This window comes from Kitasatospora sp. NPDC057595 (genome assembly GCF_042800875.1).
Lineage (GTDB): Bacteria > Actinomycetota > Actinomycetes > Streptomycetales > Streptomycetaceae > Kitasatospora.
The window spans coordinates 84,582-142,252 of sequence record NZ_JBHVGL010000011.1 but is presented as its reverse complement, the minus strand read 5'-3'; the positions used below and the strand labels follow the sequence as shown (position 1 = coordinate 142,252).

Here is a 57,671-nt window from a genome sequence, read left to right as displayed (position 1 = left end):
CCTCCTCGTGGAGGCGCCGCTCCCGGTACTCGTCGGGGAGGCCGAACAGGTGGCCGATCTCGTGGCCCAGGACGGGGCCCTCCGAGTCCAGGCCCCAGAGGTCGTTGTGCTCGCGGACGTCGCCGTCCAGGACACGGACCTCGTGGTGGGCCCGGGCCGGGTCCTCGACGAACTCGACCCGCACCACCAGGACGTCGCCGTCGGGCAGCCGGTGCCCGGTGTTGTAGTACTCGTCCACGCTCCGCCGGGCACGTTCGCGCAGGTTGTCCAGGGCCTCGGTGTGGTCCTGGCCGGCCGGCAGCTGCGAGGTGTCGAGGTGGATGCGCACCACGGCCTCGACCGCCGGGGTGCCGTCGAGCAGGAAGCCGCGGGCGGCCTGGAAGCGCCGGTGGTGGGTGGAGGTGCTGCTGTGCAGCGCCGGATCGGTGGGCGCGGTGATCTCGACCGGGTCGAGGACCATCGCGAACCTCAGGTCGGGCGCCGGCGCCTCGTGGGCCGGGCGCGGCCCCGCCGGTGCCTCGTCCAGGTCCATGAGCAGCTCGGACTGCGTGTCCTGGTCCCCGGAGCGGCTGCCGGAGCCGTCCTCGGAGCCGTCCTCCCAGCCCATGTCCTCGTCGTCGGAGGACAGCATGAGGTCCAGCGAGTCGGTGGAGGACATGGACTCGTCGGCGTCCGAGTACAGGTCCATGTCCTCGTCCTCGTCGGAGCGGAGGCGGCCGTTCTGCGAACCGTCGCTCCCGGAGCCCTCGTCCGATCCGGGGAAGTGCGGCAGCACCTCGGTCTCGCCGGTGCGGTGGGTTGGCCGGCCGGCGCCGCGCTCGGGGATCGGGACGGCGCGCTGGGGCGGCGGAACGTGGCCGTCCGCGACCGTGAAGTCCACGATCCGGCGGCTCCAGTCGCGCACCACCGTGATCTCGACGCCGGCGAACTTCACCCGGACCTGCGAGCCGCCGTCGTCGAGCGCGGTCTCGTTCCCCAGCGGGCGGCCCGCGTAGGCCGCGTAGAGCCTCTCCCCGGCCGTCCACTCCTCGGGCAGGCCCCGGCCGGCCCCGGTCCGCAGCGGGCCGACCTCACCCGGGGGCACCGTGATCGTGGTGAGGTCGGCGACGACGGCCGGGCGCCGGCCGGCTCCGGGGGCCACGGGCTCGGCGAGCGGGGCGGAGTTGCCCCGCACCCGGCCGCCGGGCTGGGTGTCCGCCGGGCGGTGGATCACGTGCCGGCCGTCCCGGGTGATGCCCTCGATCGTGACGCCGTCGCCGGTGCCGGTCCAGTGGACGGCACCGTTCACGACGCGGTCGTCGGCCTGGTTGCGGGTCGCGTACGCCGTCTGGACGGCGTCCTGGATCCGCCCGGCCCGCCAGTGCGACGGGTAGAACATGGTCGACGGGTGGTCGGCCCGCCGGAACCAGCGGGAGGGGAACTGCGCCAGGTGCGCCCTCGGGGCGACGAACGGGTCGAGGAACCAGGCGGTGGCGCGGTAGGTCCCGTTGGGGTTGGAGTGGAACGAGCGGTTCCCGATCCTGACGCCCGCCCGGGCACCGGCGCGCTCCACCTTGGTGAAGCCCCCTTCCTGGGGCCCGCCGAGGTCCGGTTGGTGGTGGAACCCGGTGAGGGTCTGCCGGTCGCCGTAGCGCACCAGGTCCACCACCCGCTGCCCGAAAGCGTCCGGGAACGGGTGCCACGGCAGGTGCGGGGCCGGACCGAGCCCGCCCTGGTCGTCGGCCGGCCGGAAGGAGACGATCTCCGACACCTCGACCGGGCCGTCCGGCCGCTGCTCGGTGCGGACCTCGACCCGGCCCTCGATCCGCACCCCGCCGTACTCGCCGGTGAACGTCCAGCTGCCGGGGCGCAGTTCGGTGAAGGCGGGGGTCTTCTGGCGGCGGGCGTGCTGGTAGGCCTGCTCCGCCGCGTAGACCGCGTCGTCGGACGACCAGTGCTCCGGGAACATCGTGCGACCGCGGTCCACGGGCCGGCCGGCCGGCCCGAGCGCGAGATCGCCGGCCAGCCGGTGGTGGACCGTCGTCGCCTCGGGGGCCCGGCCGTCGAGCACCCGGAAGGTGCCGTTGCGGTTCTCCGACCCCGCGATCCGCTCCGGCCGCGGCCGGTCCGAACCCGGCGGCGGGAACAGGTGGCCGCCGCCGTCGCGCCCGGTGCCGTACAGCGCGGCGCGCCGGGCGTCCTCGTTCACCCGCGGCCGCGGCGGGTGGGTGCCGCCCGGGGCGGGCCCGCGGTCGGCACCGAACGCGGTGTCGATCACGGCGCCCAACTGGCGCAGGTTCCGCGCCTTCAGGACCGGCCGCGGGTCCTCGTGGTTCTCGGTGCCGGGCGGATTGTCGGTGTCGAGCTTGGTCCGGCCGAAGCGGTCACGGGTGGTGGCGCCCATCATCCCGCCGTCGTCGTGGACCGCCCGGACCCGGCCGGGGCGGGAGAGCTCGCGGTACTCGTCCGGCAGCCCGAGCAGGTGGCCGACCTCGTGGACGACGGCCTTGGCCGGGGTGTCCAGGCCCCAGTTGAGGGCGTTGGGCCGCGGCTGCGTCGGGTGGACCTGCACGGTGTGGTGCGCTTCGCCGGGGGTGCGCACGAACGCGAGCTTCACCCGCAGCCGGTCGCCGCTCGGCAGCCGCTGGCCGAGGTCGTAGATCTCCGCCATCCCGGCGCGGGCGTTCTTGGCCAGGTCCTTGAGGCCGTCCTTGGTGGCCCGCTTCGCCATGTCCAGGTCGCCGGTGTCCAGGTAGACCTTGACGGTCACCAGTGACTCGGTGTCACCGTCGGCGAGCCTGACCCGGCTCACCGAGAAGCGCTGGAGCCACCGCTCCTCCAGGCTGCGCTCGAAGGGGTCCGTCGGCGGAACGACCTCACGGGTCGCGAGCACCCGGTGCTGCTCCGGCGCGGGCTTGGTCAGCTGCTCGGGGAGGCGCTGGTCCGGCTGGGCCCAGAAGTCGGTGATCCGGCCGTCCTCCACCCGCACGGTGAGCTTCACCCCGGCGAACGCGCCGTGGCGCAGCGTGGGCGCGGCCGTGCCGCCGTCCGGCACCGGGCCGACCGGGACGCGGGCCGCGAAGCGCGCGACCACGCTCGCGGCGTACCGGGCCTCGTCGGCGGTCCACTCGCGCGGCAGGTGGCGGCCCTCGGTCGGGCGGTCCCACGCGTCGGCCGTGAAGAGCGCCCGCACCCCGTGCAGCATCGTCTCGCCGGACACGGTCTGCGGCGGCGCCGGCGCCTGCTGCCGCACCGCGGCCAGGACCTCGTCCAGGCCCGTTGCGGTCACGGCCTCGTGCAGTCGCGGCACGGCCTGCTGGAGGGCGAAGCCCTGGCCGGGGACGTAGTGGACCTCGGTGGCGTCGTCGTCCCGGGTGAACCTCAGCCCGAGTTCCACCCGGGTGGTGCCGTCCTGATGGCCGGCCAGCAACCGGCCGGCGGCCCGGTGCAGCTCGATCTGGGCCCGCGTGAAGTCGGGCTGGGAGAGGTTCTCGGTGCCCCTCGGCCGGACCCGGGCGGTGAGCCGGACGACCTCCGTGCCGTCGGACATCAGGTCGCGGTGAACCGAGACCGGTCCGAAGCCGGCCAGTTGCACCTCGGCTCCCCGGCCGACCGTCGCCGCCGTGCCGACGTCGTACCTCGGATCCCGGACCGACTGGTACGGGGACGGGCGGTGGCCCATGAGGCTGCCGTCCGCCAGGTACATGCCCTCGATCCACACACCGTCGACGTAGCCCAGCTTGAAGGTGACGCCGTTCTCGACGCGCACCAGCTGGGTGCTCCCGAGCGCCTCGTCGACCCGGGCGGCGAGGTGGGCCTCGGTCCAGCCCTTCGGGTAGTAGACGGTTCCGGGGTCGAGCAGCGACCGGCTCCAGCGCGAGGGGAAGGCCGCGAGCGGCGCGCCCGACTCGACCGAGGGGTCCAGCTGCGCCTTGAAGACGCGGACCGTGCCGTTGGGCAGGGTCTCCTGCCGCTCGCCGTCCTGGAGGGCGGGCGGGCGCCGCGGGCCGCCCTTGAGCGTGCCGTCGGTCTCGGTGGGCTGCCAGGCGTTGTGCCGGGCGAGCGGCGCGGCGGCGTTCGCCGGGGCCGTCGTGGTGGCGGCGGCCGGCGGCGGCACGGGGGTGTCGGAGCCCGGGGGTGCCTGCGGGAGGACCTCGTCGTCGGGGGTCCGGGGCGGTGTCACGGTGTCGTCGGCCGGGTGGACGACGGGCGTGTCCCGGCCGAGCAGCACCGAGGCGATGCTGCCGGTCTGCTGCGGGGTCCGGGGGGCGGGCTCCTGCACCTCGTGCCGGCCGGCGTCGTCGGTCCCGGCCGGCGGGCGCGGTGCGACGGGCGGCTTCGGGTCCGGCTGGGGGACCGTGTGGTCGCCGGAGGTGGTGGTGACCGGTGCCGGTCGGCCGCGGTCGCCACCGGCGTGGGCCGTCGCGGTCGCGGTGGCCGTCGCATGGGTGACGGTGGTCGTGGTGGTGCCGTCGCCCCGGTTCCGGGGGGCACCCAGCCCGTCGCCGCCGGACTCGGTCGGCACGGGCGACGTCGGACGCTGCCGGCCCGGGGTGCTCTTCCGGGGCGCCTCCTGGCCCGGCGTCTCCGCGGGCCTCCGCTCCGGCGGCTTCTGGTCCGGCGCCTTCTGCTCGGAGTCCTGCGGCCGGGGCTTCGGCGCGGCGGCCGCGGTGCCCTCCGACTCGACCTTGGCCGGCGTCGCGGGGGCGATCCCATCCCCGGCCTTCGCCCCGCCCTTCTTCGGCGTCCCGGTGGACGCCTCGTGGTCCTTCGGCACCAGGGTGTCGGTGCTGCCGCCGACGGTGCGGGTGGGCGTCTCGGCCGGCGACAGGTGGTCACCGCCGCCGCGCTCCTCCGCCAGGAAGTCGACGTAGGGCAGCAGTTGCTGCATCCACTCGGCCACCTCGTGGTCGGCCGGAGGGGTCTTGATGTCCACGCCCGAGACGTGCGACAGGCCCTTGGCGACGTCCTCCAACGAGTCGATCCGGAAGCTCTTGGCGAACTCGAAGGCCTCCGGGTGGCCCATCCGCGGCACCGGGAAGGGCACGATCTTGCCGGACGCCATGCTGGCGAGCGCGGCGAAGCTGATCGGGTGGTAGAGCGGGAAGTACTTGCCCGCTCCCTCCTTGACGGCCTGGAACTGGGTGCGCTGGACCAGGTCGGCGTAGCCGTGCATCAGCGGCGAGGTGCCGAGGTGCAGGACGTGGCCCATCATCGCGGTCATCATGCCGCCGACGAAGCTGCCCGCGGTGACGGTGAACTCGTGGTTCTCGCCGAAGATGAGGTTGTAGAAGCCCTCGCTGAGCACGTTCTGGGTGCCGGACTGGATGTAGTTGCCGAGTGCCAGGCCGAGCTGGAACATCTTGTTGCCCTGCGTCAGGCCGTCGGCGAGGTCCGGCAGGTGCTTGCCCAGCGCCTCGACCTGATGGGTGGTCAGACCCTTGCCGGCGTTGCGCTCCTGGGTGAGGACCTCGCCGAGCGCCTCCTTCAGGCCCTCGCTGGCCGCGCCCCGGGACAGCACGCTCTGCTGGGCCTTGCCCACCCACTTCTGGGCGAAGGCCTCGCCCAGTTCGCGGCCGAGCGCTGCCGCCTCCTTCTTCCCGAGCTGCTCGCCGAGGTGCTTGACGAAGGTCTTCTCCATCTCCTTGACGAAGATCCCGGAGAGCGTGCCCTTGCCGGTCTTCCCGAAGCCCGCCTGGAGCTGCTCGGCGGAGGCCTCCATCAGGTTGCCGAGGTCCCGGGCGAACGCCGTGGCCTGCGCCTTCTTCAGGGCCTCGTCGGCGGCCGCCTTCGAGGCCTCCTTGCCGATGGTGCCGAGGGTGCCCTTCTCACCGGACGTGGCGGCCGCCTCGGCGGCGGTCTTCAGCGTGCCCTTGAGGCTGTTCAGCTCGCCGTCGACCAGGTAGTCGCTGAGCTTGTCCGCCAGCAGCCGGCCGCCGCTCTTGCCGAGGAGCCGGCCCAGCAGCTTGCCCAGGCCCAGGCCGAGCAGGTCGAGCGGACCGCCGAGGATGCCGCCGATGACACCGAAGAGCACCGCCTGCTTGGTGTACTCCTTGTCGATCTCCTTGCGGTTGCCCTGGCCGATCTGGAGGTTCTGGATGATGCCGTCCATCAGCAGACCGCCCACGATGCCCGAGAAGGTGTGCATCGCGATGGTCTTGAGCAGGTACTTCATCAGGGCCGTGAGCGCGACCTTGGTGAGCAGCTTCTTGAGCACGATCCCGGACAGGCTGGTGCCGAAGCTGAACGGCGCCCAGAAGATCGCCAGTGCGATCTCGACCAGCAGCTGCACCAGCTGGGCGATCGCCATCCACTTGGTGTACTCGACCGCGTTGGCCACGTCACCGGCGCAGTCCGCCAGCGCCTTGGCGGTCTTGGCCGCCGCCGAGACGTAGTCCTCCCCGGCCTTCCCGCCGGTGCCGGAGCGGCCGATGAACGCGTTCATCTGGTACGCGAACGTGGTGGCGGCCTGGCCCTTGAACTGCCGGGCACAGGCGATCGCCACCTTCTCGATCAGCGCCCGCAGCTCCGGCAGCTCCTTGTGCAGCTGCTCGTAGGCGTCCCGCACCTCACGCAGGTCCCCCTCCTTGATCTCCGGCCAGGGCATGCCGGTGATGATCGTGAAGAACCGTGCGGTCGATTCGTTGACCTCGATCGAGGAGTGCGCCACGGGAGCTGCCTGCCGTTTCCGGTTGTGCGTAGGGTCGGGCCGTCGGCTACGGGTGGATCAGAAGCCGTTGGCGAGGTCGTTCGCGTGGTCGCCGGCCCGGTCGAGGGTGACGGCGAGGAGCTCCCCGTTCTCGCCGACCGAACCCACGGTGGAGCCGATCTTCAGGAGCAGCTCGTAGAGGTTCTTGGTGCCGTCGTCGACCTGGGTGTGGTACTGCTTGCCGATGTCGTCGTTGCCGCCGACGCTCAGGTTGATCTCGTTGATGTGCTCGGCCTCGGTGGTGAGCTGCGCGACGAAGTCCTTGAGCTCGAAGAACTCGGCGAAGCTCTTCCTGAGCATCGCCGTCTTCGCGGTGGTGTTCGGCTCAACCACGGAACTCCTCCTGCCGGTCGGTCTTCTTCTTCCGCTCCTCGGCGTCGTGGCCCGGGCCCATCGCCCAGAGCGGTTCGAGGATCTCGTCCAGTTCGGTGCCGCCGGTCATCGAGAGCCGCAGCGTCTCGCCGATCCCGTCGAAGCGCGAGATGCGCTCGGCGACCTGCCTGCCGACGTCGGCCCGGGCCTCGTTGAGCACGTCGGTGAGGACCTTGGCGAGCTCGGCGGGGGCCATGTCGCGGTAGTCGTTGGTGTGGAAGGTCATCGAGACGACCTGGCCCTGCGAGCCGACCTTGACGGTGACCATCCGGTCCTTGGAGGTGACCGAGCCGGTGAGCTCGTTCATCTCCTGCTGCATGGCCTCCGCCCTGGCAAGCTCGGTCTGCATGTCCGCCATCGCCTGGGCGATCTGGTCCGCGAACGGGTTGCTCATGCGCTGCTCCTCATCTCTGCTCGTGGCCCGGCTGCCCTCCGGTCCGCCGGATCGGGCGGACCGGAGGGCACCCGGCCGGGGGTCAGCGTCCGATGACGCCGTGCACGGCACCGGAGTCGGTGCCCCAGACCTCTTCGTCCTCCGCCAGCCAGGTGGTGCGGCGGCGGTCCTTGTCGTTGCCGGCGCCGCCCGCGCCGGCGCCGCCCATGCCGCCGCCCGGCATCATCGGCATCCCGCCGGAGGTGGTGGTGGTCCCCCGGCCGGTCAGGGCGGCCTGCTCCTGGGCCGCGGCCCGGGCGGCACGCTCCGCGGCGACGCGCTCGGCGTTGGCCTGGTCGACCGCGGCCTTGGTCGCGGACGGGTCGCCGCCCGCGGCCAGCGCCCGGTTGCTGAGGCCGCCGCCCATCCCGGTGATCATCGGACCGCCGCCGAGGCCGAGCGATCCTCCCCCGCCCGAGCCCCCGGCCCCGAGGCCCAGGGTGTTGTAGGAGAAGCCGCCGGCACCGAACTCGTTGGGCGTCAGCAGGTTGTCACCACCGCCGCCGTCGTCGCCCGCCGCGGAGTAGCGGTCGGCGAGCAGCTGCCGGTACTGCGAGACGGTGTTGCCCCCGCCGTCGCGCAGGATGCCGTCCGGGCCGATGGTGTAACCCGGGCCGGCCACCATCGGGTTGCCGTTGGAGTCCAGGACGGGGTTGCCGTTCTCGTCGACGATCCGCCCGTCCTTGGTGATCACGGAGCTGGGGGGCACCACCACGGGCCGGTTCGAGCCGCTGCCGCCCGGGAGGAGGCTGTCGGGCAGCGGGCCGGTGTTGAGGTTCGGGAAGGGGTTGCCGATCAGGTCGGGGCCGGTGCCGGAGCTGCCGCTGCCCGGGCCGCCGGTGCCGAGGTTGGGGTTCGGCGTGTTGCCCAGGTTGAGGTTCGGTGTGTTGCCACCGCTGTTGCCGCCGATGTCACCGAGGTTGAGGTTCGGCGTATTGCCGCCGCTGTTGCCCCCGGTGCCACCCCCGCTGCCGCCACCGACGCCCTTGATGTCCTTGATGTCGGGACCGCCGGTGATGTCCTTGATGTCCGGACCACCGCCGCCCTTGGTGTCCGGGCCGCCGGTGATGTCCTTGATGTCGGGGACGTCCTTCGTCGGGTCGTCCTTGCCCGGGTCCTTGGTCGGGTCCTTGGTCGGATCGTCCTTCGTGGGGTCCTTGGGGTCGGGCATGATCAGCGGGAAGGGCTTCAGCGGCTGGGCGGCGTTCGTGGCGGCCCCGTAGGCCGTGGTGATCGCGGTCAGCGCGTCGTCGGCCGCCTTGTCGAGGATCTTCACGACATTGGCGACCCAGATCTCCCGGGCCCGCTTGTCGACCTGCTTCCAGAAGTCGACCGTCGTGGGGTCGCCGAACGGCGCTCCGGTCACGGTCACCTTCAGCGAGCTGAGCAGGTCGAGCCTGCCGTAGGCGTCGGCCGCGCCGTTGGCCGGGTCCTCCCGGCTGTGCCACGTCGGGGTCCGGTCGGACGCCTTCTCGATCTTCAGCGTCGCGCCCTTGAGCCCCTCCATCAGCGCCGCGGTCACCGTGTTCGTCGGCCAGGCCTGCGTCGATGCCCACCAGGCCTGGAAGCCCTTCCACAGCGCCGCGATCTGGTCCTCGACGAGCGCCTTGCACGGCGTCAGGTAGGAGCCGACATCGGCCATCCGGATGATCCGGTTGTCGGCGTCGATCTCGTTGCGGAACGCCAGGAGCAGGGCCCGCAGGGCGTTCGCCGCGCTGCCCTGCCAGTCGCCGTCCGCCTCCCCGATGCCCTTCACCCAGTCCGTCCCGATCTTGGCGATCCAGCCGTCGAGGAAGTAGGTGAAGTCCCGGAGGTTGTCGGCCGCCTTGGTGAAGCCGGCCGGGTCGAGCCGGTCGTTGCCCTTGATCGTGCCGTCGACGAAGCGTTCCAGCGGCGCCCTGCTGCCCGTCCACGCCGCGAACTTGGCACCCGCGCCGTCGAGGTTCGGGTAGTTCACATTGGTGCCGACGACGTAGCTGGCGTGCTTCACGTCCGTGCTGACGCCCACCGTGTAGGTGAAGTACCAGGCCACCCAGCTGTCGAGCGCCACGTCGGTGCCGTCGCCCTGGACGCCCTGCCAGCCGTAGTGCACCACCTGCTTGCGGACGTCGGTGTTGACCCACGGCTTCTCGTCGTCGCGCACCGACTCGCGGGTGGCCGGCTTCGTGTCGGCCGTCGACTGGAGGAAGGTCAGCGCGTCCTCCCAGATGTGCCCCATGGCGTCCCCTCTCGCGGCCGAGCCCGACCGGACGTGGCGCGGGGCCGGCCCGGGCCAGGGCCGGCTCCGCGGTGGTGGCGGGGGATCCCCCGCCGGATTACTTGGCGCCGGTGGTACCGGAGTTCAGCGTCCGCCCGGCCAGCTTCATGAACTGCGCGTAGTCCAGCGCGTCGTCCAGCGCGTTGTTCAGGTAGCGGTCGGCGAGCTGGAGATCGATGATCAGCGTCTCGAACTGGCCGACGACCGTTCCGAGCATCTTGGCGACCGAGTCGTCATAGGCCTTGAGCGTGGTGGCGAGCGTGCCCGGCGCGGTGAAGTTGCCGGAGTTGTTGCCCGTCAGGAACGGCGTGGTGCCGTCGGCGTAGGCCCTGAGCTCCCGCACCGGCACGGACGTCTTGACGGCGTCGAGGAACGCCTTGACGGTCGTGTTGGAGAAGGTCGCCAGGAAGCCGTCGGTGATCTTGACGGTCCCGCCGTCCTTGTCCCCGTTCTCCTCGTCCGCCACGCCGGTCAGCCCTGGACGTGGTCGAAGTGGGTGCTCGCCCGCATGTCCGCGTCCTTGATGGCGCCGCGGATCTCGGTGAGCGCGTTGTGGGCGTTGACGATCTTGCCGCCCATCGCCACGTCGGCGTCGTGGAGCGTCGTGGCGAGAGTGCCCGCGGCGACCGAGAAGTCACCCACCAGCTCGACGTTGATCTTGCTGGCGAGGTAGGACCTGAGGTCCTCCATCTGATCGTGCATGGTCTTGGCATGCGCCTCCAGATCGCTGATCGCGGTGTCGACACCGGCGTAGTGGAGTGACATGTGGCCTTCGGCCATGGTGGGTCCCCTTCTGATCGAACGGTCGGTGGGTGGGTACGGGGGTCAGCGGGCCGAGCCGGGGTTCAGGACGCCCTCGACGTAGGACGCGGGCCCGGGCTCGCCGCCGAGGCTGTTGGTCGCGACCGTCAGGGTGTGGTCGCCGGTCGCGGAGAAGATCTGGCTGGTGTCGCCGAACTTCCCGTGGAAGGCGTCGTAGTCCCGGCTGACCTTCGCGTACTGCTCCAGCCAGGCGTTGATGTTGTTCTGGAAGGCGGTGCTGGCCGCGCCCTCGAAGCTGTCCCGGATGGCGGTGTTGATGTCCTCGATGTAGGAGGCGGTCGTCCTCATCGCCGCGTACTTCTGCTCGACCTGGGTCCTGATGTCCTGCAGGACCTGCTGGCTGACCGTCGTCTGCTGCGCCACGTGCGTACCTCCTCCGCTGCCGCCGGCCGCTCCCGGCCGGCGGGATTCGCCGCGGGCCGGTCGGGCCGGCCCGCCAGGGTGAACGGGACGGCCCGGTGCGGCGGTTCACCCCGCCCGGCGCCGTCCCGGATCAGCGCGTGCAGTGGCCCTCGCCGGTCACCGCGGGCTGGACGACGCCGCCCGCCAGCGGTGCCGGGTCCAGGCTGGGGCCGGTCGGCAGCAGGGACAGCACCCGCCCGGGCACCGCCGTCGGCGCGGCCTTCGGGTAGCCGAGCCGTTCGGCCACCGCCGGCGAGGCGAGCGGGTACTTCACACCCGCGTCGGTGACCAGGTACAGCGTGCCGCCGTAGCCCGCGCCGGACAGCGCCCGGACCAGCGCGCCCCCGCCGGGGCGCACCGCGATCCGGTCGGCCGGGGTGCAGCTGGGCAGCACCCCGGGCTGGAGCACCGGCGGCAGGCCGAGCACGGGCGCGGCGTCCAGGACGGACACGTCCAGCTCGCCGCCCGCGTCGGCCGGCCGCAGCGCCGCGCACAGGGCCTGTTCGCCCCGGGGCGCCAGCGGCGCCGGGGGCCGGGCGGGCAGTCCCTCGGGGGTGAAGGCCGCCGCGGCCGAGGCCGGCGCGGTGTGCGCGGCGAGGTCGGCGGCGCCGACCTGCGCGGGCGTCGCCGGGCCGTTGCCGTAGGCCTCCTGCTGGGTGCGCGGATCGCCCAGCAGCAGGGCGAACTGGGTCGGGGTGACGGCCACCAGGCCCTGTTCGGCCAGCAGGTAGCGCTCCTCGCCGGTGCCGGTGAACAGCTGGCCGGTCCGGGTCGGCCAGCCGGAGAGCGCCGGGCCGTCCTTGCCCCGGCCCGGCACGTCGGGAGCGCGCAGCTCCGGTCCGCCGGGGAACGCCGCCAGGAAGGAGGCGGTGACCGGCACCGGGGTGACGGAGCCGTAGCCGAGCGCCCGCACCGCGCCGCCCGCCGCGTCCACCGCGAAGCGGCGGCCGTGCCAGAGCAGGTGGACGGCGCCGTCCGGCCCGGCGACCAGGACGCCCTGCTCGCCGGCCGGCCGGCCGCTCTGCCGGGTGCCGATCGCGACCGAGAGCTGCGGGGCGGGCTTGGCCGCCGGGGCCCCGGTCCCGGCGGCCACCGTCCGCATGCCGCAGAGCAGCCAGTCGGCGCCGCCCACGGCGTTCGCGGCGGGCAGGCCGTCGGGGGCGCCGACGATGCCGACCGGGGTGCCGCGCCCGGTGCCCTCCAACGAGCGGGCCGAGACCTGGTCGACCTTCAGCTGGTCGCCCGCCAGCAGCCGCGCGCTGGCCTCGTTCAGCACGGGGTGGAGCAGGCCGCCGGCGTAGACGTAGCGGGCTCCGCTCTCCTTGACCACCACCAGGGTGCCGGGCTGCTTCCAGCCGCTCGCGCCGCCGGGTTTGACCAGGCCGTAGACACCGGCGCCGGCACCGATCAGCAGGGCGACGGCGAGGCCGATCGCGGCGCCGCGGTTGGTCCGGCCGACGGGGGTGTCGGGGGCGTCCGGCTCGGCGCGCAGGACGCCGGCGGCGACCCGGCTCATCACGAACAGGTGGGCCTGCACCTGGTCGCGTCGGGACTGCATCGCGGTGGTCCTCCTCGCTGCGGGACACCTCGGGTCGGATGCCTCGGGTCGGATTCCGGGGGGGTGCCTGGGGGGTGCCTGGGGTCGGCTGCCCCGGTCGGGTGCCGGGGTCGGGTGCCGGGGTCGGGTGCCGGGGTCGGTCCGGCGCGGGCCGGGCGGGTCAGCCCGCCAGACCGCGCATCGCCCCGTAGAAGCCGAAGACCTGGAGCGCGAGCGGCAGCAGGGCGAGCGCGGCGAGCGAGTGCAGCAGGTCACCGGCCCGGCCCCAGTAGGGCAGCAGCCGCCGGCCGGGCAGCGTCCAGGCGGCGGCGCAGAGCCCGCCCGCGACGACGGCCAGCGCGGTGAACACCCCGAGCCGTCCGCCCGGCGCGGCGTCCCAGCCCATCCGCACGGCCAGCAGGCCCAGCCCCAGCGCCCCGGGCAGCAGCAGCGCGAGCCGCTGGCGCAGCCCGCCGATGTCGCGGGCGTGCAGCAGCACCAGCACCGACAGGTCGGCGGCCATCGCCGTGGTGCCCCAGCCGTCGTCGCGGGCGGGCGCCAGCACGGTGAGCGCGAGCGCGCAGGCCGAGCCGACCGCGACGAAGAACCCGACCAGGTAGCTGTCCGCGACCAGGCTGCGGGCGAGGACGTCGTCGGCCGGGAACGGCTCGATCTCCTCCTGGAGCTCGTCGGCGTTGCGGGGCAGCGCGGGCAGCCGCAGCCCGGCCAGCTTGAACGACAGCGCGGGGACGAACGCGCCGAACAGCACGGCCGCGGCGGCGACCCCCGCGGCGACATGGGTGGCCGGCAGCCCGTACGCGGCGAGCGCGCCGGCGGCGAGGGCGAAGACGGCGCTCGTCAGCAGCCCGGCGAAGAACGGCCCCGAACCGACCAGGGCCAGGGCCACCGCGGTGGCGCCGACCGCCGCCGAGCCGCCCGCGAGCAGCCGGGCCGGGCCGGTGACCCCGGGGACCAGCGCCGCCGCCGCCGCGGCGTGGCAGACCCCGGCGGCGGCCAGCGCCGTCCCGGCCGGGGAGTCGCCGAGCAGCCGGGCCGCCGCGGCCCCGCCCGCCAGCAGCAGCACCGCGACGACCGCGGCGGCGGCGCAGCGCGGGCCGTCCGGGCCGGGCCGGGCGAGCAGCAGCAGGCCGCCGGCCAGCGTGAGCACGGCGAGGACCAGTGCGAGGTGGTGGGTGATCGCGGGCCGCCAGGAGTCGCCGCGGGCGGTGGTACCGGTGCGGACGCCGTCCACCAGGTCGTCGAAGTGCACCTCGGGCAGCGTCTCCCGGACCGGGCGCAGGAACAGTTCCTCGCCGTCGGCCAGCCCGATCTCCTCCAGGGTCCGCTCCTCGTCGAGCGGCGGACCGCCGAGGCGCTGCAGGACCCAGCCCGAGTGCTCGGTACCGCTCTCCGCGACGTCGGGGCCGGCGTAGCCGAGGACGGCCGGCAGCAGGTCGGCGAGGACCACGTCGCCGGGCAGGACGAGTTCGAAGGCGGTGCCGGGGGCGCGGAACCTCAGCCGTACCAGTCCTGTCGCCGCCGTGCTGGTGCTCACCTGTCGCGTCTCCCGTCTGCCCGTGCTCCCGTCACACAGGTACGGACCGCGCCGGGCGGACGGTTCACCCGCTGCGGCGAAGGCGCTCGGTGAACCGCCGGAGCCCCGCGGGCCGTAGGCCCGAGTGCGGTGCGGCCCGGGCCGTCGGGCCCGCCGCCACCGGCGTCGGCGCCGGCGCCGTGAGAGGAGAGCCCCCGTTGAGCGTGGTCCTGGTCGATCGTCCGCCCCGGCGCCCCGGACCGGCGATGCCGGACGGCGAACTGCAGTTGCAGGAGCCGCCGGTGCTTCCGGAGGCGCAGAGCGGCATGTCCAACATGATCGCCATGGCGCCGATGGCGCTGAGCTCGCTCTCGATGGTGATGATCTTCCTCAACCCGCAGGGCGGCGGCGGGCCGCTCACCTATGTGGCGATGGGCATGATGGGCCTGTCCGCCGTCGGCATGCTGGTGACCCAGCTGTTCCGCAGCGCCAGCGACCGCAAGCGCCAGCTGCGCGGCGAGCGCCGCGACTACCTGCGCTACCTGTCCCAGGTGCGCCGCCAGGTCCGGCGCCACATCGTGGACCAGCGGCTGGCACTCGCCTGGCGCCACCCCGCGCCGGACTCGCTCGGCTCGCTGGTGCGGACCTCGCGGCTGTGGGAACGACGGGCGGCCCACCCGGACTTCGGCGACGTCCGGATCGCGACCGGCTCCCAGCGGCTGGCGGTCAAGCTGGCCCCGCTGGCCACCCAGCCGGTCGAGGACCTGGAGCCGCTCTGCGCGCACGCGCTGCGCCGCTTCATCCACGCCTACGGCTCGATCGCCGACCAGCCGATCGCCGTCCATGTGCGCGGCTACGCGCATGTGCTGCTGCGCTGCGAGCACCCCGCGCCGGACGCCGACCCAGCGGAGACCGCCCCACCCGCGGTGGAGCCCGCCGAGGCGGCCGACCCCGGACCGGCCCGCGCGCTGGCCCGGGCCATGATCGCCCAGCTCGCCTTCTTCCACGCCCCGGACGAGCTGCGCGTCGCGGCCGCCGTCTCCCCCGAACTGCGCGAGGAGTGGGCCTGGCTGAAGTGGCTGCCGCACGCCCTGCACCCCACCGAGACGGACGGCGCCGGCCCGGTGCGCCTGGTCGCCGACTCCCTGGTGGAGCTGGAACAGCTGCTGGGCCCGGAGTTCACCGACCGGCCGCCGTTCGAGCCGGAGACCCAGCCCGGCCGGGACGAGCCGTTCACCGTGATCGTCCTGGACGGGGTGAAGCTGCCCGGCGGCAGCCGCGCCCTGCTCGCCGGGTACCGCAACGCCGTGCTGCTGGACGTCTCCGGGGCGGTGGAGTGGCAGCACGCGCCGTTCCGGCTGCGGCTGCGGATCACCGGTGACCGGCTGGACCTGGTCACCGCCGACCGCAACCGGCGCGACGAGACCACCCCACTCGGCCGCCCGGACGCGCTGGGCCGGCCGGCCGCCCGCCGCTACGCCACCACGCTCGCCCCGTACCGGCTGGGCGACGCGGTGGACGTCTCCGAGCCGCTCAGCACCGACTTCGACCTCACCTCGCTGCTGGGCATCAACGACCTGCACCAGCACGACGTCGCCCGCAGCTGGGCCGAGCGCCCGCGCGGCCGGCGGCTGCGGGTGCCGATCGGTGTCGGCGCGGACGGCAAGCCGGTGGAGCTCGACCTCAAGGAGTCGGCGCAGGGCGGCATGGGCCCGCACGGCATGCTGATCGGCGCCACCGGCTCCGGCAAGTCCGAGCTGCTGCGCACCCTGGTGCTCGCGCTCGCGCTCACCCACTCCTCGGAGACGCTCAACTTCGTCCTCGTCGACTTCAAGGGCGGGGCGACCTTCCTCGGCCTGGACCAGCTCCCGCACACCTCGGCGGTGATCACCAACCTCGCCGACGAGGCCGCCCTGGTGGACCGGATGCGCGACGCCCTGCACGGCGAGCTGAACCGCCGCCAGGAGCTGCTCCGCTCGGCCGGCAACTACAGCTCGCTGCTGGACTACGAGACCGCGCGGGCCGGCGGCGTCCAGCTCGACCCGCTGCCGACGCTCTTCGTGGTGGTCGACGAGTTCAGCGAACTGCTCTCCGCGCACCGGGACTTCATGGAGCTGTTCATCATGATCGGCCGGCTCGGCCGCTCGCTGGGCGTGCACCTGCTGCTCGCCTCCCAGCGGCTGGACGAGGGCCGGATGCACGCCCTGGAGTCCCACCTGTCCTACCGGGTCGGCCTGCGCACCTTCTCCGCCATGGAGAGCCGGGGCGTGCTGGGCGTGCCCGACGCCTACCAACTGCCCTCCCAGCCCGGCAACGGCATCCTGCGCAGCGACATCGCCACCCTCACCCGGTTCAAGGCCGCCTACGTCTCCGGGCCCTACCGGCGCCGGCGCGGCGCCGTCCAGCAGGCCGCCGTGGCCGGCCAGATCGTGGCCTACGGCACCACGTACATCGCGCCGCGCGATCCCGACCCGGAGGTGCTGGCCGCCGAGGAGGCCCGGGAGGCGGCCGAGGAGAACGCCCCGAACCTGCTGGACCTGGCGGCCGCGCGGATGCTCGACGCCGGCCCGCCCGCCCACCGGGTCTGGCTGCCGCCGCTGGACGTGCCGCCCACCCTGGACGAGCTGCTGCCGCCGCTCACCCCCACCGCCCGGCACGGCCTGGCACCCGACGGGCGCCCGGCGGCCGGCACGCTGACCGTCCCGGTGGGCGTGGTGGACCGCCCGTTCCAGCAGCTGCGCGAGCTGCTGACCGCCGACCTGTCGGCCGCCGGCGGCCACGTCGCCGTCGCGGGCGGCCCGCAGAGCGGCAAGAGCACCCTGCTGCGCACCCTGATCACCGCGCTGGCGCTCACCCACACGCCGCAGGAGGTCCAGTTCTACTGCCTGGACTTCGGCGGCGGCACGCTCTCCTCGCTGCGTGGGCTGCCGCACGTCGGCGGCGTCACCGGGCGCCACGACCCGGAGCGGGTCGGCCGGACGATCGCCGAGGTCAACGGCATCATCGCGCGGCGCGAACTGCGCTTCGCCCAGCTGGGCGTGGAGTCCATGACGGCCTTCCGCCGCCGCAAGGCCACGGACGACCCGGAGCTCGCCGACGACCGGCACGGCGACGTGTTCCTGGTCATCGACGGCTGGAGCACCCTGCGCCAGGAGTTCATGGACCTGGTGGCCGCGCTGACCCCGATCGCCGCCCGCGGCCTCAACTACGGCGTGCACCTCGTCGTCGCCACGGCCCGCTGGGGCGAGCTCTCCAGCAATGTGCGCGACCAGTTCGGCACCCGCTTCGAGCTGCGGCTCGGCGACCCCATCGACTCCATGATCAACATGCGGGCCGCCGAGACCGTCCCGCACAGCCCCGGCCGCGGCCTCACCAAGGAGCGGCTGCACTTCCTCGGCGCCGTCCCCCGGATCGACGGACAGGGCGGCGCCGAGGACCTCGCCGACGGCGTCGCGGACCTCGTCGACGCCGTCAACGAGCACTGGAGCGGCCCGCGCGCGCCCGAGGTGCGGATGCTGCCGCTGCTGCTGGACTCCGCCGCCCTGCCCGCGCCCGAGGGCCGGCTGCGGGTCGCCATCGGTCTGGAGGACACCGCGATCGCGCCGCTCTGGCACGACTTCGAGGAGTCGCCGCACCTGCTGGTGGTCGGCGACAGCGAGAGCGGCAAGACCAACCTGCTGCGCCTGCTGGTCGCCGGGATCACCTCCGCCTACACCCCCGCGGAGGCCCGGATCATGCTCGTGGACTTCCGGCGCGGCCTCTACGAGAGCGTCCCGGAGGAGTACCGGCTCGGCTACGCCGTCTCGGTGGACGTGCTCCGGCAGGTCGTCACGGGCGCGGCCCGCGCCATGGAGGCCAGGCTGCCCGGCGAGGAGATCAGCCCGGCCCGGATGCGGCTGCGCGACTGGTGGACGGGGCCGGAGCTGTTCGTCGTCGTCGACGACTACGACCTCGTCCCCGGCCAGTCGAGCGGCAGTCCGTTCGGCCCGCTGCTCGAACACCTGGCGCAGGGCACCGAGCTCGGACTGCACCTGATCGTCGCCCGCTCGGCCAACGGGATCGGCCGGGCGTACAGCGACCAGCTGCTGCGCCGGCTCCAGGACGTCAACACGCCGGTCACGCTGCTGTCCTGCCCGCCGAGCGAGGGCACGCTGTTCGGCAGCGTCAAGCCGCGGGTGCTGCCGCCCGGCCGCGCGCTGCACATCACCCGGCGCCGGACGGTGCAGGTGCAGACGGGGCTGATGCCGGAGCCCGAGCCGGAGGCCGGGCCGGGATCCGGGCCGGGATCCGGGTCCGAGCGGGCGGCACGGGCGTAGGCGGGTGTCCGCGGCGGGCGGAGGCGACGGGCGCCGTCGGCGGGCGCTTCCGGCCGGGCGCCGGTGAACCGGGGACACGGCGGGGGCCGTAGTCCAGGACGATGAGCCTCTCCCGCACCGGTGCGCGCTCCGACGAGCCCGCACCCCCGGCCGAGCCCCGCCGCCGCTTCGGCTTCCGGCGCGGGCCGCAGCGCGCCCTGCCCGCCGCGACCGCGCCCACGGCGGTGCCCGCGCCCGTCGCCGAGCCGGTCCGCGCCGAGCCGGTCCGCGCCGCGCTGCCGGCCACCGGGCCGTCCCCGGCCCCGCCGCCCGCACCGGCGGCGGGCGCGGCGGCGGCACCGGGCTCGTCGGTGCTCCGCGCGGTCGGCCCGCACTTCGTGATCGCCCCGTCCACCGCCCGCGAGGGCGATCTGACGGCGGCGATCGGCGCCCTGCGGCCCGTGCCGGACGCCGTGGTGGTGGTCGCCGCCGCGCCCGACTCGGCCAAGGTCCTGCGCGACCGGATGGCCGACCTCGGTGTGATCGCCCGCGCCCGGGGCGCCGCCCACCTGGTGCTGGCCGCCTCCGGGCTGGCCGCGCTCGCACCCAACGGACGGCGGCCGGCCGAGGTCGTCGCCGAGCGCGCCGGAGTGCCCGTGGTCGCGCCGGACGGCCTGGTGGAGATCACCCCGGGCGGCAACCTCAAGGTCACCGACCCGGCGGGCGCGGTCGAGGCGTCCTCCTGGTGGCGCTGCGAACCGGGCCAGGCGCCCCGCCGGCTCAACGACACGATCGGCGCCGCCGCGTCCGTCACCGCACCCGTCACCACACCCGTCACCGCGCCCGTGCCCGGACCCGGCCCCGGATCGCCCTCCGCCGGCGCACCGGTCGTCGGCGGCCGGGCCGACGCCGTACGCGTCCTGCGGCTGCCCGCCGGCTTCTGGCTCACCGACCCGGCAGACCCGTCCACCGCCCCGCTGCCCGACCTCCGGCTGGCCGCCGCCCCGCCCGGCAACGCGGTGGTGATCATCGGCACCCCGGCCCAACCGGTCCTGCTGCCCGAGGACTTCGCCGAGGCCGTGCTCGCCCTGCCGCTCGGCACCGACCGCCCGCTGGTCAGCGCCCCGTGGGCGGCCCCCGACCAACTCGCCGCGCTCACCGGCGCACTGGCCGCCCGCACGGCCCGGCCGGTGCAGGCCGCGATCGGGCTGCCCGTCCTCGGCCCCGGCGGCCCCACCTCGCGGGTCCTGGACCGCGACGGCCGGGCCGGCTGGGAGCCGTTCCTGCTGCGCCTGGCCACCTCGCCCGGCGCCCCCGCCACCCCCGCCGCCTGGCGCAACGGCGGCGCCGACTGGCGCACCGACGGGCCCGCGGTGTTCCGGGCCTTCCCGTACTGGGCCCTGGAGGCCGTCCCCGCCGGGCTCTGGCTGCGCCCCGAACCCCCGCACGTGCTCACCCCGCGCTTCCGGCGCCCCGAGGCGGCCCGCCCGCTGCTGATCGTCGGGGAGCGCGACCGCCCGGTGCCGGCCGACGCCTTCGAGGAGCTCGGCACCCTCCTGGACCGGCTCCCGGCCGCCGGCGCCGAGGGGTTCGGCCTGCTGGTCCACGGGCTGCTGGAACCCACCGCCGAACGCGTCGGCCGGTTCGTCGCCCGGATGCACGAGCTGGAGTGGCTCGGCGCCGAACAGCCGTTGAACGGCCCGCCCGCCGTGGCACCGGTGTCGTACGGCATCGGGCGCCCGACGGCCGCACCGCGCCCGGCGACGGCGGCTCGCGCCGAGGTGCGCGCCGAGGCGCAGGCCGAGGTGAGGGCACCGGTGCGGCCCGGGGTACAGGCCCCGGTGCGAGCCGAACTCCCCGCCCCGCACCGGGTGCCGACGGTCCCGCAGGCCGTCACGGAGGCCGAACCGACGGCGCGCCACCAGGTGCCCGCGGTGCCGGAGCCGCTGCCCGTCCCGCCACCCACACCCGTGCGGGCCACCGCCGCCCCCGCCACCGGCAGCTCCGCCGGGGCCACCGCGCCGTCCCGCCGGGCAGTGGTCACCGCCGGCGAGTCGAGCACCCCCTCGCCCGCCCCCGGCAGCACCGCCGTTGCCGGCGCCGCTCCCGGCGGCGGCCGCGCGGCCGTTCCGTTCCGCACCCCCGAGGTCCCCCCGGTCGAGCCGCCCGCCGAACCCGACCGGGAAGCGCCCTCCCCGCCCGCGTCACCGTCCCCGCCGCCCCCGCCTTCCCGGCCCTCCGCGGCGGAGGACCCGGCACCCGCACCCGAGTCGGCGGTCGGCCCGGCCGAGGAGTCACCGGACGCCGGGAGGCCCGCACCCTCCCCCGGCCCGACGGCGGCCCGCCACTTCGGCCTCGACGACTGCCCGGCACCGGTGACCGCGACCAGCGCCGCCGAGCGCGACGCCGTCCGCACACTGCTCGGCGACCACTACCACCGCTGCACCGGCCGCCTCGAACAGCTCGCCACCCGGCTCCCCGGCCTTCGGTCCACCTCCCAGGACGACTTCAAGCCCGACCTGGCCGCCGTCCTGCTCCACCACACCGACAGCGGCGTGCCGACGACCCGCGCCGCCCTGGTGGCCGCCGCGCGTTCCGGCGACCCGGCGCTGCGGCCGTTCCTGCGCTGCCTCGGCGCCGGTCTGCGCCGCCTGCCGAGCCACCACGGTGCCGTGCTGCTCGGTGCCGCCGCCGGTCCCGATCCGGACTCCGTCCTCGCCCACTACCCGACCGGCCGGCAGTTCCGCGAGCCCGCCCCGCTCTCCGGCCTGACCGCACCGGGCTCCGAACTCCCCGGCTCCTGCGTGGAGTTCCTCGTCTGGTCGGCCACCGGCCGGCGCACCTCCGTGTTCGACTCCGCCGACGGCCCGGCACAGGCGGTCTTCCCGCCGGGCACGGCGTTCACCGTCGTCGGCGTGGTCCCGTCCGACGGCGACCGCCCGGCCTGCGTCCTGCTGCGCGAATCGGGCGGCGACCCCTCCGAGCGCAACCGCAACGCCCTCACCCGGCTGCGCGCCTGGCTGGAGCGCCGCGCCGCCATGCCCCCGGCCGAACGCCCCCGGGCCGACTCCCCCGACCGCTTCCACCTCACCCCGGGCGTCGCCCTCGGCGCGCCCGAACCCGGGGAGACCCCCGATCACCCCTGAGGCCCCGCCTCGGGCCGGAGATGATCTACCATCCGCCCATGACCGGCAAGAACGCCACCCCGACCGTCACCCTCGCCCCGCTCGACGTGGACGACGCCGAACTGCTGCACGCCTGGCGGTCCGAACCGGTGGCCGCGCACGAGCTGGGCCACTGGCCGCGACCGCTCTCGGCGGTGCGCGAGCAGATCGAACGCGACATCGACGACGCCGACCACGACGGCTTCCTCGTCCTGCTCCCGGACGGCACTCCGGTCGGCGCGGCAGCCCTGGCCGAGCAGAACATGTCCGACGGCACCGCCACCGTCCGCCTGCTCGTCGACCCGGACCACCGCGGTCGCGGCCACGGTCGCGCCGCCCTGGACGCCCTGACCGACCTCGCGTTCGGCGAACTCCCGCTGCACCGCCTCGAAGCGCTCCCCCACACCGGCAACGCCCCGGCGCTCACCGTCCTCGCCCGCGCCGGCTTCACCCATGAAGGCGTCCGCCGCGCCGCCTGCCTCCACCGGGGGCGACGGCACGACATCGCGATGCTCTCCCTGCTCCGCCCGGAGTGGGAGGCGCTGGAGCGCCCCCGGTCCTGGGAACTCTGATCGCTGCCTAACGGTGCCACGCCTCGGCGACCGCCGTCGCGGGCGGGGCCACCGGGGCGACGGGCACCGCCGGCACCGCCGACTCCGCCGGCAGCACCCGGCCCATCGGCAGGCGGGCCACCCGGGGCTGGGCGTCCAGCCCCGGCACGGTCCCCTGCACGGCGGGGACCAGGCCGCCCACCGCCCCCGAACTGGTCCGCGTCCCTCCGCGCGTGGCCGGGCCCACGCCCTCCACCGGGGACGGCGCCGGGACCGGGCGCTCGGCCACCGTCGCGGACAGCCGCAGGATGAAGTTGCGTTCGGTGGGGTCGCCGTTCGGCCAGTCGCAGTCCTTGCTGCGCACGATCCGGCTGCGCAGGCCGCCCGACGAGGTCTGCCACGGGAACGGCAGCACCCGGACGTTGGGCCGCCAGCCGACGCCGGGAACGCAGTGCTGCAACTCCAGCTCCCACTCGTCCGCCCGCACGTCCAGCGAGGCTCCGATCCGCCCCTCCAGCACGTAGGTGCCGTACGGGGTCCGAACCACCGCGCGCTGCTCGTAGTAGGCGTCCTTGTCGAGGACCGTGATCCGCAGCGGCCCGTTCATTCGCAGCATGATCGCCCTTCCCGGCGGTCGAAGCACGCGGAACCGACACGGCCCCGCATCCTGGTCGACGGGGCGTCCGGACGGCCGGGTTCACGGGTTCCCGCCCCGGTGCCCGCCGTGTCCGCCGGAACCCGACGGCCGGTGAACCGGCACCGGCGGCGGAGCCGTTGACCATTGGTGGCGGGCGGTTCCCGCCGGGGGGCGCACGCGGCCTCCGCGCACGGCGCCCGCGCCCCGCCGGTTCCGCGCCCATGTCTGTTCGGGCAGCGCAGCGCTCCCGATCGCGCACACCTCCCGCACCACCGGGCGCACCCGCCGCCCCGTCGCGCGGCGGCCCGCCCGTCCCCGCGACCGCCCCGGCGCACCACGGGCCATGGCCGGACCCGGCGCACCACAGGTCCCGGGCACCGCGCCCGGCGGCGCGGCCGGTCGGCACCCGGCCCGGCAACCGTTCTGGTTTGCACCCGGAACACGCCTGCCCGACCGTGCCGCCGCCGCCCGCACCGCAACCGGACGGCACCCCTGCTCTGTCCATGGCAGACGACGGGGCCGCGCCCGCCCACCACCGCCGTGGCGGCGGACCGGGCCCGTCGCCCGCGCGGACCGGCGGTTCCCCGCCTTCCCCGCGCCGCACACCAACCGTCACAAACCGTACGACCGGCGTGGTTAGACTGCGCCCCGCATCGGGTGGGGGCCCACATCCACCCACGCTCACCAGGGAGAATCCGTGTTCGTCCGACTGCTGGGCCCGGTGGAACTCCGGACCGCCGACGGCCGGTCCGTCGAGCCCGCCGCCGCCAAGCGGCGCGCCGCGCTGGCCCTGCTGGCGCTCGAACTCGGCCGCACCGTTCCGGTCGGGCGGTTCTTCGAACTGCTCTGGGGGGACGAGCCCCCGGCCCGGGCCCGCGCGGCGCTGCAGGGCCACATCGCGGCCCTGCGGAAGCTGATCGCCGGCTCCGAACTCGTCCTGTCGACCCGCCCCCCGGGATACCGGCTGGACGGCCCGGCGGACGCGGTCGACACGTCGCTGTTCGAGCGGCTGACGGCCCGTGCCGCGGCGGAGAGCGCCCCGGACGGCGACCGGGCGGCGGCCGGCCTGCTGCGCCGGGCGCTCGACCTGTGGCACGGTCCCGACGCCCTGGCCGACCTGCCCGAGACCGACCTGCGGGACGCGCTCGCCGACCGTCTCCGCAAGGACCGGGCGCTCGCGCAGCAGGCCTGGGCCGACCGGCTGCTGCGGCTCGGCCTCGGCGCGGACGCGGTGTCCGACCTCGACCGGGCACTGGAGTCCGACCCCTGGAACGAGGCGCTCGCCGCCCTGCTGGTGCTCTGTCTGAACCAGGCCGGGCGCCCCTGGGACGCGCTGAACGCCTACCACCGGACCCGCCGCCGGCTCGCCGCCGACCTGGGCGTCGGCCCGGGCGTCGCCCTGCGGTCGGCGGTGTCCGGGCTCCTCGCCGACGAGCCGGCGCGACGCCCGACCGGCGCGACCGGCGCGACCGGCGCGGCCCCCAGCCGCATCATCGGGCTCCCCCGGCCCGGCGGGAGCGCCGGAGACGGGGCAGCCGGCACCGCGTCCGCAGCACCCGCAGCACCCGCCGCCGTTCGCCCGCGGCGCGCCGCGCCGACGCCGTTCCCGAGCTGCAAGCCCGCCCCGCAGCCGGCCACCGCGCGGGGCGCCGCCGCCGAATCCCGGCAACTCACGCGACCCGACGCCGTGTTCGCGGTCCGGCCGGGGCACACGCGGTCGACGGCTCCGACCCCGGGCCCCGACCAACTCCCGCGCCCGACCGCCGGATTCGTCGGCCGATCCGGCGAACTCCAGTGGCTGGGCGAGCGGTTGCGCGCTGGTAGCAGCGACGGAGGCCCCGGAGGCCTCGCCGTCCTGGTCGGCCCGCCCGGCACCGGGAAGACCGCCACCGCCGTCCGGTGGGCGCACGACGCGTCCGCCGCCTTCCCGGACGGACGGCTCTTCGCCGACCTCAATGGCTTCGGCCCCGGCCGGCCGGCCGAACCGGTCGCCGTGCTCGGCCGGTTCCTCCGCGCCCTCGGGGTACTGGAGGCCGAGCTGCCCGCCGAGCGGGCGGCCCGCGCCGCGCTCTACCGGTCGCTCACCCGCGAGCGCCGCCTGCTGGTGGTGCTGGACAACGTCCGCGACGCCCGGAACCTCACCGAGCTGCTGCCCTCCGGCCCGCACGGCGCCGCCGTGATCACCAGCCGCAGCAGCCTGGAGGACCTGGTGGCCACCGAGGGCGCCGCCCCGCTGCGCCTCGGCCCGCTGCCCGCCGAGGACGCCCGCCGTCTGCTGGAGCACCTGCTCGGCCGCCCCCGGGTGGCCGCCGAACCCAGGGCCGCCGACCGGCTGGCGGAGCTCTGCGGGCGGCTGCCGCTCACCCTGCGGATCGCCGCCGCCCGGCTGGCGACCCGTCCCGGCTGGGCGATCGCCGACCTGGTCCCCGAACTCGCCGACGAGCGGACCAGGCTGGACGCCCTGGACACCCGGGGAAGCACCAGCCTGCGGGCCGCCCTCGATCTGACGGTCCGCCACATGCCGCACACGGCCGCCCAGCTGCTCGCCCTGCTCGCCGTCCACCCGGGCACCGAGACGGACGTCCCGGCGGCCGCCGCGCTGCTCGGCGCCGGCCCCGCCGAGGCGGGCGGCGCGCTCGCCACCCTCGCCGCGCACCACCTGCTCACCGAGATCTCCCCCGGCCGCTACCGCCGTTGCGACCTGATCCGGCTGTACGGCTCCGAACTCCTCGACGCACGGCCCGCGACGGAGCGCACCGCCGCCACCGCGGCCCTGGCCGACCACTACCTCACGACGGTGGTCCACGGCGCCGCCCTGCTCCAGCCCGCCCCTGGCGCCGGGGCCGTCCCCGGCACCGGGTCCGTCCCCGCGCCCCGGACCGGGCGCGCCGGGCGGCCGCGGTTCCCCTCCGTGCGCTCGACCCTGGACTGGTTCCAGGCCGAGGAGCCCGCCGTCCGCGGCCTGGTCGCCGCCGCCGCCGAGGACGGCGACGCCGAGCGCGCCTGGCAGCTCGCCTACCGCGCCGACGGCCTCTACTACAGCGTCGGCCGCCCCGCCGACCGGCTGGCCTGCCTGCGGACCGGGCTCGACGCGGCCGGCCGCACCGGCGACCCGGCGGCCGTCGCCGCGATGGAGGCCGTGACGGCCCGCGCGCTGAGCGGCCGGGGCCGGACGGCGGAGGCCCACCGGCTGGCCCGCCGCGCCGTCGACCGCACCTCCGGGAGCGAGGACACCGTCCGGGTGCAGGCCCTCACCGTGCTCGCCGTGACCACGGCGGCCGGCGGGCGGCCGGCCGAGGCGGTCCGGCTGGGCGAGCAGGCCATCGCCCTCGCGGAGGCGCACGGCCATGCCGAGCACGCCCCCTACGCGCTCAGCAACACCGCCGGTCTCTACGGCCTCGCGGGCGAGCCGGAGCGTGCGCTGCGGCGCGCCCAGGAGGCCCGCGCGCTGCTCGCCGAGCACCCGATGGCCGTCTTCCACCTCTCCGCGATGATCAACGAGGCGCACGCCCTCCAACTGCTCGGCCGGCCCGCGGAGGCGGAGACGGCCTGGCGGCAGACGCTGGAACGCTGCCGGCTCGCCGGCGCCGTCCATCTGCACGCGGTGGCCGAACGCCACTTCGCCGACTTCCTGCTGGCGGCCGGCCGCGCCCCGGAGGCCGTCGGCACCCTGCGCTCGGCGCGCGGCCTGTACGGGCGGCTCGGCGACACCACCGTCGTCCGCGAGCTGGACGAACGCCTGGCGACGTTAGCGGGCTGAGGACCGCCCGGGTTCGGGTTCCGGGTCCCCCACCCCGGAGTCCCCCACCCCGGAGTCGCCCGATCCGCAGTCCCCCGATCCGGAGTCCCCCGGCCCGGTTTCCCGCAGCAGCTCGGCCGTCAACGCCGTCACGCCGTCCTCCCCGACGCGGTGCAGCAGCAGCGCCACCCACTCCACCGCCTGCGCCCGCTCCAGCGGCGTCCACCGCGCCGCCGAGGGATGCTCGTCGACCACCAGCGCCTCGGCGATGGCCCGCAGCCCGTCCGGCACCGGCGTCCGAGGCCCGCGCCGCCCCAGGCCGTCCACGGCCAGCCGGCGGGCCGCCGCGACGACCACCGCGCCGTCGGCCGGGGGCACCGCCCACCCGCCGCCGGCCCGGTCACCGCCGGCCCGCCCGTCCTCGCCGGGCCGCTCGGCCGCGAGCCACCCCGCGACCAGCTCCCGGACCCCCGCCTCGCCCACCGCTTCCGCCATGGCGGCCAGCCTGCCAGCACCACGTCCCGTGGTCATCACCGTCACGCTGACGAGTACGGCTGCCGCCCCGCCCGGCGTTCACCACCCGCCGCGGGCCCGGCCCCGGGCCGGGCCGACGGAGGCGGGCGCTAGCATCAGCGCATGACCTCGTACTGGCACGTCGTGCTGCCACCGCTGTCCGCCTGACCGGGCGCACACACCGGCAAGACCGATCCCACGGCCCCGGCCGGCCCACCAGGGCGCCGGGGGTCCGTGCCGTGCGCCCGTTCCGAACCCGCGTCCAGGAATTCGACAACGGAAGTCCACGACTGTGCCGACCCGCACCCCCACACCCGTCTCCGCGCCCATGCCCCCGACGGCCCGGCGCCCCGGCGCCCTCGCCGGTCCGCTGCCCGTCCTCGCCGCCGCCGTGCTCTGGGGCACCACCGGCACGGCCGGCTCGCTCGCCCCCGCCGCCGCCCCGGCGGCCGCCATCGGCTGCGCCGGACTGGCCCTCGGCGGGCTGCTGCTCCTCCTCTCCGACCGCACCGCCCGTTCCCTGCCCAGGACGTGCACGCCCCGCGAACGGCGGCTGCTGCTCCTGGGCGCGCTCGCGGTGGCCGGGTACCCGGTCACCTTCTACCCCGCCGTGGCCCGCACGGGGGTGGCGGTGGCCACGGTCATCGCCCTCGGCAGCGCACCGGTCTTCACCGGCCTGCTGGCCTGGCTCACCGGCGGCCCCCGGCCCACCGCCCGCTGGGCCTGCGCCACGTCGACCGCCGTCCTCGGCTGCACCCTGCTGGTGCTCGGCCCGCAACTCGGCGGCGCCGGCACCGCGATGGACCTCCCCGGCGTCCTGCTGGCCGCCCTCGCCGGGCTCTCCTACGCGGTCTACTCCCTGGTCGGCGGCCGGCTCATCGCCCACGGCCACCCGTCCGCCGGGGTGATGGGGTCGATGTTCGGCGCGGCGGCCGTGCTGGTCCTGCCGGTGCCGCTGATCGGCGACGCCGCCGGCTGGCTGACCACACCGCGCGGCGCCCTCGTGGTGCTGCACCTGGGCGTGGTCACCACCTTCCTCGCCTACCGCCTCTTCGGCCGCGGCCTGCGCCACACCTCCGCCCAGACCGCCACCGCCCTCACCCTGGCCGAACCCGCGGTCGCCGCCGTCCTGGGCGTCGCCGCCCTCAACGAACGCCTCCCCACCGCCTCCTGGTCCGGCCTCGCCATCCTCACCCTCGCCCTCACCCTCCTCACCACCCCCCGCCGCCGCTGACACCCCGCACCGAACCGGCCCCGGTCCGCCCCCGGACCGGGGCCACCGTACGGACCCCACTCCCCGGCCCGCGTGGGACAGCCCCGGTCGCCGACCCGGACGCGACCCGCCGCCCACCGCCACGCACCGCGCACCGCGCACCGCCCATCCGCACCGCTCCCGGCCAAGGCAGGGTGGCCCTCACCGGCCACACGCCGTTCCCCCGGCCTCGCCACGCCCCGCCCGTCGGCCCCCCGCTCCCTCGACCCGCGCGGCGCCGCCCGAGCCGGAGGGCGACGCGCCGCCGACCACAGCCCGCTCCACCCCCGACTCGTCAACCGCCCACGCTCCCCTCAGTCCTCCAGGGCGGCGAGGCGGCGTTCCAGGACCGGGTCGGGGCGGCCCTCGGCGGTGTGCAGGGCGAGGGCGCGGCGCCAGCAGTGGGCGGCTTCCTCGGGGCGGCCGAGTTCGGCCAGGAGGGCGCCGTTGAAGTCGAGGGTGAGCAGGGTGAGCCGGGTGTCGCCGTGCCGGCCGGCGGCGGCGAGTGCCGCGCGGGACGCCGTGAGCGCCTCCTCCGTGCGGCCGAGGACGCGCAGGGCCTCGGCCCGGCTGAAGCGGAGGGTGCCCTGCAGCGGGTCGTCGGGGTGGTCGCGGACGAGGGCGAGGGCGCGGTCGGTGTGGGCGAGGCCGCGCTCGGCCTCGCCCACCCGGTGCAGGCAGTGGGCGAGACGGTCCAGGGCGCGGGCGGTCGACGGGGCGTCGTCGCCGCGGGCCTCGCAGGAGGCGACGACGCGTTCCAGCACGGCGATGGCCTCGTAGCCCCGGCCGGACGCGGCGAGGGTGCCGGCGAGCGCGGTGAGGCACTGGTCGCGGACGGCGGTCTCGTGGACGCCCTCCGCCTCCGCGACGGCCCGGGCGGCGACGGTGGCGGCCTCGGTGAAGCGCTTCCGGGAGACCAGGGCGAGGCCCAGGTCGGTCCGCAGCCGGAGCCGGGCGGCCCGGTCCCCGAGGCGTTCGGCCGCGGCCAGGCCGTCCCGGGCCAGTTGCTCCCACTCGTCCAGGTGGGCGCCGTCGAGGTAGTGCAGGGGCCCGCAGGCGTGGGCGAGCCGCCACACCTCCGCGTCGAGGGCGTGCGCGGCACCGGCGTCGGCCAGGGCCGCCAGGGCGGGCCGCGCACGGCGGAACCAGGCCGTCGCGTCGGCGGCGGCCTCGGCGGTCTCCGCCCATCGGCCGAGCAACCGGCCCAACGCGGCGGCCCGTTCGCCGGCCGGGAGGGCGGCGGCGAGTTCGGCCGCGTACCGGCGCACCGGGCCCGGCCGGTCGAACCGTCCGGGCCCGCTCCGCTCGACGAGCCGCGCGGAGACGAGGGCCGCGAGCAGCTCGCGCGCCCGGGGCACCGGGACCCCGCCGAGCGCGGCGACATCGTGGGCGTCGAGGACCGCCCCCGGACACAGCCCGGTCAGCGTGAGGACCCGACCGGCCTCCGCCGGAAGGGCCCGCCACCCGACCTCCACGGCCGCCGCCACCCCGTCGCAGCCCGCCGCGCGGACCCGGGCCAGCTCCTCCGCCAGCGCGGCGACGCTCCCACCGGCGGTCGCGAGCCGCGCGCCCATCAGCCCCACCGCGAGAGGCAGTTGATCGCAGAGCGCGACCAGTCGCGCGGTGGCCTCCGGTTCCCGGTCGACGACCCGGCCCGCGACGCCCCGGCCGGCGCCGGCCACCGCCGCGAGCAGGCGGACCGCCTCGGTGGGGGCCGGCGCGCCGAGCGGCAGCGGGACGGCGCCCTGCCGGGCGACCAGGTCGGCGGTGAGCCGGTCGGCGCGGCCGGTGACCAGGACCAGCACCTCGGGGTGGCCGGGCAGCAGCGGTTCGACCTGCTCGGCGGAGCCGGCGTCGTCGAGCAGGAGCAGCAGACGGCGACCGGAGGTCAACCTGCCGAGCAGGGCGGCGCGTTCGGCGGTGCCGTCCGGGAGTTCGCCCTCGTCCGCGCCGAGGTCGCGCAGCAGCACCGCCAGGGCCGCGGCGGGGGTGACGGCGGCGGCCCCGTCCTCGCCGCGGAGGTCGACGGTGTGGCGGCCGTCGGGGAAGCGGTCGGCGCGGCGCTCCGCCCAGGCGCGGGCGAGGCCGGTCTTGCCGACGCCGGCGGGGCCGGTGAGCAGCAGCGGGCGACCGTCGGCGGTGGCGGCGGCCGCGTCCAGGCGGGCGAGTTCACCGGAGCACCCGGCGAACTCGAAGGTACTGGACGGAAGTTCGCCGCTCGCTCGCGCCCGTTCGAGGCAGCGGGCGAGGAGGGCGGCGGCGCTCCCGCGCCACGGCTCGGCGGCGACCAGCGCCTTCAACTCGTCCACCGCGTCCGGCATCAGCCCGCCCTCCTCCCCCCGCCTCGCGAGCGCTTCGACCGCGAGCCGTTCGACGGCCCGCCACCGGGCGGCGGTCAGCCGCGGCCCGGCCTCGGCGGCGAGCCGGGCGGAGCCGCACCCGTCGAGGGCGGGTCCGCGCCAGAGCGCGAGGGCGGTGCGCAGCAGACCCCCGGCGTCGACGGCCGGTTCACCCTGGGCGGCGGCGCACAGCCGCTCGAAGCGGTGGACGTCGACGGTGTCGGGGTGGCCGAGCAGCGCGTAGCCGGCGCCACGGGTGACGAGGTGGAGCCCGTCCGGGTCCTCGGCTATGGAGCCGGCCGGGGGTGCGCCGTCGGCTGCGGCCATGAGCAGTCGGCGCACGCCGGTGACGTGGCCCTGGAGCGCGGAGCGGGCGTTGGCCGGCGGGGCGCCGTCCCAGAGCAGGCCGGTCAGCCGCTCGGCGGGGACGGTCCGGCCGAGGTCCAGGGCGAGTGCGGCGAGCAGTGCGCGCCGCTTGGGGCCGGGCTTCGGCAGGGCCCTGCCGTGGTCGTCCTGGAGCTCGAACCGTCCGAGCAGATTGATGCGCACTGCCGCTCCCCACCGCGTTCCGATCAGTCGATCAGGGTGAGAGCATAGGGAATGTCTGGATTGGTCCACACCTTTCCTGGCGAGCACCGGTTGTCCCGAACTAAGCTTCTCCTCACGCACCATGACGGACCGTCGACACAACCGTCACTCGGGCCGGTGGCGCCTCCGCCGGGGTCGACCGTTCAGGAGGCCTCCGGGGCCGAGGCCGTGGCCGGAGTCGCCGTTGATCCCGCGCACCGCCGGTTCGGTGGCCATCAGCGCGGCGACCGCCCCGGAGGTGGCCCGCGTCGGCCGGCCGGTCCTTCCCGGTGCGGCCCGGTGCGGCCGCCGCTCAGTACACCCGGGCGTCCTGACCGTCGATCACCAGCACCTGCCCGTCGCGCAGCACGAGGTGCGGGGTGCCGTCGGCCCGGTAGCCCGCGGCGACCCTGCCCAGGGCCGCCGTCCCGGGGTGGTCGGGCGAGTCGACGTGCGGCACGACCGCGTGGTCGAGCACACCGAGGCCCTCCCAGGCCGCGGGCTCTCCGTAGGTGTCGGGGACCACGCGCGGGTCGTCGCAGTGGTCGAGGCCGCGCAGGCTCGGGGCGAGCACGCACGGGGCGGCGCTGTAGCCGGCGTACACGAGTGCGTCGCGGCGCAGCAGGTCGAGCAGCGCCGTGTCCGCAGCGGAGCGGGCGAGGGCGTAGCGCAGCATGAACACGTTGCCGCCCCGGAGCCAGACCGCCGGGAAGCGGGCGAGCGTCTTCCCGACCTCCTCGGGCGGGCGGTCGAAGAACTCCCGCAGGTCGAGTTCCACGGGGCGCAGTCCGATCCCGCCGAGAGCGTCGAACTCGCGCCGCACACCGGCCGCTCTGGCCTCCCGCGGCTCGGCGTCCATGGCGTTGGCGATCACCGCGACCGGGGCCGGGCCCGGTCCGCCGAGCAGCGCGAGCAGCCGGTCCGGGTGGTCCCCCAGGCGGAAGGAGGAGAGGTACAGGCGCATGTACGGAGGGTAGGGACGGCGAGCCGCGCCCGGCCACAGGTTTTCAGCGGCACGGCGACCACCGGCCGCCGCGTACGCCTACGGGCCGACCTCGCCGTCGATCGCCTCACGCAGGAAGTCGGCGTGGCCGTTGTGCCGCGCGTACTCGTGGATCAGGTGCAGCATCACCAGCCGCAGCGAGACCTCCGCTCCCCAGCGCGGCTGGTAGCCGGTGATGTCCAGCGAATCCGCCGCCAGTTCGATCCGCCGGGCGCGCTCCACCTCCGCCTCCCAGGCCGCGAACGCCTCGGCCCGGTCGGCCCCGGTCGTGTCGTAGGCGGCCTGGTAGTCGCCCTCCGGGGACCAGACCAGCGGGACGTCCTCCCCGTCGATCACCCGTCGGAACCACGTCCGCTCGACCTCCGCCATGTGGCGTACCAGGCCGAGCAGGGTCAGGGCCGACGGCGGGCTCGACCGCAGCCGCAGCTGTTCGTCCGTCAGGCCGGCGCACTTCTTCGCCAGCGTGGCCCGGTGGAAGTCCAGGAACGCCCGTAGCGTCTCCCGCTCACCACCGGTCAGCGGCGGGGCGACCCGCCCGTCCCCTGTGTCCACGCCCATGACGCCGCTCGCTTCCGCTGGTGTGCCGATGATCCGGCGGCCAGTCTCGCAGGTCGGGCGGCCGCACCGCTGATCTTTTCCGCCCGCCGGACCGGTACCGCGCGCCCCCTTGCCGGTCCACCCCTCCGCCCCGGTCGAACGGTAGGGTTCGGAGGCGACGGAGCCGGCGCGAGGACAAGTGCGACGACAGCAAGCAAGCTCATCATCTCGTATGACACACAGGACGATTGGCCTGCGTGTTGTCCCGCGAAACCACTCCCTTCGGGTAGTTCCGCCCTGCGCGTGTTTGGGTACGTACTGCGGCGCGCGCCGCCCGCGGGAGACCCGGAGCACCGGCCCTCCCGTCCGACGCCGCCGCCCACCGGCCGCCGCCACTACATACGAGGAGCCCGAGCGAGCCATGAGCCAGGACCGCATCCCCGGACCGGTACGCCAGACGTACGGCGCCGACGACCTGTCACGGACCGCCGGTTTTGCCGGCGGATACATCAACTTCGGTGACTGGAGCGGCATCCGAACCACCGTGCCCACTCCCGAGGACCGCGTCCGCAGCCAGGAGGACCTCTACCGACGGGTGCTGCGCGCCTTCCCGGAGCCGAGGGAGTCGCTGCGGCTGGCCGAGGTCGGCTGCGGGCGCGGGCTGGGCGCGGCGCTCGCGCTCTGCGAGTTCCGCTTCGCCGCGGTGACGGGCGTCGACATCCACCCGGACCAGATCGAACGCGCCCGCGCCGTCAACGCCAAGGCGCTGGCCACCTTCCCGGACCGGCTGGGCTACGCGCTGGGCTCGGCGGAGGACCAGCCCTTCGCGAACGCCTCACTGGACGGCGTGTACTCGGTCGAGGCCGCCCAGCACTTCCGCGAGCTGACCGGCTTCGCCCGCGAGGCGGCCCGGGTGCTGCGGCCGGGCGGGCGGCTGGTGGTCACCACCTTCTTCAGCGCCGAGGGGCCGGACGTCGCCGAGCGGTTGAGCATCCTGCTCGGCAGCTTCGCCAACGGCCTGGACGTCGCGCACCCGCTCGACACCTTCACCGCCGACCTCGCCGCCGCCGGATTCACCGACGTCGCCACCGAGTCCATCGGGGCGGACGTGTGGCCGGGGCTGGACCGCTACCTGGAGGGCACCGTCCCGCACGGCCACTGGACCCGCAACTTCCTCGGCGCCTGGCGCGACGGCCTGCTCGACTACCACCTCGTCACCGCGACCCGCCGCTGACCGCCGGCCCCAGCCGGCCCCAGCCGGCCCCAGCTGGCCCGTCCGGCGGCCGACCACCCGGGGCGGTCCCCGCACACCGCGGGGACCGCCCCGCCCCGACGAGCCGCCGGGGTCAGCCCTGGTGGACCAGCAGCGCCGTCCGGACGGCCGATTCGAGCGCGCCCTCGACCCAGGCCGGCTTGGTGGAGGTGTGGTCCCCCGCGAAGTGCAGCGGCCCCTCGGAGCCCGGGATGTCCGGGAACAGCTCCGTGTGCTGGCCGGGCAGCAGCACCGACGCCTCGCCGTAGGCGTAGTGGTCGCGCACCCACGACTGCGTCCTGCACTTGGTGGTGAAGAAGACCTCGCAGCGCCGGCCGAAGATCGCCTGCACCCCCGCGAGCGCCCGCAGGTAACGCTCCTCGTCGGCGTACGCGTCCCACTTGAGCGCGTCGTCGGACCAACTGTACGTGGCGAGCACCACGCCGCCCTCGCTGCCCTCCAGCGGGTGGGCGTGCTCGAAGTAGACGAACCGGTTGGCGTTGTCGCTCACCGAGCCGCCACCGCGCAGGTGCGCGGCCTCCGGGTCGCCCCCGACGGGGCGGAAGTCCGCGAAGCACGTCCTGAGCTCCTCCGGGACGCTCACCCCGAGCTGCCGCACCGAGACGTGCGCGCCCAGGTAGCGGCCGTCTTCGACCCGGCCCGACCGGTAGCGCTCGTAGAGCCCGGCCTCGATGCCGTCCAGCGACTCCTTCCACTGCTCCTCGGTGAACTCCCACCAGCGGCGGGAGAACTCCAGCAGCACCTTGGTCGCGGCGTCGTAGTGCAGCTCGGTGATCGCCCGCCGCTTGCCGTAGCCGAGCGGCGGGTCGAAGGCCACGTGTCGCAGCCCGGCGAACGGGACGGTGATGATCGCCTCGTCCCCCTCGAAGACCTCGGTGACCCCGCCCCTGCCGCTCTGGCTGTCCTCGGAGACGGTGTGCACCCGGACCTTGCCGCCGTTCCGGTCGATGCGCACCGCCCGCCGGTCGAACCGCACCTTGCCCTTCACGGCGGCGTAGAGCGCGTCGACGAGCCGGGCGGTGCCGCCCTTGATCTCCCAGAACTTCGTCCTCGGGTCGATCAGCGCGGCGGACAGGAAGCTGTGCACGAAGGACAGGTGCAGCCGCGAGGTCACGTTCTGGATGGTGCCGACGAGGTCGACGGTCCTGATGTCCAGGCCCGCCTCCTCGGTGAGGTACCGGTACATCGACCAGTGGCCGTAGCGCCGCAGCACGGTGGCCCAGCCCTCGACGAGCGCCGCGCCCTCCTTGCCGCGGACGAGCGCGAGCGCGGGTTCGAGCGCCACGGCGTAGATGGCGGCGGCGGTCCGGGCGAGGTCGGGGCCGGTGACCCCGAAGCTCGCGTTGACCTCCCTGGGGTCCGCCTCGTAGTCGGCGCGGCGCACGTGCAGGCCGTTGACGTGGATCCAGGCCCGGTTGGCCCGCACCGACGGCTTCTCCACCTCCACGTCCACCAGCAGGAACTCCTGGCGCGGAAGGTCGTACTTGTCGAGCAGCGCCATCACCAGCGGGTGGCTCTCGGGCAGCCGCATCGCCCCGCCCTCGGCGTACTGCCCGGGGTCGGCGAACGGCTGCTCGCCGTCCTCGTGGCCGCCCTTGCGGAAGGTCTTGATCCGCCCGCCGACCCGGTTGCCGTTGGCCTCGATCACCACGACGTCGTGGCCGGCCCGGTTGAGCAGGTCGGCGGCGAGCAGCCCGGCCGGCCCGGCGCCGACGACCAGCACGCGCTTGGTCGCCCGCGCCCGGGCCGGCGGCAGGCCGTCCCGGACGATCTTCAGGTAGCCCGGGACGAGCGGCCGGTCGTGCTCGTCGTAGACCGCGATCGCGCGGGCCACCGTCGTGTAGGCCTGCTCATCGGTACCCGCCGGCACGACGGACGGCACGACGGCCGGCGCCGCGCCCGGGGCGAGCGCGGTCGCGGGCGCGGCGGAGGCGGCGGTGAGCCCGGCGGCGAGCACCGAGGCGCCGGTGATCGTGACGACGGAGCGCCGCGAGGGCCGGGCAGCCGACACCCCGTCACCGGCGGTGGTGGTCGGGGTCTTCCTGGGGGAAACGTTCACATCTGGAGTGGTCATGGCGCACCACTCTTGGCGCACACTCGACGCGACGGAACCGACATCACCCGGACGAGAAGATCAACCACCCAATCGAATTCGGACTCCCCCGCTGCCTTGACGCCCGGCCGGGCGTTCCGCCCCCTCCCCTCCGGAGCACACCACCATGCCCCTGCCGGACCCCGCCCCCGCCCCCGACACCGCGGCGCTCCGCTTCCCGCCCGGCTTCCACTGGGGCGCCGCCACCTCCGCCTACCAGATCGAGGGCGCGACCGCCGAGGACGGCCGCACCCCGTCGATCTGGGACACCTTCTGCCGCACGCCCGGCAAGGTCCACGGCGGCGACACCGGCGACGTGGCCGCCGACCACTACCACCGGCTCCGCGAGGACGTCCGGCTGATGGCCGAACTCGGCCTCACCGCCTACCGGTTCTCGATCGCCTGGCCGCGCGTCCAACCCACCGGCCGCGGCTCCGCCAACCCGCGCGGCCTGGACTTCTACCGCCGCCTCGCCGACGAACTGCTCGCCGCCGGGATCACCCCCGTCGCCACCCTCTACCACTGGGACCTCCCGCAGGAACTGGAGGAGGCCGGCGGCTGGCCGCAGCGCCGCACCGCCGAGCACTTCGCCGCCTACGCGGCCCTGGCGGGCGAGGCACTCGGCGACCGGATCACCCGGTGGACCACCCTCAACGAGCCCTGGTGCAGCGCCTTCCTCGGCTACGGCTCGGGCGTGCACGCCCCCGGCCGCACGGACCCGGTGGCCGCCCTGCGCGCCGCCCACCACCTCAACCTCGCCCACGGCCTGGCCGTGACGGCCCTGCGCTCGGTGCTGCCCGCCGGGGCCGAGGTGTCGGTGGCGCTCAATGCGCACGCGCTGCGCCCGCTCACCCCGTCCGCCGCCGACCGGGACGCGGTGCGCCGGATCGACGCGGTCGGCAACCGGGTCTTCCTCGGCCCGATGCTGGACGGCGGCTACCCCGCGGACCTGCTCGCGGACACCGCGCACCTCACCGACTGGTCCTTCGTCCGCTCCGGGGACCAGGCCGCGATCCACCAGCGCCTGGACTGGCTGGGCGTGAACTACTACACGCCGACCGTGGTCTCCGCCACGCCCGAGGGCGCCGAACCCGCCCGCGCGGACGGCCACGGCGCGGGCGGCGCCTCCCCCTGGCCGGGCGCCGACCGGGTCGGCTTCCACCAGGCGCCGGGCGAGCGCACCGCGATGGACTGGGCGGTCGACCCGTCCGGTTTGTACGAGCTGCTCACCGCGCTCGCCCGCAGCCACCCCGAACTGCCGCTCATGGTCACCGAGAACGGCGCGGCCTACCCCGACGGGCCCGGCCCGCGGGGCAGCGTCGACGACCCGCGGCGCACCGCCTACCTGCACGCGCACCTCGCGGCCGTGCACCGGTCCGTCGTCGACGGCGCCGACGTGCGCGGCTACTTCGCCTGGTCGCTGCTGGACAACTTCGAGTGGGCGTACGGCTACAGCAGGCGTTTCGGCCTGGTCCACGTCGACTACCGCACCCTCACCCGCAGCCCCAGGTCCAGCGCCCACTGGTACGCCCGGGTCGCCCGGACCGGCGTCCTCCACCCGCCCGGCGTCGGCTGAGCCCGCCGACCGGCCGGGGGCCCGGCGGCCGCCCCGGGGTCTCGACGGCTGTCCGGGCGGTGCAGCAGACTCTGCACGACGGCTCCCACCGCACCCACCCGCACCAACCGCCGCGTCCGAACCAGCACATCGGAGAACCACCACGGTGACTACGAGTCGACAACTGGAGATCCCCTTCGCCGACGGCCGCTCCGGCAGCGGACCCGCCACCTGGGGCCAGCGGGCCATTTGGGACATCGTCAACCGCCTCACCCCCGCCGACCGCCCCCGCTTCAACATCACCACCGCCGCCCCGCTCGACCCGGGCCCGCCGCTGCCGGCCGTCCTGGACGCCCTAGGGCACCTGCTCCACCTGCACGACTCCCTGCACACCCGGCTGCGGCCCGGGCCGGACGGCACCGGCCTGCGCCAGATCGTCGATCCGGCCGGCCTGCTGACGGTGCACGTCCGCGACTGCGCGGCGGATGCCGAAGCGGACGAACTCTGCGCCACCGGTGCCGAGTTGCACGCGCAGCTGGCCGGCCGGCCGTTCGACTGCACGACCGGGTGGCCGATCCGGGTCGGCCTGGTGGTCGCCGGCGGCCAGGTACGGTACATCTCGCTGGTGCTGTCCCACACCGCGGTGGACGGCACCGGCATGGGCCTGCTGGTCCGCGACCTCAGCGAACTCGTCGCGGGCACCGGACCGGACGCCATCCGGGCTGCCCGATCTCCCCAACAGCCCCTGGAGGAAGCCGAGTTCCAGACATCCGAGCGCGGTCTGAAGCGTGACGCCAACGCCCGCGCGCACACCCTGCGCAAGCTGCGCACCGCCCCGCCCCGGCTCTTCCCGCCGACCACCGCCGGGACCGGAACCGACGCCGAGCCCGGAGCCGCCGAACGGTTCCCGAACGCCGTGCTCAGCTCGCCCGCGCTGCTGCGCGCGGTCGACACCGTCGCCGCGGCGCACCGCACCGGCTCCTCCGCCGTCCTGGTCGCGGCGGCGGCGGCGATGACGGCCCGGCTGGCCGGCCGCTCGGACGCGGTGCTCCAGGTCGTGGTCAACAACCGCTTCCTGTCCGGACTGACCGACGCCGTCAGCGTGGTCGCCGGCGACGCCCTGCTCCATCTCACCGATGCCGACGTCGACGCGGGCGCGGGCGCGGGCGCCGACAGCGGCTTCGGCGCCGCGGTGCGCCGCACCCACGCCGCCTCGATCGCCGCCTACCGGCACGCCTACCACGACCGGCGCCTGCTCGACGCGGAGATCGAGCGCCTGACCGCCGAGCAGGTGCCGCTCGCCGACCGCTCCTGCGTCTTCAACGACACCCGCGACCTGCTCCCGAGCGGCCTGGCCGCGCAGGCCGCTCCGGCCGCGCCGACCGGGGACGAGGGCGGGCGCACCACGCTCTCCTGGCCCGTCGACTTCGACCCGCGCCCCGGGCTCACCTACGCCCTGGACGCCCTGCGCACCCCCACCGCCCTGCAGCTCGCCATGACCGCCGACCCGGCGGTGCTCCCCCGCTCCGCGATGGAGCGATTCCTCTACGGAATCGAGGAGTTGGTGCTCGCCGAAGAGCGTTCCCTGCAGGCCTGAAACGGGTTCCGGGGCCCGTCCGTCCGCTCACGTCCGGACGGCCGGGCCCCGGCCACTCACTTCCGGCCGATCGTCAACGCTTGTGCTCGTGCACGCTGTTGGTCTCCTGGATCTTCTTCCAGGACTTCGGCTCCGGGTGCTTGCCGGTCGTGACGCCCGGCGCCAGGCTCGCCGCGGCCGGGGCGGCCCCGATGCCGTTGGTGCCCGCCGCCGGCCTGCCCGGGGTGAACAGCCAGGTGTTGAAGAGCTCGCCGAGCGGCTTGCCGGAGATCCGCTCGGCGTACGCCTGGAACTGCTGGATGGTGGCGTTGCCGTACTTGTGCTCGGTCGGCCAGCCCTTGAGGATCGTGAAGAACTTGTCGTCGCCGATGGTGTTGCGCAGCGCCTGGAGGGTGATCGCGCCCCGGTCGTAGACGGCACCGGCGAACTGGTTGTCCGCGCCCGGGTCGCCCGGCTTGATCGACCAGAACGGGTCGTTGGCCGGGTAGTAGTCGTAGAAGAAGTCGGCCAGCTCCTGCGCGGTGCCCTCGTTCTCGTGGTCCGACCAGAGCCACTGGGAGTACCGGGCGAAGCCCTCGTTGAGCCAGATGTCGCTCCAGCGCTGCACGGAGACGCTGTCGCCGTACCACTGGTGGGCCAGCTCGTGGACGACCACGGAGGTGTTGGCGCCGCGGGCGAACTGCGCGGGGCTGTAGAAGATCTGCCCCTGGGTCTCCAGCGCGTACCCGGTGGGGACGTTGGGCACGTAGCCGCCGACCGTGTCGAACGGGTAGGCCCCGAAGATCGTGCTCAGCCAGTCGGTCAGCTCGCCGGTGCGCTCGACGCTGGCCTGCGCCGCGCCGGCGTTGGCACCGAGGTCGGGGCTGTAGGCGGTGATGACGGGCAGCCCGCCCGGGGTGGTGTCCTGGCGGATGTCGAACTTGCCGATCGCCAGGGTGGCCAGGTAGGTGGCCTGCGGCTTGGCCTGCCGGTAGTTGTAGCGGATCCAGCCGGGCCGCTGGCTGGTGCTCAGGGTGCCGTTGCTGACCACCTGGGTGCCGTTCGGCACCAGCACCGAGACGTCGAAGGTCGCCTTGTCGGTGGGGTGGTCGTTGCTCGGGTACCACCAGGCGGCGCTCTCGGGCTCCTGGGCGGCCACGCCGCCGTCGGGGGTGCGGCGCCAGGAGGAGTAGCCGCCGCGCTTGACCTCGCCGGGCTTGTCGGCGTAGCGGACGACGACGGTGATCGGGCTGCCCTTGGCGATCGTCCGGGCGGGGGTGACCACCAGTTCCTGCTCTCCGGAGGTGGTGAACGCGGCGGTGCGCCCGTTGACCAGCACCTCCTTGACCTGGAGCACGAAGTCCAGGTTGAAGCGGGTGAGGTCCTGGGTGGCGGTGGCCAGGATGGTGGTGGTGCCCTCCAGCTCGTCGGTGGCGGGCTGGTACTTCAGCCGGATGTCGTAGTGCGAGACGTCGTAGCCGCCGTTGCCGGCAGACGGGTAGTAGGGGTCACCGATGCCCGCGGCTCCCGGTCCGGCCTGGGCGGCGGAGGCGGGAACGGACAGGAGCAGGGCGAGCGCGCCGGCGGCGGCAGAGACGATCAGCCTCTTGCGCACAGTGGTCCTCCACGGGGTATGTGGGACAGCGGGTCGGATCGATCCTTGTCCCAACAGCCCTCGCGGTACGCCTGGATTATGAGATGTTCATAAGAAGACACAGGCCGACATCACGCCGCCTCCCACCCGTGACGACATGTCATGAACTGCTGACGATCACTCATTCACCGTATGGTCGGGCCCCCTGCGAACCCAGCGCGACCGGCGCGCGCACCAGCGAGCCGTACTCGGTCCACGAGCCGTCGTAGTTCTTCACGTGCGGGTACCCGAGCAGCTCGGTCAGCGCGAACCAGGTGTGCGCCGAGCGCTCGCCGATCCGGCAGTAGGCGATCACCTCGCGCTCCGGCTCGACGCCCTCCCCGCCGTACAGCGCCCGCAGCTCCTCCGCCGACCGGAAGGTGCCGTCCTCGTTCGCCGCCCGCGACCAGGGGATGTTCACCGCGCCGGGGATGTGCCCGGGCACCTGCGCCTGCTCCTGCGGCAGGTGCGGCGGGGCCAGCGCCTCGCCCCGGTACTCGGCGGGCGAGCGGACGTCCACCAGCACCGCGTCCGAGCCCGGCTTGGCGAAGACCTCGGCCTTCGCCAGCACCTCGTCCCGCAGCGCCCGCACCTCGGGGTGCTCCGGCCCGGCCAGCCGGTAGGTGCTGTGCTGGTAGTCCATGACCTCCTCGGTCAGCTCGCGCCCCTCCAGCTCCCACTTCTTGCGCCCGCCGTCCAGCAGCCGCACCGGGCCGAAGCCGCGCAGCCGCAGCAGCCAGTAGCCGTAGGCGGCGAACCAGTTGTCGTTGCCGCCGTACAGCACGACGGTGGTGTCGTCCTCGACCCCGGCGGCGCGCAGCAGGTGCTCGACGCCCGCGCGGTCGACGTAGTCGCGGCCGACCGGGCTGTGCAGGTCGGTGGTCCAGCTCCAGCCGATCGCGCCGGGCAGGTGCCCGCGCTCGTAGGCCCCGGTGTCCTCGTCCACCTCGACGACCCGGAGCGTGCCGTCGTCCAGGTGGTGGGCCAGCCACTCCGTGCCGACCAGCGCCTCGGGGTGTGCGTAGCCGTCGCCGGTCATCGCCGCCCTCCCTTCACGCGGGGACTCTTCGAACCTACGTCCGCACCCCCCGCGAGGGCCACCCGGACCCCGGCGACGACCCGGGAGACAGGGCCTACGCCGCGGTGGGCAGCCGGGCGACGTAGTACTGGTTGAGCGGATCGCCCTCGATCCGCTCGACCTCCACCGAGCCGAAGCCCGCCTCGGCCAGCATCCGGCGGGCGGTCTGCTCACCCCAGACGGTGCCGAGCCCGGCACCGCCCTCGCCGAGCGAGACCGACATGCAGTAGAAGGTCGAGAAGGTGTAGAGCGCCGGGGCGAGCGGGTGCCCGATGTTCTCCTCCAGCCGGCTGCTGGCCGCGATGTCGCCCATCAGGAAGACGCCGCCGGGCCGCAGCACGGCCGCGACGGCCCGCAGCGCGCGGTCAGGCCGGGCCAGGTCGTGGATCACGTCGAAGGCGGTGGCCAGGTCGTAGGAGCCGGTCAGCTCGGCCGAGTCGGCGAGCTCGAAGCGGGCGTTGTCCAGGCCCCGCGCGGCGGCCTCCGCCTTGGCCGCGCCGATGCCCTGCTCGGAGATGTCCACGCCGGTGAACCGGCTGGCCGGGAAGGCCTCGGCCAGCACGTTGACGGCGTGGCCCTGCCCGGTACCGATGTCGACCGCGTCCACGCCCTCCCGCAGCCGCTCGGTGAGCCCCGGCACCAGCGGCACGATGACGTCGACCAGCGCCAGGTCGTAGATCGCCGCGGTCTCCTCGCCCTGCAGCGCCTGGAACCGCGGGTAGGCGGAGTACGGCAGCCCGCCACCCGTGCGGAACGCTTCGACGATCCGTTCCTCGACGTCTCCCATCAGGGCCAGGAACTGCATCATCCCGGCCAGGTTGTCCGGCCCGGCGGCCCGGGTCAGTGACGCCGCGTGCTCCGGCGGCAGCCAGTAGCTGCGCCGCGCCGGGTCGTACTCGACGAACCCTCCGACCACCATGGCGCCCAGCCACTCGCGGACGTAGCGTTCGTCCAGCCCGGCGGCGCGGGCGACCTCCTCACCGGTCGAGGGCGCCAGGCCCGCCATGGTGTCGAAGAGGCCGGTCCGGTGGCCGACACTGGCCATGAACCCCAGGCAGGCGTCATTGAGCACCTGCACCACACGACCCGCGAACTCTTCCTGCCTCGCCTGGTCCGGTTCCCGTTCGGACATCGTTCCTCCTGCGCCGTCTCGGGACCTGCGCGAACCCTCCCCTCGTCACGCTACGCCGCCGCCGGGCGATCCCCCACCCCGGCTACCGGGCGGCGGGCCAGGGCACCTCGCTCCGCTTCTCGTAGCGGTACCCGGCGGCCTCCCAGCGGGCGCCCTCCTCGGCGAGGCGGGTGCTGAACCGCTCCCAGGAGTGGCTCTCCTTCGACGACCAGCCCAGTTCGGCGAGCGCGGGCAGCCGGGGCAGCAGCATGAGGTCGAGCTTCTCCGGGGTGTCCAGGGTCTCCGTCCACAGCGGCGCCTCGACCCCGAGCACGGAGCCGGCGGGCAGCGGCACCAGGGTGTCCGGGTCCCAGGAGTAGGCGGACCGGACGTCGATGGTGCCGGCCCAGACCAGGCCCAGCGGGTAGCCGGCCTCGTACTTCATGTCCAGGTAGGTGCGGCCGGAGGGCGACATGATCACCTTGGCGCCGCGCTCGGCGGCCTCCTTCAGCTCGGCGTCGCGCCCGCCCCGGCCGTCCCAGAACTGCAGCACTCCGACCCCGCCCGGCGCGGTCTGGTTCCAGCCGACCGGGGTCTTCCCGGCGGCGAGCACCTGGGCGCCGACCCGCCGCACGAACTCCGCGTACTCGGCCGGGGAGATCTTCTTCACCTCGTCGCCGCCGAGGTGCAGGTAGGGCCCCGGGGTGAGGCGGGCCACCTCGGTGATCACCTCCTGGGTGAAGGCGAAGACCTCGTCACCGGTCGGGCAGAGCGTGGAGAAGCCGACCTCGATCCCGGTGTACGGCCAGGGGCGGGCGCTCCGGGTGCAGTCCAGCTCGGGGTAGGAGGCGAGGATCGCGTTGCTGTGGCCGGGCAGGTCGATCTCGGGGACGACGGTGAGGTAGCGCTCCTGCGCGTAGCGGACGATCTCCTGGTAGTCGGCGGCGGTGTAGAAGCCGCCGGGGGTGCCGTCGACCTCGCTGACCGCGCCGACCGAGGTCAGCGCGGGCCGGGACGGGATCTCGATGCGCCAGCCCTGGTCGTCGCTCAGGTGCAGGTGCAGCCGGTTGATCTTGTAGAGGGCGAGACGGTCGATGAACCCCTTGACCTCGGCCGGGGTGAAGAAGTGGCGGGCGACGTCGAGCATCGCGCCCCGGTAGCCGTAGCGCGGGCGGTCCTCGACGGTGACCGGCGCGACCGTCCACTCCGGGCCGCCGGTGACCGGGCGCGGGCTCTCGATCCGCGGGGGCAGCAGCTGCCGGAGGGTCTGGGTGCCCCGGAAGAGCCCCTCGGCGGTGCGGGCGGCGATCCGTACGCCGGTGGCGTCGGCGGTCAGCCGGTAGCCCTCGGTGCCGGTGGCCTCGGGGAGCGCGGGGTCGAGCAGCAGCCGGATGCCGTCGGCCTCGTTCGCCGCGGTCCGATCCGCCGCGGCCGGACCGGCGTCGGCCACCACCGGGAGCGGCAGCCCGGTCGGGCGGCGCAGCGCCTCGGCGAGCTGTTCGGCGATCCGCCGCACCTCCCCGGCCTGCCGTTCGACGGCCTCCGCCCCGGGGACGGTCCGCACGACGGTGCGCTCGGTGAGCCGGTAGCCGGGGCCGGAGCCGGCGGCGACGGAGAGCGGGACCGGGATGATCCGGTCGGCGGTGCGCGGGCCGGCGGGTACCGCGGCGGCCCCGCCCGGGGCGGGGTCGTCGCCACCGGTCGCCCGCTGCACCCCGAAGCCGACCGCGGCGAGCAGCAGGACGGCGACGAGGAGCAGCGCTCTGCGGGCCCGGGCGGAGAGCCCGGCTGTTCGAATCGGCACGGCCGCTCCCGGTGTCTTCAGGCAGTCCACCGACCGCTGTTCACGGCGGGTTCACCGGAATGGTCTCAACCAATAGCCGTCTTGTCCCGTGCTTCGTACGAATTAGCTTCGTTGTCGCGCGACAGCGGCGCGGGCGCGCCGCCGGCGCGGCGGATCAGGCGAAGACCACCGAGCGGACCAGCAGCCGGTCACCGGCCCGACCGCCCGGCCGGAGCACGAAGTAGGTGTCGCCCGCGCAGCCGAAGTCGCGGAAGACGGTGGCGGTCGAGCCGGTCCGGTTCGAGGGTGCGAACGCCGGCTCCTCGTCGGTGGCCTCCGGCAGGTCGACGCACGCGTGGCTCTTCGGCTCGATCAGCGCGCCGGTGAAGTCGGGGCCGTACTTGTAGCGGAATTCCCCGGCGGCGGCGTTGGCGGAGAGCGGGACGGCGAGGACGAGCGCGATCGCACTGATGGCGGCGAGCACGGCGTTGCGCAGACGCATGGCGGGTGGCCTTTCAGGCGGTACTCAGTGGTACCTGGTGAATTGGTGCGACATCACCCTAGAGGCCCAAAAACCAGGGAAACGATTCTGCTAATCCACCCTTTCGGGTGGTTTAAGCGCTATTCCCGCGACCTTTCCGTTTCCTTGTTCCACCCCGATGTTCCACTCGTTCCACTCCCGGCACGCTCATCCGGGCGGGGCGGTGAAGTAGTAGCCGGAGTCGATCAGCACCGGCAGATAGGCCTTCAGCGCCGCCACCGTCTGCGAGCGGTCGCCGCCGCCGTCGTGGTTGAGCACGATCGAGCCGGGGCGGACGTCCTTGAGGACCCGGTCGGTGATCACGCCCGTCCCGGGCCGGGCCCAGTCCCGGGGATCGACCGACCAGGCCATCGGCCGCATGCCCATCTCCGCGCTCACCCGCAGGGCGGTGGAGGACCAGTCGCCGCCCGGCGCCCGGAACCAGGTCGGCACCTTTCCGGTGGTCCGGTGCAGCAGGTCGGAGGTGCGCTCCAGTTCGTCGCGCACCTTGCCCTCGGAGAGGCTGCGCAGGTCGGGATGGGTCCAGGTGTGGTTGGCGATGTGGTGGCCGCGGGCGGCGATCTCGCGGACCAGATCGGGGTGTTCCACGGCGTTCTCGCCGATCAGGAAGAAGGTGGCCCGGATGCCGTACTGCTCCAGCAGTGCCAGGACGGTCGGGGTGTGCCGGGGGTCGGGGCCGTCGTCGATGGTGAGCGCGACCACCTTGTGCCCGGGGTCCAGCTCGTAGACCGGCTTGCCGTCGGAGGAGGACGGCGCCCGCGCGGGCGACGGCGCCGCCGAGGCGGGGGCCGGCGCGGAGGGCGTGGAGGGCGCGGAGGGCGCCGCGGACGGACTCGCCGCGGCGGACGGCGTCCGGGCCACCGTCGGATCCGCGGACGGGGCCCCGACCGCGGACCGGACCGCCGTCGGGGTCGGGGTCGGGGTCGCGGTGCCGGTCGGTGTCGGAGTTCGGGTCGCGGTCGGGGTGAAGGCCGCGGAGGGGCTCGGGGCCCAGGACGGGCCCGGGGGGTCGGAGGGAAGGTCCGGGAGGGCGTCGGGGCCCGCCGCGTCGAGCGCCCGGGCGGCCTCCACGACCGCCGCGCCCCGGCCGCACCCGGCCAGCCCGAGCAGCGACATCCCGGCCGCGACCAGCAGCAATCTTCGCGAAGTAATCTGACGATCAGACAGCATGGCGAATGTCTCCCCCGTTCACCGGTCCGCCTCCCGGCGGCTACCCCGACGGGCTCGATCACCACCCCAACGGCCCATGTCACGACCGGTTCGCGCACCCCCTGACCGGATTCCGGCCGGGCCCGCTAGTCTGACCTCTCCCAGTCTGATGATCTGCCTTAAGAGGACGTGGCCATGACGAAAAGTCAGGATTTCGCCGACCGCTCCGACAACGACGACCCCGAGCTGAGCCAGTGGGAGAAGTACGGGGTCGACACCAGCACCCCGCACTCCGCCCGCGTCTACGACTACTGGCTGGGCGGGAAGACCAACTTCCCGCCGGACCGCGCGATGGGTCAGGCCATCGAGCAGGCGGTGCCGACCATGAAGGCGCAGGCCAAGGAGAACCGCGGCTTCCAGAAGCGCGCCGTGCGCCACCTCGCCGAGCAGTACGGCATCCGCCAGTTCCTCGACCTCGGCACCGGCATCCCCACCTCGCCGAACACCCATGAGATCGCCGAGTCGGTCAGCGCCGGCACCCGGGTCGTCTACGTGGACAACGACCCGATCGTGCTGGCCCACGCCCGCGCGCTGATGGTCTCCACCCCGGCCAGCCGCACCACCTACATCCACGCCGACCTGGGCAAGCCCGCCGAGCTGCTGGGCGACCCGGCCCTCAACTCGACGCTGGACCTCTCCCAGCCGGTCGGCCTGCTGATGATCGCCGTGCTGATGCTGATCGCCGACGAGGACGACCCGTGGGGCAAGGTCGCCGCACTGCGCGACGCGCTGCCCTCCGGCAGCTACCTCGCGCTGACCCACCCCACCCAGGACTTCAACGAGGCCGCCGTCGCCCAGGTGACCAGCTCCGCCCGCGCCGCCGGAATGACCCTGGTGCCGCGCAGCAAGGAGGAGGTCACCCGGTTCTTCGACGGCTGGGAGCTGATCGAGCCCGGCGTCGCCCCGGTGATGGCCTGGCACCCGGAAGGCGAGCAGCCCGAGGACCCGTACGCGGCGTACTACTGGGGCGGCGTCGCCCGCAAGCCCTGAGCCACCGCCCGGAACCCGGCCGCCACCGGCCCCGCCCACCCCCACCGGGCGGGGCCGGCCCGCAGTCCGCGCCCGTCGTCGGAGCTCACTTCAGCAGCCGGGACAGCCGCCGGTCCGCCAGCGGCCGGCCACCGGTCTGGCAGGTCGGGCAGTACTGCAGCGAGGAGTCCGCGAAGGACACCTCCCGCACGGTGTCCCCGCAGACCGGACACGGCTGCCCGGTCCGGCCGTGCACCCGCAGGCCGAGCTTCTTCTCCGCCTTCAGCTCCCCCGCCGCCAGCCCGCGCGAGCGCTCCACCGCCTCGCGCAGCGTCGTGCCGAGCGCCTCGAACAGCCGCGCCGTCTCCTCCGGCGACAGATCGGCCGCCAGTTTGTACGGGGACATCCGCGCCGCGTGCAGCACCTCGTCCGAGTAGGCGTTGCCGACCCCGGCGAGCACGGTCTGGTCGCGCAGCACGCCCTTGATCCGGCGCCGCTCGCCGCTCAGCAGCGCCCGGAAGCGCTCCAGGTCGAAGCCCGGGTCCAGCGGGTCCGGGCCGAGCCGGGCCACACCCGGGACCTCCGCCGCCTCCCGCACCACGTACACCGCGAGGCCCTTCTTGCTGCCCGCCTCGGTGAGGTCGAAGCCGTCCGCGTCCGGGCCCTCCAGCCGCACCCGCAGTGCCAGCGGGTTGCGCCCGCCCGGCCTCGGCGGCAGCGCGGGCAGGCCCTCCTTCCAGCGCAGCCAGCCCGCCCGGGCCAGGTGGACCACCAGGTGCAGCCCGCCGGCCTCGATGTCGAGGAACTTGCCGTGCCGCACGACCGGGCCGACGGTCCGGCCCGCCAGCGCGGTCACCGGCGGGTCGTAGGTCTTCAGGGCGCTGATCGCCACCGGCTGGACCTCGGCGATCACCCGCCCGGTCAGCCGCTGCGCCAGGTAGGCGGTCAGGGCCTCGACCTCGGGCAGTTCCGGCATGCGCCCAGTCTCGCGCAGCCACCCGCCGCCCGCCCGTCAGCCTGTCAGCCCGTCCGCCCGTCCGCCCGTCCGCCGTCGCGTTGTCGGCCGCCTTTGCCGTCCACCGCGCCCCGGCGCAGGCTGGAGGAGGCGACCGCGCGCCAGCCGAGGAGGTCGGTCCCGCCATGAGCACGCTTGAGGAACAGATCGACATCGACGCCCGGTGCTGGCCGCCTGGCAGCAGCTGCACCGGGTCCACGAGTACCCGCGCTTCGTCGACGGCGTCCGCAGCGCCCAGCCGCACGGCCGCAACCTCGCCCGTCTGGAAGTGGAGGTCGCCGGCGCCGAACGGGGCGTCGAGACCGAGATCACCGACCGGGGGCGCGGCCGGGTGATGACCTGGCGCACCCTGGACGGCCTGCCCCTGCACGGCGCCTTCGCGCTGCGTCCGCTGGACCGGGCGCACACCCGGGTGCAGATCCGCGTCGAGTACGACCCGGAGGAACTGCACGAGGTGCTCGGCGGCCCGCGCGGCTTCGCGCTCGCCGGGGCCGTCGAACGCGCCGTCCGCACCGACCTGACGCTGTTCCGGGAGCTGGTCGAGGCCCGGGTGGAGGCCGCCGCCGAGCCGCCCCCGCCGGTCGTCGAGCCGCCCCGGATCGTGGACGTAAACGGCATATAAGCGCAGCTCAGAAGCGGTGGTGAGGATCTTCACAGCAGTTCCGCCGGACCCGCCGTCCGGCCTTCCACCTGTGGCACACTCGGGTCCCATGAGCACGGCCCCGCTCCCCAGGACGCTGCGCGCGGCGATCTTCGCCGCGCTGCTCGTGCTGCTCGCAGGGCTCGGCCAGGTGCTGGTCACCGGCCGTCCGCTGGCGCTCGGCACGCTCGCCCTGGCCGGCGCCGCCGTCTTCGCGGTGGCCTTCGCCCTGGCGGGCCGCGAGCGCGGCTACGGCTCGGTCGTGGCGGTGTTCCTGCCGCTGGAACTCGGCCTGAGCGCCCTGTTCGGCCTCGCCCAGGCGACCTGTCCCTCGCTGCCGCCCGGCACCGGCCGCGGCCTCGAACCGCTGCTCTGCGGCGGCGGCTCGCTCGGCGGACTGCTGCTCGGCCACGGCCTCTCCCGGCCGCTCGGGCTGGTGGTACTGCTGCTCCTGCACACCGCGCTCGCGCTGGCCGCCGCCGCCTGGCTGCGCGGTGCCGACGCCGCGCTGTGCGCGCTGGCCCGCTCGGTGAGGATCCTCGGTGACTTCGCGCAGCGCTTCGCCGCCTCGGCCGGCCGCCGGCTGCTGCTGCTCGCCGCCCCGCTGCCCGCCCGCCCGGTGGCCCGGGTGCCGTTCCCGCGCGCCAGCCGCGTCCGGGTGCCCGCCGAATCCGTCGTCCTGCGCCCCGCCGTCCGGCGCGGCCCGCCGGTGATCGCGCCGGCCCGCTGAGGAGAGCCGCGGCGATCAGCCGCGAGGTCCTCGGCCGGCCGTGCCGCCCAGCGCCCGCACGCCGTTCCACGAGCACCAGGACGACCTTTCCCATGAGCACCTCCCCCAAGAAGTCCCCGCAGACCCCCAAGACCACCAAGGCCGCCGCCGCCGACCGCAAGGCGGCCCGCCGGGCCGCCACCGAGCGCATGCGCGAGCAGCGCGAGCGCGCCGACCGGTCCGCCCGGATCCGCCGCCGCGTGGTGGTCGGCGCCGCCTCCGCCGCCGTGCTCGCCCTGGTGGCCGGCGTGGCCTTCGCCGTCGGCGGCTCCTCCGGCTCCGGCGACACCGCGGCCTCCGGTCCGCTGGTCGTGCCGGCCAACGCCGGCGGCGCGGACGGCACCGTGATCACCTACGGCAAGGCCGACGCCCCGCACACCCTGGAGATCTACGAGGACTTCCGCTGCCCGTACTGCGAGCAGCTGGAGACCACGACCGGGGCGACTGTCCAGCAGCTCGCCGACGCCGGCACGTACAAGATCGAGTACCACCTGGCGACCTTCCTCGACCAGGGCCTCGGCGGCAAGGGCTCGCGCACCGCGCTGGCCGCCGCCGGCGCGGCGCTGAACGAGGGCGTGGACAAGTTCAAGCAGTTCCACGACGTGCTCTACGCCAACCAGCCGGACGAGCGCGACGACGCCTTCTCCGACGTCAACCACCTGCTCGACCTGGCCGGCAAGGTGCCGGGCCTGAAGACCGACGGCTTCGTCAAGGCGGTCCAGGAGGGCACCTACGTGCCGTGGGCGGTGCAGGTGAACAAGGACTTCGACAAGAGCGGCGTCACCGGCACCCCGACCGTCCGCCTGGACGGCCAGAAGCTGGACGTCTTCGCGGGCGGCGCTCCCGCCTCGCCCGAGAAGTTCACCGCGATGGTCAAGCAGGTGACCGGATGACCGCCCCCGTCACCCGCCGCACCTACGGCGCGAGCCGCCCGTACGCCCTGCTGCTGGTGATCGGCGGCGCGCTGGGGCTGTTCGCCTCGGCCGTCCTCACGCTGGACAAGATCCGGCTGCTGAAGGACCCGTCGTACGTCCCGAACTGCAATATCAATCCGATCATCAGCTGCGGCTCGGTCATGCGCAGCGACCAGGCCGAGGCCTTCGGCTTCCCGAACTCGCTGCTCGGCCTCGTCGGGTTCGCGGTGGTGCTCGCGGTCGGCGCCGGGCTGCTGGCGGGTGCGACCTACCGGCGCTGGTTCTGGCTGGGCCTGCAGGCCGGGACGGTGTTCGGGATCGGCTTCGTGACCTGGCTGATGTACCAGGCGCTGTACCGGATCGGGGCGCTCTGCCCGTACTGCATGGTGGTGTGGGCGGCGATGATCCCGCTGTTCTGGTACACCACGCTGCACAACCTGCGCTCGGGGATCATCCCGGTGCCGCGCGGCCTGCGCCCGGCGGTGCGGGAGGCGGCGCGCTACCACTGGGTGGTGCCGGCGCTCTGGTACGCGGTGATCGTGCTGCTGGTCCTCAAGCGGTTCTGGTACTACTGGTCCACACTGATCTGAGACCCCTGACCCGCACCGCCGCCCGCCCCCGGAGCCTCCTCGGCCCGGGGCGGGCGCACCCCGATCCCGGGCGAGGCGCCGATGTCGAAGATCGTCCTTTTCATGTCCGTCTCGCTGGACGGCTGCTTCGAGGGGCCGGACCGGGACATCTCCTGGAACCGGGTCGACGAGGAGGTGCACCGCTACCTCAACGCCGAGCTGGGCCGGATGGGCGGCTTCGTCTCCGGCCGGATCACCCACCAGCTGCTGGCCGACTTCTGGCCCGACGCCGACCGCGGCCCGGCCGTCGAACCCTGGATCGCCGAGTTCGCCCGGATCTGGCGGGCGATGCCGAAGACGGTCTTCTCCCGCACCCTGCGGCAGGCCGACTGGAACACCACCGTGCTCCCCGAGGTCACCCCGGAGGCGGTCGCCGCGCTCAAGGCGGCCGCCACCGGGGACCTCGCCCTCGGCGGCGCCGGCCTGGCCGCGACCTTCCGCGCCCTCGACCTGGTCGACGAGTACCACCTGCTGATCCACCCCGTGCTGCTCGGGCGCGGCCGCCGGCTGTTCCCCGCCGACGGCGCGCCCGAGGACCTGGAGCTGCTGACCACCCGCGTCTTCGGCAACGGGGTGGTCCTGCTGCGCTACGCCCGGGCGGCGGCCCGCGGCGCGAACTCGTAGGCGGCGACTTCGGCCAGCAGCGCGGCGCGGCGCTCCTCGTCGAGGAACGAGGCGTGGAAGGAGTTGGCGGCCAGCAGCCGCAGCGTCTCGTCCGCCAGGCCGAGCGCGTCGGCGAGGGCGTCGTAGTTGTCCCCCGCGTAGCCGCCGAAGTAGGCCGGGTCGTCGGAGTTGACGGTGGCCAGTAGGCCGGCGTCGAGGATGGCGGGCAGCGGGTGGTCGGCGAGGGTGTCGATGCAGCGCAGCCGGACGTTGGAGAGCGGGCAGAGGGTGAGCGGGATCCGTTCGCGGACCAGCCGCTCGACCAGCGCCGGGTCCTCCAGGCAGCGCAGGCCGTGGTCGATCCGCTCCACGCCGAGCACGTCCAGCGCCTCGGTGATGTACGCGGCCGGGCCCTCCTCGCCGGCGTGGGCGACCCGGTGCAGGCCGGCCTCGACGGCGAGCCGGTAGACCTCGCGGAACTTGGCCGGCGGGTGGCCGACCTCGGCGGAGTCCAGCCCGATGCCGGTGATCCGGCCGCCGAACCAGGGGCGGGCGGCCTCGAAGGTCTCCAGCGCGGACTCGGCTGACTCGTCGCGCAGGAAGCACATGATCAGCCTGGTGCTGATGCCGTGCCGTTCCTCGCTGCGGTCCAGCGCCCGGCCGAGGCCGTCCACGACGACGGACAGCGGCACGCCGCGCGCGGTGTGCGCCTGCGGGTCGAAGAAGATCTCGGCGTGCCGCACCCCCTGCTCGGCCGCCCGGGCCAGGTAGGCCTCGGCCAGCTCGGCGAAGTCCTCCTCGGTCCGCAGCACGGCCATCAGCGCGTAGTACAGGTCGAGGAAGGACTGCAGGTCGGTGAAGGCGTAGGCGCGCCGCAGCTCCTCGGTGTCCGCGTACGGCAGGGTGACGCCGTTGCGGGCGGCGAGCGCGAAGGCGAGCTCGGGCTCCAGGGTGCCTTCGATGTGCAGGTGCAGTTCGGCCTTGGGGAGGGGCATCGGTGCCTGTCCGGGAGAGCGGTACGAATACGAAGTGGTCATCCTACTTTTTTGCCTCCCCCGACCACGCATCGGGCAGGTCACGCACCCGCCGCAGCGGCGAGGCGATCAGCAGCCCGGCCGAGGCCGTCAGCAGCGCGATCGTGATCCACATCGCCGGACGCAGCCCGAGCACCTCCCCCAGGACGCCGCCGGTCACCGCACCGAGCGGGATGGTCGCCTGGTTGGCCGCCATCGAGGTGGCCACCACCCGGCCGAGCAGCTCGGGTGGCGCGTAGCGCTGGCGGAAGCTGCCGATCACGACGTTGGCGAGCACCACGCCGGCCACCATCACCGCCAGCCCCGCCGCGTACAGCAGCACCCCGGCGCCCGGCCGGGCGCTCGGCAGCAGCAGGCCGAACGGGGTGACGGTGAGCAGGGCGAGCAGCACGCCGCGCGCCGTCCCGAACCGCCGGGTGACCGGGCGGACGAGCGCGGCGCCGGCCACCCCGCCGAGCGCCCCCGCGGCGCCCAGCCAGCCGACCGCCGCAGGGGCCACCCCCAGCTCCTCGACCAGGAAGAGCACCGACACCGCCTGGTAGCCGGCCAGCGCGAGGTTGGCGACGGCCCCGTAGCGCAGCAGCGCGCCCAGGTACGGGTCACGGCGGACGAAGGCCAGCCCCTCGCGGACCCGGCGGCCGAGCGGGGCCGGGTCGGCCACCGGCGCCCGGGCCCCCCGGCCACGGATCAGCAGCAGCGCCGCGGCGGCGGCCAGGAAGCTCGCCGCGTCGACCAGCAGTCCGGCGGCGGCGCCGAAGGCCTGCACGGTGAGCCCGGCCACGCCCGGCCCGGCGACCTGGGCGGCCGAGGCACCGCCCTGGAGCTTGGCGTTGCCCTCGGCGAGCCGCTCGGGGCGCAGCAGATCCGGCAGGTAGGCCTGGTGGCCGGCGCCCAGGAAGACCGCCGCGGTGCCCGCGAACAGCGCGACCACCATCAGCTGGGCGAGGGTCAGCACGCCGAGCAGGGCGGCGGCCGGCACCGAGGCGTACAGCACCGCCGAGAGAAGGTTGGCCCGGACCAGCACGGTGCGCCGGCGCCACCGGTCGATCCAGACCCCGGCCGGCAGACCGATCAGCGGCCAGGGCAGCCAGACCGCGGCGCTCAGCAGGCCGGCCGCGAGCGGTCCGGCGTCCAATGCGACCACCGCGACCAGCGGCAGCGCGACGGCGGTGACGGCGGAGCCGAGGCGGCTGACCGTCTCGCCCGCCCAGAGCAGCCGGAAGTCGCGGTCCGCGAACAGACCGGCGGGTAACCGGGGGGCGTCCCGCAGCTCGGTGTCCGTCATGGCCGGGCCGGGACGCTGTGGGCGAAGGCGAAGACCGACTCCCGTGCGCGGCCGTCCCCGGGGACCGGCCGGTCGGCCCACCGGGCCAGCACCGCGATCAGCTCGCCGGCCAGCTCGCGGGCCTCCTCCGGAGTGAGCCGCAGCCAGGTCTCGGTGGCCACCGCGCAGCCCTCCCGCCAGGGCTCGGGGTAGTCGTGCCGGGCGGCGGACCAGCCGCGCACCAGGGCGGCCTGGCGCTCCAGCTGGAGCGAACCGGCCGCGTCGGCGACGGCCTCGCCGACCGGATCGCCGGCGAAGTCGGCGCGCCGCCAGCGCGGGGTGCCGGCGGTCGGGCGCCACCAGCGTTCGCGGCGGTCGCGGGCCAGCTCGGGGGCCTCCTCGACGAGGTCGGCGCCGACCAGCACCTTGAGGTGGTGGCTGATGCTGCCGACGGCCTGGCCGGTGCGTTCGGCGAGCAGGCCGACGGTGGCGGGGCCGTCCACCGCGAGCAGGTCCAGGAGGCGGCGGCGGACGGGGTGGGTGAGGGCGGCCAGGACGCGGGAGTCGGCGACTTGCCGGACGCCGTCCGCGCCTTCGGATTCGGTGGGCTCGCCGGGTTCGTGGGGCTGGGTCATACGGCGAGGATATCCACAAGAACCCTTGCGCAACAGACCTTGTGCAAGAGTTCTTGTCCATTCCGGAGACCGTTCGACGCGTACCGGAGGGTCTCGCGGGGCACCGGGTACTCGGGGGGTTTCCGGTTCCCGCCGAGGAGGGAGTGGACATGCCGCACCCCGACGCCCCGCACACCAGGCCCGAGGGCATCTCCCCGCACGCCCTGGACAACGACACCCTGGTGCACGAGCTGGAGCAGCTGCACCGGACCAGGCACGAGACCTTCCTGTACGGCTCCGAGGAGGCGCTCAAGCGGCACACCCTGCGCACCGGGCAGCTGGAGGCCGAGTACCTGCACCGCTTCCCCAACCGCCTGGTCACCGCCGGCCGGACCAGGGCCGGCGCCCGTGCCCGCACGGCGGCGGTCCGGGCGGAGGCGCTGCCGCACTAGGAACCCGCGGACCACCGCCCGGCGGGACACGCCGGGCGGTGTCGGGGTGCCCCGGCGCGGGCGGTGGGCGAGGGTGGGAGGACCGACACGTCCCACTCCGCGCACCCCTGGGAGGGCCGCGATGCCCATCGCAAGCGTGAACCCCGCGACCGGCGAGACCCTGGAGACCTTCGAACCCCTGGACGCGGCCGGCCTCGAACAGCGGCTGGCCCGCGCCGAGGCGGCCTTCCGGACGTACCGCACCACGTCCTACGCCCAGCGCGCCGGCCTGCTGCGCCGCGCCGCCGACCTGCTCGACCAGGAGCGGGAGACCGTCGCACGGACGATGACCGAGGAGATGGGCAAGCCGCTCACCGCGGCCCGCGCCGAGGCCGCCAAGTGCGCCAGGGCGATGCGCTGGTACGCCGAGAACGCCGAGGCGCTGCTCGCCGACGAGCACCCGGAGCCGGCCGACGTCGCCGACTCCGGGGCGGCCCGGGCGTACGTGCGGTACCGGCCGCTGGGCGTGGTCCTGGCGGTGATGCCCTGGAACTTCCCCTTCTGGCAGGTCGTGCGGTTCGCCGCGCCCGCGCTGATGGCCGGCAACGTCGGCCTGCTCAAGCACGCGTCCAACGTGCCGCGCACGGCGGTCGCGCTGGAGGAGCTGTTCCGGCGGGCCGGCTTCCCGGAGGGCTGTTTCCAGACCCTGCTGATCGGCTCCGGCGCGGTGGAGGGCGTGATCCGCGACCCCCGGGTGGCCGCGGTGACGCTCACCGGCAGCGAGCCGGCCGGCCGGGCGGTCGCGGCCACGGCGGCCGACGAGGTGAAGAAGGCGGTGCTGGAGCTGGGCGGCAGCGACCCGTTCGTCGTCCTGCCGAGCGCGGACCTGGACGCCGCCGTCGCCACCGCCGTCACGGCGCGCTCGCAGAACAACGGGCAGTCCTGCATCGCCGCCAAGCGGTTCATCGTGCACACCGAGGTCTACGACCGGTTCACCGCCGCGTTCACCGAGGCCATGCGGGCGCTGCGGGTCGGCGACCCGATGGACGAGGCCACCCAGGTCGGTCCGCTGGCCAGCCGGCAGGGGCGGGACGACCTGGCCGAACTGGTCGACGACGCGCGGGCGCACGGGGCCGGGGTGGAGTGCGGCGGGCGCCGCCCGGAGGGCCTGGACGCGCGGGGCCTGGACGGCGGGTGGTTCTACGAGCCGACCGTGCTGACCGGCATCACGCCGGGGATGCGGATCCACCACGAGGAGACCTTCGGCCCGGTCGCCACGGTCTACCGGGCGGACGATCTGGACCACGCGGTCGCGCTGGCCAACGACACCCCGTTCGGCCTGAGCTCCAACGTCTGGACGGAGGACCCGGCCGAGCAGGACCGGTTCGTGCGGGACATCCAGGCGGGCGGGGTGTTCTTCAACGGCATGACGGCCTCGCACCCGGCCCTGCCGTTCGGCGGGGTCAAGCGCTCCGGATTCGGCCGGGAACTGTCCGGACACGGCATCCGGGAGTTCTGCAACATCACCACGGTCTGGGTGGCGTAGTCCGCGCCGTCCGCGCCCCCGGTCGGGGCGCGTGCGCCCCGACCGGATCCGGCCAAGTTTCCGGACAGCATATTTCTCCGTTTTGTCCGATTCCCTGACGACCGGCATGGCCAGCGGAGGAGGCCACCCTTCACATCCCGTGGACCTGCCGTCCACAAAACTCCCTTCGTTGACAAACTGACGAGAAAATACTTCTCATATGCATAAATGCTGAGCTGCTTCATTCCGAATGGCCGAACGCGGGTGCATCAAGAACGGCGAGAACTCGACGGCCGCGCATTTCCGGATACCTTCTGGGACGACCGGCCGGAGGGGTCGGTCATCACGGGAAGGAAACGCGATGAAGCTCCTCAAGCGCGCCGCTGCCCTCGCCGCCTCGGCGGCCGTCCTGGCCGGCGGCACGACCGTCCTGGCCGCCACCCCGGCGGCCGCCGCCACCGAGATCACCCTCCAGAACGTCGCCACCAGCCGCCTGCTGGACAGCAACGCCAACGGCAACGTCTACACGCTCCCCGCCAACGGCGGCTCGTACCAGCGCTGGTACGCCAACAACCTGGGCAACAACACCTTCACCCTGCAGAACAAGGCCACCGGCCTGTTCCTGGACAGCAACGCCAACGGCAACGTCTACACCCTGGGCGGCAACGGCGGCAGCTACCAGAAGTGGGTGAAGCGGGCGGCCCCCTACGGCAGCACCTACCAGAACCTGGCCACCGGCCTGTTCCTGGACAGCAACGCCAACGGGAACGT

General features: G+C 74.9%; 42 protein-coding genes (2 of these 42 cut by a window edge). 17 read left to right on the top strand and 25 right to left on the bottom strand.

What is annotated here, in order from left to right:
* The 9 genes from ACFU9E_RS18620 to eccD all read right to left on the bottom strand — a co-directional run.
* On the bottom strand, positions 1–6,649 hold the 5' end (the start) of the coding sequence (locus ACFU9E_RS18620; RefSeq protein WP_380681949.1) for an EndoU domain-containing protein. The gene continues 12,617 nt to the left of window position 1, outside the view; only the first 6,649 of its 19,266 coding nucleotides appear in the window; the start codon lies at positions 6,647–6,649; its stop codon lies off the left edge, out of view.
* A gap of 57 nt (positions 6,650–6,706) precedes the next feature.
* Entirely contained in the window at positions 6,707–7,021 is a 315-nt protein-coding gene (locus ACFU9E_RS18615; RefSeq protein WP_380681948.1) for a hypothetical protein, read from the bottom strand.
* Positions 7,014–7,454, bottom strand: coding sequence for a YbaB/EbfC family nucleoid-associated protein (locus ACFU9E_RS18610; RefSeq protein ID WP_380681947.1), 441 nt, complete (start codon positions 7,452–7,454; stop codon positions 7,014–7,016). Before ACFU9E_RS18610 ends, ACFU9E_RS18615 begins: the two co-directional genes overlap by 8 nt.
* 82 nt (positions 7,455–7,536) lie before the next feature.
* Positions 7,537–9,711 carry a hypothetical protein gene (locus ACFU9E_RS18605; protein ID WP_380688914.1) on the bottom strand — a complete coding sequence of 725 codons (2,175 nt, stop codon included), beginning with the start codon at positions 9,709–9,711 and terminating at the stop codon, positions 7,537–7,539.
* A 97-nt stretch (positions 9,712–9,808) separates the two neighbouring features.
* Positions 9,809–10,216 carry a hypothetical protein gene (locus ACFU9E_RS18600; RefSeq protein WP_380688916.1) on the bottom strand — a complete coding sequence of 136 codons (408 nt, stop codon included), beginning with the start codon at positions 10,214–10,216 and terminating at the stop codon, positions 9,809–9,811.
* Between the two features lie 5 nt (positions 10,217–10,221).
* On the bottom strand, positions 10,222–10,515 hold the full coding sequence (locus tag ACFU9E_RS18595) for a hypothetical protein (protein ID WP_380688918.1): 294 nt from the start codon (positions 10,513–10,515) through the stop codon (positions 10,222–10,224).
* 60 nt (positions 10,516–10,575) lie between these two features.
* Entirely contained in the window at positions 10,576–10,935 is a 360-nt protein-coding gene (locus ACFU9E_RS18590; protein ID WP_380688920.1) for a hypothetical protein, read from the bottom strand.
* Positions 10,936–11,065: 130 nt separating this feature from the next.
* Positions 11,066–12,532 (bottom strand): type VII secretion protein EccB, encoded by a 1,467-nt coding sequence (gene eccB / locus ACFU9E_RS18585; protein WP_380715155.1) that lies wholly within the window; start codon positions 12,530–12,532, stop codon positions 11,066–11,068.
* Positions 12,533–12,692: 160 nt separating this feature from the next.
* Entirely contained in the window at positions 12,693–14,066 is a 1,374-nt protein-coding gene (gene eccD, locus ACFU9E_RS18580) for a type VII secretion integral membrane protein EccD (protein WP_380715153.1), read from the bottom strand.
* A gap of 245 nt (positions 14,067–14,311) precedes the next feature.
* On the opposite strand from eccD, the gene eccCa reads away from it, so the two are divergent.
* From eccCa to ACFU9E_RS18565, 3 genes are all read left to right on the top strand, one after another.
* The gene (gene eccCa / locus ACFU9E_RS18575; protein WP_380688428.1) at positions 14,312–18,361 is read left to right on the top strand and encodes a type VII secretion protein EccCa; all 4,050 of its coding nucleotides are present in this window, start codon (positions 14,312–14,314) and stop codon (positions 18,359–18,361) included.
* A gap of 101 nt (positions 18,362–18,462) precedes the next feature.
* Positions 18,463–21,486: a hypothetical protein gene (locus ACFU9E_RS18570; protein ID WP_380715151.1), complete on the top strand. Its 3,024-nt coding sequence runs from the start codon at positions 18,463–18,465 to the stop codon at positions 21,484–21,486.
* A gap of 38 nt (positions 21,487–21,524) precedes the next feature.
* The gene (locus tag ACFU9E_RS18565; protein ID WP_380684981.1) at positions 21,525–22,076 is read left to right on the top strand and encodes a GNAT family N-acetyltransferase; all 552 of its coding nucleotides are present in this window, start codon (positions 21,525–21,527) and stop codon (positions 22,074–22,076) included.
* Positions 22,077–22,083: 7 nt separating this feature from the next.
* Here ACFU9E_RS18565 and ACFU9E_RS18560 read toward each other — a convergent pair whose 3' ends face one another.
* Entirely contained in the window at positions 22,084–22,671 is a 588-nt protein-coding gene (locus tag ACFU9E_RS18560) for a hypothetical protein (RefSeq protein ID WP_380684980.1), read from the bottom strand.
* A gap of 718 nt (positions 22,672–23,389) precedes the next feature.
* On the opposite strand from ACFU9E_RS18560, the gene ACFU9E_RS18555 reads away from it, so the two are divergent.
* On the top strand, positions 23,390–26,452 hold the full coding sequence (locus ACFU9E_RS18555) for a BTAD domain-containing putative transcriptional regulator (protein ID WP_380684979.1): 3,063 nt from the start codon (positions 23,390–23,392) through the stop codon (positions 26,450–26,452).
* On the opposite strand, the gene ACFU9E_RS18550 is transcribed toward ACFU9E_RS18555, so the two are convergent.
* A complete protein-coding gene (locus ACFU9E_RS18550; RefSeq protein WP_380684978.1) occupies positions 26,441–26,962 on the bottom strand; it encodes a hypothetical protein in 522 nt (173 codons plus the stop codon). The two genes, ACFU9E_RS18555 and ACFU9E_RS18550, sit on opposite strands and share 12 nt — an antisense overlap.
* Before the next feature lie 274 nt (positions 26,963–27,236).
* Here ACFU9E_RS18550 and ACFU9E_RS18545 point away from each other — a divergent pair, with 274 nt between their 5' ends.
* Positions 27,237–28,178: a DMT family transporter gene (locus ACFU9E_RS18545; RefSeq protein WP_380715149.1), complete on the top strand. Its 942-nt coding sequence runs from the start codon at positions 27,237–27,239 to the stop codon at positions 28,176–28,178.
* A 332-nt stretch (positions 28,179–28,510) separates the two neighbouring features.
* Here ACFU9E_RS18545 and ACFU9E_RS18540 read toward each other — a convergent pair whose 3' ends face one another.
* The 3 genes from ACFU9E_RS18540 to ACFU9E_RS18530 form a co-directional block, all read right to left on the bottom strand.
* Positions 28,511–31,084, bottom strand: coding sequence for a BTAD domain-containing putative transcriptional regulator (locus tag ACFU9E_RS18540; RefSeq protein ID WP_380715147.1), 2,574 nt, complete (start codon positions 31,082–31,084; stop codon positions 28,511–28,513).
* Positions 31,085–31,415: 331 nt separating this feature from the next.
* Complete coding sequence (locus ACFU9E_RS18535) at positions 31,416–32,066, bottom strand: Type 1 glutamine amidotransferase-like domain-containing protein (protein ID WP_380689036.1); 651 nt, start codon at positions 32,064–32,066, stop codon at positions 31,416–31,418.
* Between the two features lie 78 nt (positions 32,067–32,144).
* On the bottom strand, positions 32,145–32,663 hold the full coding sequence (locus ACFU9E_RS18530) for a DinB family protein (RefSeq protein WP_380689038.1): 519 nt from the start codon (positions 32,661–32,663) through the stop codon (positions 32,145–32,147).
* Between the two features lie 400 nt (positions 32,664–33,063).
* Between ACFU9E_RS18530 and ACFU9E_RS18525 the strand changes: the two genes are divergently transcribed.
* On the top strand, positions 33,064–33,876 hold the full coding sequence (locus tag ACFU9E_RS18525) for a class I SAM-dependent methyltransferase (protein ID WP_380689040.1): 813 nt from the start codon (positions 33,064–33,066) through the stop codon (positions 33,874–33,876).
* A 112-nt stretch (positions 33,877–33,988) separates the two neighbouring features.
* On the opposite strand, the gene ACFU9E_RS18520 is transcribed toward ACFU9E_RS18525, so the two are convergent.
* Positions 33,989–35,989, bottom strand: a complete 2,001-nt coding sequence (locus tag ACFU9E_RS18520; RefSeq protein ID WP_380688485.1) for a flavin monoamine oxidase family protein — start codon at positions 35,987–35,989, stop codon at positions 33,989–33,991.
* Between the two features lie 145 nt (positions 35,990–36,134).
* Here ACFU9E_RS18520 and ACFU9E_RS18515 point away from each other — a divergent pair, with 145 nt between their 5' ends.
* Positions 36,135–37,583 carry a GH1 family beta-glucosidase gene (locus tag ACFU9E_RS18515; protein ID WP_380688483.1) on the top strand — a complete coding sequence of 483 codons (1,449 nt, stop codon included), beginning with the start codon at positions 36,135–36,137 and terminating at the stop codon, positions 37,581–37,583.
* Positions 37,584–37,728: 145 nt separating this feature from the next.
* Positions 37,729–39,159 (top strand): condensation domain-containing protein, encoded by a 1,431-nt coding sequence (locus ACFU9E_RS18510; protein ID WP_380715145.1) that lies wholly within the window; start codon positions 37,729–37,731, stop codon positions 39,157–39,159.
* 73 nt (positions 39,160–39,232) lie between these two features.
* On the opposite strand, the gene ACFU9E_RS18505 is transcribed toward ACFU9E_RS18510, so the two are convergent.
* From ACFU9E_RS18505 to ACFU9E_RS18480, 6 genes are all read right to left on the bottom strand, one after another.
* Positions 39,233–40,753: a M1 family metallopeptidase gene (locus ACFU9E_RS18505; RefSeq protein WP_380684486.1), complete on the bottom strand. Its 1,521-nt coding sequence runs from the start codon at positions 40,751–40,753 to the stop codon at positions 39,233–39,235.
* A gap of 160 nt (positions 40,754–40,913) precedes the next feature.
* A complete protein-coding gene (locus ACFU9E_RS18500) occupies positions 40,914–41,810 on the bottom strand; it encodes a sulfurtransferase (protein WP_355365420.1) in 897 nt (298 codons plus the stop codon).
* A 94-nt stretch (positions 41,811–41,904) separates the two neighbouring features.
* Complete coding sequence (locus ACFU9E_RS18495) at positions 41,905–42,981, bottom strand: class I SAM-dependent methyltransferase (RefSeq protein WP_380684487.1); 1,077 nt, start codon at positions 42,979–42,981, stop codon at positions 41,905–41,907.
* A gap of 82 nt (positions 42,982–43,063) precedes the next feature.
* The gene (locus ACFU9E_RS18490; RefSeq protein ID WP_380684488.1) at positions 43,064–44,764 is read right to left on the bottom strand and encodes a beta-N-acetylhexosaminidase; all 1,701 of its coding nucleotides are present in this window, start codon (positions 44,762–44,764) and stop codon (positions 43,064–43,066) included.
* A gap of 154 nt (positions 44,765–44,918) precedes the next feature.
* Positions 44,919–45,245, bottom strand: coding sequence for a hypothetical protein (locus ACFU9E_RS18485; RefSeq protein ID WP_355365426.1), 327 nt, complete (start codon positions 45,243–45,245; stop codon positions 44,919–44,921).
* Positions 45,246–45,431: 186 nt separating this feature from the next.
* Positions 45,432–46,421, bottom strand: coding sequence for a polysaccharide deacetylase family protein (locus tag ACFU9E_RS18480; RefSeq protein ID WP_380684489.1), 990 nt, complete (start codon positions 46,419–46,421; stop codon positions 45,432–45,434).
* Positions 46,422–46,628: 207 nt separating this feature from the next.
* On the opposite strand from ACFU9E_RS18480, the gene ACFU9E_RS18475 reads away from it, so the two are divergent.
* Complete coding sequence (locus ACFU9E_RS18475; protein ID WP_380684490.1) at positions 46,629–47,483, top strand: SAM-dependent methyltransferase; 855 nt, start codon at positions 46,629–46,631, stop codon at positions 47,481–47,483.
* A gap of 85 nt (positions 47,484–47,568) precedes the next feature.
* Here the strand turns inward: ACFU9E_RS18475 and ACFU9E_RS18470 are convergent, their stop codons facing one another.
* Positions 47,569–48,438: an Fpg/Nei family DNA glycosylase gene (locus tag ACFU9E_RS18470; protein ID WP_380684491.1), complete on the bottom strand. Its 870-nt coding sequence runs from the start codon at positions 48,436–48,438 to the stop codon at positions 47,569–47,571.
* A 202-nt stretch (positions 48,439–48,640) separates the two neighbouring features.
* Between ACFU9E_RS18470 and ACFU9E_RS18465 the strand changes: the two genes are divergently transcribed.
* The 5 genes from ACFU9E_RS18465 to ACFU9E_RS18445 all read left to right on the top strand — a co-directional run bounded on the left by ACFU9E_RS18465 (position 48,641) and on the right by ACFU9E_RS18445 (position 52,053).
* Positions 48,641–49,099 (top strand): SRPBCC family protein, encoded by a 459-nt coding sequence (locus ACFU9E_RS18465; RefSeq protein WP_380684492.1) that lies wholly within the window; start codon positions 48,641–48,643, stop codon positions 49,097–49,099.
* A gap of 88 nt (positions 49,100–49,187) precedes the next feature.
* The gene (locus ACFU9E_RS18460; protein WP_380684493.1) at positions 49,188–49,847 is read left to right on the top strand and encodes a hypothetical protein; all 660 of its coding nucleotides are present in this window, start codon (positions 49,188–49,190) and stop codon (positions 49,845–49,847) included.
* Between the two features lie 92 nt (positions 49,848–49,939).
* Complete coding sequence (locus ACFU9E_RS18455) at positions 49,940–50,779, top strand: DsbA family protein (RefSeq protein WP_380684494.1); 840 nt, start codon at positions 49,940–49,942, stop codon at positions 50,777–50,779.
* The gene (locus tag ACFU9E_RS18450; protein ID WP_380684496.1) at positions 50,776–51,390 is read left to right on the top strand and encodes a vitamin K epoxide reductase family protein; all 615 of its coding nucleotides are present in this window, start codon (positions 50,776–50,778) and stop codon (positions 51,388–51,390) included. Before ACFU9E_RS18455 ends, ACFU9E_RS18450 begins: the two co-directional genes overlap by 4 nt.
* Positions 51,391–51,471: 81 nt before the next feature.
* Entirely contained in the window at positions 51,472–52,053 is a 582-nt protein-coding gene (locus tag ACFU9E_RS18445; protein ID WP_380715143.1) for a dihydrofolate reductase family protein, read from the top strand.
* On the opposite strand, the gene ACFU9E_RS18440 is transcribed toward ACFU9E_RS18445, so the two are convergent.
* From ACFU9E_RS18440 to ACFU9E_RS18430, 3 genes are read right to left on the bottom strand one after another with little or no spacing between them, the layout of a single operon-like run.
* The gene (locus tag ACFU9E_RS18440; protein ID WP_380684168.1) at positions 52,017–53,027 is read right to left on the bottom strand and encodes an adenosine deaminase; all 1,011 of its coding nucleotides are present in this window, start codon (positions 53,025–53,027) and stop codon (positions 52,017–52,019) included. The two genes, ACFU9E_RS18445 and ACFU9E_RS18440, sit on opposite strands and share 37 nt — an antisense overlap.
* 43 nt (positions 53,028–53,070) lie before the next feature.
* Complete coding sequence (locus ACFU9E_RS18435; protein ID WP_380684167.1) at positions 53,071–54,351, bottom strand: MFS transporter; 1,281 nt, start codon at positions 54,349–54,351, stop codon at positions 53,071–53,073.
* Positions 54,348–54,965, bottom strand: a complete 618-nt coding sequence (locus ACFU9E_RS18430; RefSeq protein WP_380684166.1) for an ArsR/SmtB family transcription factor — start codon at positions 54,963–54,965, stop codon at positions 54,348–54,350. The genes ACFU9E_RS18435 and ACFU9E_RS18430 overlap by 4 nt, the downstream gene beginning before the upstream one ends.
* 149 nt (positions 54,966–55,114) lie before the next feature.
* On the opposite strand from ACFU9E_RS18430, the gene ACFU9E_RS18425 reads away from it, so the two are divergent.
* The 3 genes from ACFU9E_RS18425 to ACFU9E_RS18415 all read left to right on the top strand — a co-directional run.
* Positions 55,115–55,396 (top strand): DUF6158 family protein, encoded by a 282-nt coding sequence (locus ACFU9E_RS18425; protein WP_380684165.1) that lies wholly within the window; start codon positions 55,115–55,117, stop codon positions 55,394–55,396.
* Positions 55,397–55,517: 121 nt separating this feature from the next.
* Positions 55,518–56,921, top strand: coding sequence for an NADP-dependent succinic semialdehyde dehydrogenase (locus tag ACFU9E_RS18420; RefSeq protein ID WP_380684164.1), 1,404 nt, complete (start codon positions 55,518–55,520; stop codon positions 56,919–56,921).
* A gap of 340 nt (positions 56,922–57,261) precedes the next feature.
* Positions 57,262–57,671, top strand: partial view of an RICIN domain-containing protein gene (locus tag ACFU9E_RS18415; RefSeq protein WP_380684163.1) — the 5' portion only. Its footprint extends 46 nt past the window's final position; only the first 410 of its 456 coding nucleotides appear in the window; its start codon is at positions 57,262–57,264; its stop codon lies beyond the right edge, outside the window.

Bases quoted from the DNA above. Each gene is read 5' to 3' on its own strand.
- ACFU9E_RS18435 (WP_380684167.1), bottom strand. From the start codon at position 54,351: ATGACGGACACCGAGCTGCGGGACGCCCCCCGGTTACCCGCCGGTCTG.
- ACFU9E_RS18610 (WP_380681947.1), bottom strand. From the start codon at position 7,454: ATGAGCAACCCGTTCGCGGACCAGATCGCCCAGGCGATGGCGGACATG.
- ACFU9E_RS18515 (WP_380688483.1), top strand. From the start codon at position 36,135: ATGCCCCTGCCGGACCCCGCCCCCGCCCCCGACACCGCGGCGCTCCGC.
- ACFU9E_RS18605 (WP_380688914.1), bottom strand. From the start codon at position 9,711: ATGGGGCACATCTGGGAGGACGCGCTGACCTTCCTCCAGTCGACGGCC.
- ACFU9E_RS18485 (WP_355365426.1), bottom strand. From the start codon at position 45,245: ATGCGTCTGCGCAACGCCGTGCTCGCCGCCATCAGTGCGATCGCGCTC.
- ACFU9E_RS18535 (WP_380689036.1), bottom strand. From the start codon at position 32,066: ATGCGCCTGTACCTCTCCTCCTTCCGCCTGGGGGACCACCCGGACCGG.
- ACFU9E_RS18450 (WP_380684496.1), top strand. From the start codon at position 50,776: ATGACCGCCCCCGTCACCCGCCGCACCTACGGCGCGAGCCGCCCGTAC.
- ACFU9E_RS18500 (WP_355365420.1), bottom strand. From the start codon at position 41,810: ATGACCGGCGACGGCTACGCACACCCCGAGGCGCTGGTCGGCACGGAG.
- ACFU9E_RS18565 (WP_380684981.1), top strand. From the start codon at position 21,525: ATGACCGGCAAGAACGCCACCCCGACCGTCACCCTCGCCCCGCTCGAC.
- ACFU9E_RS18550 (WP_380684978.1), bottom strand. From the start codon at position 26,962: ATGACCACGGGACGTGGTGCTGGCAGGCTGGCCGCCATGGCGGAAGCG.
- eccB (WP_380715155.1), bottom strand. From the start codon at position 12,532: ATGCAGTCCCGACGCGACCAGGTGCAGGCCCACCTGTTCGTGATGAGC.
- ACFU9E_RS18520 (WP_380688485.1), bottom strand. From the start codon at position 35,989: ATGACCACTCCAGATGTGAACGTTTCCCCCAGGAAGACCCCGACCACC.
- ACFU9E_RS18560 (WP_380684980.1), bottom strand. From the start codon at position 22,671: ATGCTGCGAATGAACGGGCCGCTGCGGATCACGGTCCTCGACAAGGAC.
- ACFU9E_RS18525 (WP_380689040.1), top strand. From the start codon at position 33,064: ATGAGCCAGGACCGCATCCCCGGACCGGTACGCCAGACGTACGGCGCC.
- ACFU9E_RS18495 (WP_380684487.1), bottom strand. From the start codon at position 42,981: ATGTCCGAACGGGAACCGGACCAGGCGAGGCAGGAAGAGTTCGCGGGT.
- ACFU9E_RS18445 (WP_380715143.1), top strand. From the start codon at position 51,472: ATGTCGAAGATCGTCCTTTTCATGTCCGTCTCGCTGGACGGCTGCTTC.
- ACFU9E_RS18530 (WP_380689038.1), bottom strand. From the start codon at position 32,663: ATGGGCGTGGACACAGGGGACGGGCGGGTCGCCCCGCCGCTGACCGGT.
- ACFU9E_RS18470 (WP_380684491.1), bottom strand. From the start codon at position 48,438: ATGCCGGAACTGCCCGAGGTCGAGGCCCTGACCGCCTACCTGGCGCAG.
- ACFU9E_RS18595 (WP_380688918.1), bottom strand. From the start codon at position 10,515: ATGTCACTCCACTACGCCGGTGTCGACACCGCGATCAGCGATCTGGAG.
- eccCa (WP_380688428.1), top strand. From the start codon at position 14,312: ATGCCGGACGGCGAACTGCAGTTGCAGGAGCCGCCGGTGCTTCCGGAG.
- ACFU9E_RS18475 (WP_380684490.1), top strand. From the start codon at position 46,629: ATGACGAAAAGTCAGGATTTCGCCGACCGCTCCGACAACGACGACCCC.
- ACFU9E_RS18570 (WP_380715151.1), top strand. From the start codon at position 18,463: ATGAGCCTCTCCCGCACCGGTGCGCGCTCCGACGAGCCCGCACCCCCG.
- ACFU9E_RS18430 (WP_380684166.1), bottom strand. From the start codon at position 54,965: ATGACCCAGCCCCACGAACCCGGCGAGCCCACCGAATCCGAAGGCGCG.
- ACFU9E_RS18425 (WP_380684165.1), top strand. From the start codon at position 55,115: ATGCCGCACCCCGACGCCCCGCACACCAGGCCCGAGGGCATCTCCCCG.
- ACFU9E_RS18440 (WP_380684168.1), bottom strand. From the start codon at position 53,027: ATGCCCCTCCCCAAGGCCGAACTGCACCTGCACATCGAAGGCACCCTG.
- ACFU9E_RS18460 (WP_380684493.1), top strand. From the start codon at position 49,188: ATGAGCACGGCCCCGCTCCCCAGGACGCTGCGCGCGGCGATCTTCGCC.
- ACFU9E_RS18420 (WP_380684164.1), top strand. From the start codon at position 55,518: ATGCCCATCGCAAGCGTGAACCCCGCGACCGGCGAGACCCTGGAGACC.
- ACFU9E_RS18455 (WP_380684494.1), top strand. From the start codon at position 49,940: ATGAGCACCTCCCCCAAGAAGTCCCCGCAGACCCCCAAGACCACCAAG.